The sequence below is a fragment of the Blastomonas sp. CCH9-A1 genome, from assembly GCF_001557175.1.
GTDB lineage: Bacteria > Pseudomonadota > Alphaproteobacteria > Sphingomonadales > Sphingomonadaceae > Blastomonas > Blastomonas delafieldii_A.
Window position 1 is genome coordinate 56,731 of record NZ_LSHM01000003.1, and the last position, 55,308, is coordinate 112,038.

Here is a 55,308-nt window from a genome sequence, read left to right on the forward strand (position 1 = left end):
TCGGTGCCGCCATCGGTATGCTCGCCTTCGCGATGATCCTCTTTGCGGCACCGCTCGAAGCAAGCTTTCTCGTCTTTTCGGGCGCGCTGACTATCGGTCTGGGTGCAGGCCTGTTCTCGGTTGGCACCTTGAGCGCGATCATGGCCATTGCCGGCAGCGGCAGGCACAAGGGATCGGGTCTCGCGCTCGGTGCCTGGGGCGCGGTGCAGGCGAGCGCTTCAGGGCTGGCGGTGGCGGCCGGCGGTCTGATCCGCGATGCCGTCTCCTCGCTCGCGCTCGCCGACCGCATCGGCGAGACCCTGGCCTATCGCGCCACCGGATACGGCACCGTCTATCTGATCGAAATCGTCCTGCTGCTCGTCACGATGGTCGTGCTTGGCCCGCTTGTCGGGGGCCAGCCGATCGATGAATCCGCCCCGCAACCGCGGTTCGGCCTCACCGAATTTCCGACATGAGGGTCTTGAAGAAGAGAGGTAAGCGCCATGTTTAACGGCAATATCGTGGGGAATATCGATGTCGCATCGATCGCCTTCTGGGCGTTCGTGCTGTTTTTCATCGGCCTGATCTACTATCTCAGGCGTGAGGATCGGCGCGAGGGCTTCCCGCTCGAGGACGACCTGACCGGGCGTTCGCTGGGCATGGGCGGGCCGCTGCTGCACGCTGCTCCCAAGACCTTCAAGCTGCCCTTCGGCCGCGGCACGGTCTCGACGCCGACCATCGGCAAGGAAAAGTTCGACATTGCCGGACGCCGCATGAGCCCGTTCCCCGGCGCGCCCTATGTGCCCACCGGCAACCCGCTGACCGACTGCATCGGCCCTGCCGCCTATGCCGAGCGCAGCCGCCTTCCCGATATCGACGCGTTCGGCAACAACCGCATCGTTCCGATGGCGCTCGAACCCAGCTTTTCGATCGCGCGCGGCGATCCCGATCCGCGCGGCATGACCGTGATCGGCGCCGATGGCGCGGTCGCGGGCACCGTGGCGGAAATCTGGGTCGACCGCTCGGAGCACCAGGTGCGCTATCTTGAGGTCGTCACCGCCGAGGGCGTGCATGCTCTTGCGCCGATGATGATGGCCAAGGTTCGCAAGTCCGCCCGTCAGATCGTCGTCGATGCGATCAACGCCGCGCAGTTTTCGGGCTGCCCGCAGGTCGAAACGCCCGGCCAGATCAGTCGCTACGAGGAAGACAAGATCTCGGGCTATTTCGGCGGCGGCTATCTCTACGCTAACCGCGCCCGGCAGGAGCCGCTGATATGATCACGGAATATGACGACGAGCCCGTCCGGGGCCTCCCCGGCGAGCTCCCGCAAGGGGAGACCCTGCTCTGGCAGGGCTCGCCCGACTGGCGGCTGCTGGCGCGCAGCGCGTTCTTCACCCGCATCGTCGGCCTGTACTTCGCCGCGCTGGTCGCGCTTGCCATCTACAATGGTAGCACCGGCGGGGTGATCGCAACCGCGATCGCCGGGGCGCTCGGGGTGGGGCTGCTGATGCTCTATGCCTGGGCGGTGGCGCGCACGACCGTGTATACGCTGACCAGCCGGCGCGTGGTGCTGCGCATCGGCGTCGCGCTCAACATGTGCATCAACCTGCCGCTCGCCAAGATCGGCGGCGCGAACCTGCGCCCGCTCGGCCCCACCGAGGGCGATCTGGCGCTGCAGCTGATCGGCCCGCACAATCTGGGCTATCTGGTGCTGTGGCCGCATGCGCGTCCTTGGAAGCTCGGTCATCCCGAACCCATGCTGCGCGCGCTGCCCGATGCGGCGGTGGTCGGCGAGCGCCTGGCGCGCGCCGTCGCGGCGATCGCGCCGGTCGACCGGGCGCAACAGGCCAATGTCGTAGCGGGCGATGGAGTCCCTGCGCATCTTCAGGGAGCCATCGCATGACCAGCGCATCGCACTGCCATAGCAACCATCATTCGCATGGCGGGCATGGCCACAGCCACGAGAATACCGTGCCCAAAGGCGCGCTGGTAATGGCGTGCGGGGTGGTGCTGTTCACGCTGGCGCTGACCGGAGCAACCCAGCTCGGCTGGATCGCGCCCTCGCCCTCGGCCAGCGACGTGCGCGCGGCCGAAGCGGCCACCGCCGTCAAGTCGCGGGTGCTGCGGTTTGCCGATGCGCAGAACGGCAAGGTCGTGGTGACCGATGCGGTCACCGGCCAGACCGTGCATGTCTATGGCGAAGAGGGCAGCGGCTTCATCCGTGGCGTGCTGCGCGGCATGGGCCGGGGCCGGCATGTGCGCGGCATTCCGATGGATGCGCCTTACGAGCTCAACCACTGGAGCGACGGATCGCTTTCGCTCACCGACACCGCGACCAACCGCGTGGTCGAACTGGGCGCTTTCGGTCCGACCAACCGTGCGACCTTCCAGGCGCTGCTGAAATGATGAACCTGCTGCGCCAGCCTTCCTTCGATACGCCCTGCCGCATCCAGGTGGAGCAGAGCGAGGCGCATTTCCACGCGCATGTCGAGCTGGACGGCGATGTGGCGATCCAGCCGGGCGACAAGGTGCGGGTGCATGGCGACCCGATCATTGTCGGATTTGGCGAGTCAATTTTGATCCAGCGCATGGCGACGGTCCATCCGGCGGGTCCATTGCTGCGCGCATGGACGAAGCTGACGGCGATGGGCGAACTCAAGGAACTGTACGAGGTCAGCTTCACCACCAGCCGGTGGTGAGCGCGGATGTTCAGACAAACAACGGGAGTGGTGCGATGAACATGCAGACGAGGGTGAAGGCAGCAGGCCGGGCAAATCTTCCCGATGCGCCCGACACCATGGCGCTGGCAACACAGGAAACCGTGTTGAGCCCCCGCTTCTACACCACCGATTTCGATGCATTGGACGCGATCGACGTCAGCCTGGTGCGCGCCGAATGGGACCAGCTGATGGCGGACATGGAGGGCGACCCCAACAAGGCGCATTTCCGCCGTTCCGAAAGCTTCGACGGTGTCATCGAATCGCTCGAACCGGCGCTGCGCCGCGAATTCATCGATTTCCTGGTGAGCTCGCTGACTTCGGAATTTTCGGGCTGCATCCTCTATGCCGAGATCGCCAAGCGGACGAAAAACCCCGACGTCAAGAAGCTGTTCAAGCTGCTCGCGCGCGACGAAAGCCGCCATGCCGGGTTCATCAACGAGGTGCTGAAGGATGCCGGCATCGGCATCGACCTGTCGTTCCTCACCAAGACCAAGAAATACACCTTCTTCAAGCCGAAGTTCATTTTCTACGCGGTCTATCTGTCCGAGAAGATCGGCTATGCGCGCTATATCGCGATCTACCGGCATCTGGCGCGCAACCCGGAAAACCGTTTCCACCCGATCTTCAACTGGTTCGAGCAATGGTGCAATGACGAGTTCCGCCATGGCGAGGCGTTCGCGATGCTCCTCCATGCGGACCCCAAGCTGCTCACCGGCCTGAACCGCTACTGGATCAAGTTCTTCATCCTCTCGGTCTATGCGACCATGTATGTGCGCGACCATAGCCGCCCGGTGTTCCACGCGGCATTGGGTGTCGATCCGACCGATTACGATTACCGCGTGTTCGACATCTGCACCGCGATCAGCCGCCAGGTCTTCCCGGTCGAGATCGATACCGACAACCCGGCACTGCGCGCGCAGATGGAAAAGCTGCGCCTGGCCTCGGACCGCATCGCGGCGGGCAAGGCGCGCGGCGGCCTGGGCGGGCTGATGCAGCGTGCGGGCGGCATGATCGGTGCAGGCACGGCGTTTGCGCGCATGTATTTCATGCCCGGCAAGAACAATGCGCTGCCCTCCACCATCCGCCTGCAGCCGGCCTGGTAGTCCATGAGTCTGCACGGCCATATCCTGCCTGCGTTCATCGTGCTGCTGGCCTGGTTCGGCAGCACGGGCGTGGTCGCTTGGCTCGCCAATCGCGGCAAGGCGACCTTTGCGCGGAGTCTATCCTGGGCGGGCTTTGCCGCTGGCATCTGCCTGTGCGTCATCGTTTGGGCAGCGCATGGCCATGGCGCGAGCGGTCCTTCGGCGCTCGACGCCTATATCAGCTTCGGCGCGGCGCTGGTCATCTGGGGCTGGCTCGAACTGACCTTTCTCACCGGCATCGTCGCCGGGCCCCGCCGCACCCCCAGCGATCCGCACGCGCGCGGCTGGCGGCGCTTTGCCGATGCGGCGGCGACATTGATCCATCACGAACTGGCGATCGCGGTGGTGATGGTGATGCTGGTCTCGCTCACCTGGAACAGCGCCAACCCGACCGGCGCGGTGATCTTCAGCCTGCTGTTCGCGCTGCGCCTTTCGGCCAAGCTCAATCTGTTCGTCGGCGTGCCGAACATGAGCGACGAGATCATGCCGGGACATCTGGAATATCTGAAGACCTATTTCGGCCCGCGCCGCCTGCACGGTGCGCTGGCCTTCAGCCTGGTCGCACTCGCGGCGCTGTCGCTCTGGCTGGGCGCGCGTGCGCTCGCCGCGCCCGATGACAGCTTTGCCGCGGTCAGCGCGACCCTGGTTTTCACGCTCGCGGCGCTTGGCGCGCTCGAGCATCTGTTTCTGGCGCTGCCGTTTCGCGACGGCGCGCTCTGGCGCTGGGCGCTGCCCGACGCGCGCAAGGGATAAGAAGGAGAGTGGTTATGGACTATGAGGGGTTTTTCCAGAGCGAAATCGATACGATCCGCGACGAGGGGCGGTATCGCATCTTCGCCGAGCTGGAACGCCATCGCGGCCGCTTTCCACACGCCACGCGCTATACCGATGAGGGGACCGACGAGGTCACCGTTTGGTGCTCGAACGACTATCTCGGCATGGGCCAGCATCCCGATGTGCTGAAGGCAATGCACGACACGCTCGACCAGTGCGGCGCGGGCGCAGGCGGCACGCGCAACATTTCGGGCACCAACCATCACCATGTGCTGCTCGAGGCCGAACTCGCCGATCTGCACGGCAAGGAATCGGCTTTGCTGTTCACCTCGGGCTATGTCTCGAACTGGGCAGCGCTCGGCACGCTCGCGGCCAAGCTCCCCAATTGCGTGGTGCTGTCCGACGCGGGCAACCATGCCTCGATGATCGAAGGCATCCGCCACAGCCGCGCCGAATGCCTCAAGTTCAAGCATAACGATCCGGAAGATCTCGACCGGCTGCTCGCGGGCGTCGCGCCGGGCCGGCCCAAGCTGGTCGCGTTCGAAAGCGTCTATTCGATGGATGGCGACATCGCCCCGATCGCCGAGATTCTCGACGTCTGCGAAAAGCACGGCGCGATGAGCTATATCGACGAGGTCCACGCGGTCGGCCTGTACGGCCCGCGCGGCGGCGGCATTGCCGAGCGCGAAGGCCTGATGGACCGGATCACCGTGATCGAAGGCACGCTCGGCAAGGCGTTCGGCGTGATGGGCGGCTATATCGCGGCCTCGGCGGCCTTGTGCGATTTCGTGCGCAGCTTTGCCAGCGGCTTCATCTTCACGACGGCGCTGCCGCCCGCGCTCGCCGCAGGGGCCACCGCCAGCATCCGCCACCTCAAGGCCAGCCAGATGGAGCGCGCGCGCCACCAGGAGCGCGTCGCCAAGGTGCGCAAGCGGCTGGACCTGATGGGCATTCCCCATCTCGACAATCCCAGCCACATCATCCCGGTGATGGTCGGCGATCCGCACAAGTGCAAGCGGATCAGCGACTGGCTGCTCGAAAATCACGGCATTTATGTGCAGCCGATCAACTATCCCACCGTGCCCAAGGGCACCGAGCGGCTGCGCATCACGCCCTCGCCGGTGCACTCGGACGGCGATTGCGACAAGCTGCTCCACGCGCTGAGCGACATCTGGTCGCAATGCGAGCTGGCGCGGCGGGCCGTGGCGGCCTGAACTCTACCGACGCATTCTCGTCATTCCCGCGAAAGCGGGAATCCCGCTTTTTCGTCTGACCTCGGAAGAGGAAGCGGGGCCCCCGCCTTCGCGGGGGTGACGATGAAGTAGCATGGTGCCCCCAACAAAAAAGGCCGCTCCTTGCGGAGCGGCCTTTCGTGTTTCGGCGCAAACCGTGATCGGGTCGATCAGGGCTGCTGCAGATAGGCGATGAGGTCGGCGCGCTTCTGCGCGTCGGGCAGACCTGCGAACACCATCTTGGTGCCCGGCACCACGCGGGCGGGCTTTTCCAGATACTGGAAGAGCTTTTCCGGGGTCCAGGTGATGCCGCTGTTCTTGTTGGCGGGCGAATAGTTGAAGCCTTCGACCGAACCGGCGGCACGGCCGACAATACCGGCGAGCGAGGGGCCGACGCGGTTCTGGCCGGCTTCCTTGACGTGGCAGGTCTTGCACTGAACGAAGACCTTCTCGCCTTCAGCGGCGTTGCCGGTGAAATCGGCGAGCTTCTTGCCGTCGAGCGTATCGGTATTGTCCGCAGCCGGAGCCTCGGCTGCAGCCGGAGTCGCGGCGGGGGTTTCGGCGCCAGCGTCAGCGGCCGGAGCGGCGGCTTCTTCTTCGGCCTTGGGGGTTTCGCTGCCGCCCGAGCAGGCGGCCAGCATAGCAACGCCGGCCAGGACGCCGGCATAGCGCAGTGCATTCATTCTGGACATGAACTCTCCTCTTGCTCGGCGACATTCGCCCTGAAGCAGCGGTCAATATAGACGAGCCGGACCCGTTGAAAAGTGGGGAAGGCTGCGGATGAACGCCAGATGAAGAAAAATGTTCATCGGAAATGGCATCCGGCGTGAAAATTTACGCGTTTTGGGCGCGACTGCGCCCGAGCGCCCTTGTCCAGCGCCCAGCCGCGCCATGGCGCTTACCTGAATCGGTGCACGATGCGTTGGAGGGCAATGGGGGCGCTCAAAGGAGACGAACGATGAGCAAGCTGATCCGCAATGCCCTGGCAGGCACGCTTCCGCTGGTGATTCTGGCGCTGCCCGCCCAGGCCGGAACGCCGCGCACCCTTCCGGCGCGCGATGGCGCCCATGCGCCGCCGATCCGGACCGAACCGGTGCAGGGCGTCTATAACCAGTCGTGGTACAATTATGTCGCCGATATCAACGAGGCGGACAAGGAACTCACCAGTGATCTCAAGCGCGCGACCGACCGCGAGGACCGTGCCGACGCCTGGGAGGAATATGAGGTCGAGCTGGCCGATGCCGACAAGGATTATGTCAAGGAAATGCGCCAGCGCGGCTACAAGGTCGGCCGCGTGACGGTGCTCGCCTATAACGATTGAGCAGACCCATGAGCTGTGGGTGGCGGCCCGTCTCCAGGCTCAGCGGAGACGGGCCGCCTTATGTTCGGCTATACCCAGAAACCGCGCCGAAACCATTTGGTGACGATGTATTTCGTGCCTTGGGTCACCGGATTGCCGCTGTGCAGCAGATAGGGATTGGGCCGACCGTCCAGGCCCATATTGTTCCAGATCAGCAGCATGCCCGTGCGCGGCAGCATCTTGAACGACAGTTGCGGGAACTCGGTTTCGCCCCCGCCCGCCGGCTCGTTGAGGAACACCATCGCCGTCCAGCTGCGCTGCCCGCCCTTGTTGCGTTCCTTCTGCCAATAGGGCTGGTCGGTGTGGAAATAGTCGTGATGGGCCTTGAACTGCTGGCCGACGGCATAACGCTGGCCCTGCAGCGTTTCGCCCCGCCGCGAATCAATTCCTGTCAGTCCGCAGATGCGATCGTCAATGCGCAGCACATCGGGGTGCCAGCGATCGAGATTGCAGCTGTAGCTGGTCCGAAAATCGTTCTGATCGGCGCCGGCCCCTGCGCGATACAGCTCGGAAGGGATCGCATCGGCATCGATCATGCGGATGAGCTCGGCGCATTCGCCGGGGGTCATGAAATCCTGATAGCAATAGATCTGCATCGGCACCTTCACATCGTCGAATGCGATGCGCTGCACGCGCGGATGGGCATCGAGCTTGTCGCCCACGTCGCGGCCGATCCTGGCCAGTTCGCGCCGATGCAGAAAGTCGCTGATCATGGCCGGGGGATGGCGCGCGCGCCCTGTGCCTGTCAACCCGGGCAGCCGTGAAAAGGAAAGACCCGCCGGATGGCTCCGGCGGGTCTTGCACAGGTCGCAGCATGCGCGTTGCTAGGCTTACCAGAAAAAATCGTTGATCACATCAACAACCTGCCCGGTATAGATGTCCACCAACAGGACATCGCCATAATAGCGGACCCAGCGATACTGGCCATAAGCCGGGGGAAGGCGATAGGCCCAGGGGTCGTTGATCCAGAAACTGCTGGCGAAAAACGGCGCGCCCAGCGTGAAGCCTATGCCCAGGCGGCGATAGTTCCAGCCGCGCACCGGCGGGTAGTAGCGCCCGACGTTGAAGAAGGCGCGGTTCTGGTTGCGCCAGCCATACCAGTCATAGCGCCGATCGTTGCGCCATCCGCGATCCCAGCCGCGTCCGCGACCGTCCCAGCCGCGCCGGTCCCAATCGCGACCGTTCCAGCCCCGATCGGCCCAGCCGCGCCGATCCCCGTCGCGACGGTCCCAGTCGCGGCGGTTGTCGCGATAATCGCGGCGGTCGTCGCGCCTGTCTGCACGGAAGTCGCGGCGATCATCCCGGCGGTCGCGGCGGAAATCTCGCAAGTCTCCGCGCTGGTCGCGGCGGAAATCCTGGCGATCGTCGCGCCGGTCGGCGCGGAATTCGGGCCTCGTCACGACGCCGTTGCGGAAATCCTGCCGGTCGGCGCGACGCTCCTGGCGGAAGTCGCGCAGATCACCGCGCTGTTCGCGGCGCAGATCCTGCCGGTCACCGCGGCGTTCCTGACGGAAATCCTGCCGGTCGGCACGGCGTTCCTGACGGAATTCGCGCGGCGTATCGATGCGCGCGGTGCCGATGGTGTTGCGATTCTGCCCGCGGAACTCGCGGCCGCCACCGCCGCGCTGGCCGCGAAACTCGCCCCCGCCCCGGCGTCCTTCGCGTTGCTGGGCCGCAGGCTCGAGCCCCGTTGCCATGGCGATACCGGGTGCGGACGCCTGGACCGCCAGGTCTGCGGCTTCGGCCCTGTTTGACGTCCACAGCAGAATGGCCAAAGCCAGCGCTGCAAGTCCTGCCGGCAGCCGGAGATGGCACGCTTGCGGGCGGGAACGGGCGAGGGGGGAGGGGGATGCTTCAAGGATTGGTGACATGACCAAAATCGACCTTTCGATAATGGCCTGGGCAATCGTGTCGGCAACCACGCGGCACAGGACTGTTGGTATTGCACAACCGATACAAAGCGCCGCCTGACCCTCAGCTTAACCAATATCGTATACTTTAGAGGCGTTTGTATAGCTATGCAGTCGAAATGAAGGAATTGCATTGCACGCTGAGTAATTCAAGCGTAGCTTGCAACTGCATGAGTTCGCAAGCGGTCCGCGTCCTGGCGCTGCTCACCGGCAAGCCCCGCCCTTTTCGTGAGGATGGCACGATGAGCGCCATTGCGCGCCAGCCGGCGACCGGCCCTGTCATGCTGGGCGAGCTGGGTTTCGAAGGCGATCAGGTGGCTGATCCGGTGCATCATGGTGGCCCGGACATGGCGATTCACCATTATCCGTTCGACCATTATGCCTATTGGCAGCAGAAGCTCGATTCGCACAAATTGCTGCAGAAGCCGGGTGCGTTCGGCGAGAACATCTCGACGCGCGGGCTCGTCGAAAGCGAGATGCGCATCGGCGATCGCTTTCGCCTGGGCCAGGCGCTGGTCGAATTGACCAAAGGCCGCCAGCCCTGCTGGAAGCTGGACCATCGCTTTGGCGTCTCGGGCAAGCAATCGGTCATGGCGGAAATCGTGCGCACTGCGCGTTGCGGTTTCTATTATCGTGTGCTTGAACCCGGGCTTGTCCAGGCAGGCGATGTCATGCGGCTGGTGGAGCCGGGGCCGTCGGCCTGGACCGTGGACCGCGTGTTCCGGCTGCTGGTCGGCGGGCAATACAAGGCAGAGCCAGAGGCCGTGCGCAAGCTCGCCGATCTGCCCCAGCTCGCCGCCGATTGGCGCGAGCGTGCGGCCGCGCTCGCCGATTGAAGGGAAAGCACATGAAATCGACGCACCGGCATATGCTGGGGCTGATGCTGGCTGCGGCCTGTATCGCAGGTCCTGTAGCTGCGCAGGACGCCAGCGACCCTGCCGCAATCCACCAGTCGATCCTGACGCTCGACACGCATCTCGACAGCCCGGCCAATCTCGACCAGCCCGGCTGGCGCATCACCGACCGGCACGATGTGCTGCACGATACGACGCAGGTCGATCTGCCGCGGATGATCGAAGGCGGCCTCGATGGGGGCTTCTGGGTGATCTATACCGATCAGGGCCCCAATGACGCGCGGGGCTATGCGGTGGCGCTGGCGCATGCGCTCAAGCGGCTGCACCAGATCCACGATTTCGTCGCCGCCAATCCGCAAAGCTTTGCCATCGCGACCAAATCGTCGGATGCCGCGCGTATCGCCGCAGCGGGGCAGCGCGTGGTCTATCTGTCGATGGAAAACAGCTATCCGCTCGGCAACGACATTGCCAATCTCGATGCCTTCTACCAGCTTGGCCTGCGCATGGCGGGGCCGGTGCACAATGGCACCAACCAGCTCGCCGATTCGACCAATGGCGAGGCGCTGCACGGGGGCCTCAGCGATCTCGGCAAGGCCTGGGTGCGCGAGGCGAACCGGCTGGGCATCATCATCGATGGCAGTCATGCCGCCGACAGCAGCTTCGACCAGCTGCTCGAGCTTTCGAAAGCCCCGATCATCCTGTCGCATTCGGGCCCCAAGGCGCTGCACGACCATCCGCGCAACCTCGATGACGCGCGGCTCAAGGCGCTCGCGGCCAAGGGCGGGGTGATCCAGGTCAACAGCCTGTTCCTGTCGCCCGACAAGCCGCGTCCGACAGTCGATGCGCTGCGTCCGCAAATCGAGACCGCCGATAGCCTGCCGCCCGAAGAACGCGCCGCGCTGATGAAGCAATGGGCCGAGGCGAACGCTGCCGAGCCGCGTTCCGATACCGATTTCGACCGCTACATGCAGGCGATCTTCTATTGCATCGATCTGCTCGGGGTCGATCATGTCGGCATCGGCGCGGATTGGGATGGTGGCGGCGGGGTGATCGGCCTCAACCAGATCAACCAGATCCCGAAGATCACCGAGGCGCTGCTGGCACGCGGCCTGTCGCGCGAAGATGTCGAGAAGATCTGGAGCGGCAATGTGCTGCGCGTGATGGCCGAGGTGGAGCGCGTCGCGGGCAAATAGGGGGTCCAGGGCTATTTGCGTGCCTTGAGCGCGGAATTGCGATAAGCTCTCGGAGCAGACCGGACGGGAGAAGGCCATGACGCGTCGGATTTCGAGCTCCTTTGCGATGCTGCTCGCGGCCCTGGTGTCGCTGTCCACGGCCTCGCTGGCCGCGCCCGAACGCAAGCCCGATCTCGCTGATCTGGTCGCGGGGACCTATGTCGGCGACATCATTTCCGATGCGCGCGGGTCCTCGAAATCGGGGGTGACGATCACCGTGACTCGTGTCGCCAAGGACCGGGTGGCGATTGCCTGCGACTGCGCGCGCATCCCCAAGGTCGAAATCCCCATCGAACGCGCGATGGACGCGATCCTCGCGAGCAGCGGGCCGCATGTCTTCCTGATCGAGAACCAGCGCGATCCGCGCCGCCTCAGCCTGACGATCGACGACGCCTCGCTGAGCCTCGAAAAGCAGTAACCCGTCATGCCCGCGAACGCGGGAATCCCGCTTTTTCGCCCATGTTGCCGAAGGAAGCGCGAGCCCCGCGTGCGCGGGGGTGACGAAACTGGGCAGCTGTAAGGTTACGCCATTTCCACCGCGAACAGCGTCTTGCCCTGATAGCGCTCCTCGTCGGGATTGAACACCGGCTGCAGGTCGAACTCATGCGCGGTCAGCGCCATATCGCCCAATCCGTCGAGCTTGAACGCGCTGACCTTGAGCTCGCGCGGAGGCTTGCCGTCGCGTTCGAGCGTCACGCCATCGAGATAGAGCTGGTCGTGCTTGGTATACAGGATGTGCGGCGCCAGCCGGATGCGCTGGCGGTTATAGGTCGCCTCGAGGCATTTGCGCAGCGCGATGGCTTCCAGCACGGTCTTGTTTGTATCCATCGCACCAATATGACCAATGCCGCACCGCGTTTCAACGAAAAATTGTGCGGTGCAGCATAGGTCTTTGGCAGGTCAGGCCTTTTCCTCGGCCTCCAGCTCGGCGAGCCATTGCTCGAGCCACTTGATCGTGTACTCGCCCGACAGGAAATCGGGCTCGTCGAGCAAAGCCTGGTGCAGCGGGATCGTCGTCTTGACGCCCTGCACCACGAATTCCTCGAGCGCGCGCTTCAGCCGCATGATGCAGCCCTGGCGGGTGCGGCCATAGACGATCAGCTTGGCGATCATGCTGTCGTAATAGGGCGGGATCTTGTAGCCGGCGTACAGCCCGCTATCGACGCGCACATGCATGCCGCCGGGCGGATGGTAATAGCTGACCAGGCCCGGTGACGGCGCGAACGTACGTGGGTCCTCGGCATTGATGCGGCATTCGATGGCATGGCCGCGAAACTCGATCTCGTCCTGCTTGACCGAGAGCGGATGCCCCTCGGCAATGCGGATCTGTTCGCGCACCAGATCGACCCCGGTGATCGCCTCGGTCACCGGATGCTCGACCTGAAGCCGGGTGTTCATCTCGATGAAGTAGAATTCGCCATTTTCCCAAAGGAACTCGATCGTCCCCGCGCCGCGATAGCCCATATCGGCCATTGCCTTGGTGACGACCGCGCCCATGCGCGCGCGCTCTTCGGGCGTGATGACCGGCGAGGGCGCTTCCTCGAGCACCTTCTGATGGCGGCGCTGCAGCGAGCAATCGCGCTCGCCGAGGTGAATGGCATTGCCCTTGCCGTCGCCGAAGATCTGGAACTCGATATGGCGCGGGTTGCCGAGATATTTTTCCATATAGACGGTGTCGTCACCGAAGGCCGACTTGGCCTCGCTGCCCGCCTGCTGCATCAGCGTTTCGAGCTGGTCTTCGCTCGGCACGACCTTCATGCCGCGCCCCCCGCCGCCCGATGCCGCCTTGATCAGCACCGGATAGCCAATCGATGCCGCGATGATCTTCGCCTCGTGGATGTCCTTGATCGCACCGTCCGATCCGGGGACCAGCGGCATGCCCAGCGCGCCGGCGGTCTTCTTGGCCTCGACCTTGTCGCCCATGGTCCGGATATGCTCGGGCTTGGGGCCGATCCAGATGATCTTGTGCGCCTCGACGATCTCGGCGAACTTGGCGTTTTCCGAGAGGAAGCCATAGCCCGGATGGATCGCGTCGGCCTGGCTGATTTCCGCTGCAGAAATGATGTTGGCGATGTTGAGATAGCTCTGGCCTGCGGGCGGCGGGCCGATGCACACGGCTTCGTCCGCCAGGCGCACGTGCATCGCATCGGCATCGGCGGTGGAGTGCACCGCGACCGTCTTGATGCCCATCTCGTGCGCCGCACGATGGATGCGCAGCGCGATTTCGCCGCGATTGGCGATCAGGATCTTCTTGATGGCCATGGGCTTACTCGATGACGACCAGAGGCTGGTCGAACTCGACCGGCTGGCCATCCTCGACCAGGATCGCGGTCACCCTGCCCGCGCGCTCGGCGGTGATCGGGTTCATCACCTTCATCGCCTCGATGATCAGCAGCGGATCGCCGATCTTGACCGTCGCACCGATGCTGACGAACGGCGCAGCACCCGGCTCGGGCGCGAGATAGCTGGTGCCGACCATCGGCGACTTGACAGCATTGGCCATCGAGGGCGCGGCGGGCTCTGCAGGCGCAGCCGGGGCTGCAGGTGCGGCGGCCGGGGCAGCAACGGGTGCGGGTGCCGCGGGGACCGCGACGCTGGCGACCGGTGCGGCGCTGATCGTGCGCGCGACGCGGATCTTGCGATCGCCGTCTTCCACCTCGATCTCGCTCAGGCCCGTTTCGCCCAGCAGTTCTGCCAGTTCGCGCACCAGTTTGCTGTCGATGTTCATGCCGCCTCCCTGTTTGTTGTTGCTGCTTTTGCCGCTTGGTGATGCCATGGTCCTGCGCCCTTTATTCTGCTTTTGATCAGGGGCGGCTCTTTGGCTGCTCCCGTGCGTAATTTCAATCGCTCACCCGCATCATGCCAGCAGACGCGGGGGCGTCAAAGCTCATAACTGCGCTGCGGCCTCCAGCGCCAATAGATAAGACGTTGCGCCGAAGCCGCAGATCGTGCCTTTCGCTGCGCGCCCGACGAACGAGACGTGACGAAATTCCTCGCGCGTGAGCGGGTTGGACAGATGCACTTCGATCACCGGTGTGGTGATCGATCGGATCGCATCGAGCAGTGCCACCGACGTGTGCGTATAGGCGCCCGCGTTGAGCAGCACCGCTTTCGCCCCGGTCGCCTGCGCCTCGTGCAGCCAGTCGACCAGATGGCCCTCATGGTTGGACTGGCGCATGTCGATGGAAAGCCCGAGCGTCTGGGCGCGATCTTCGAGCCGGTCGGCAATATCATCGAGCGTGTCCGAGCCGTAGATTTCCGGCTCGCGCAGGCCCAGCAGGTTGAGATTGGGACCGTTGAGAACGAAGATGGTGGGGTGTTCGGCCATGGGGACTTTCCGTTCGCTGGCCGGATGCCGCGAGAGGCCCCTATGCGGGAAACCGCCCGCTTAGGCAAGAATCCCGCTGCGGACGCTCATGGGACCGCCACCGTAGAGCCAGTCCCAGCGCGCCATCATCGCATCGGGGCGTGCGCTGGCGGCGCGGCCGAGCGGCAGCCGCATCGCCAGCGTTGCGAGCGGATTGCCCTCGTGAAAATCCACCCCGTTCGATCGCGCCATCGCCTGGATGCGCGCGGTGCGCGGCTGGCGCAGCGCGAAGAAGCGGGCGAGCGCGGGTTCGATGTGCTGCGGTTCGAGCGGCAGCAATTCTGCGAGCGCAAAGCCGTCCTCGATCCCCATCGCTGCGCCTTGCGCCAGGAACGGCAGCATCGGATGGCAGGCATCGCCGATCAGCACCGCGCGGTCCCGGTGCCAGGCGCGCATCGGCTTGCGATCAAACAGCGCCCAGCGCAACGGTTGTTCGACCCGCGCGAGCAGAGGGGCAAGCGCGCTCCACCCGGCGAAATCGGCGCGCAACCGGTCGGCATCGCCGGGCAGGTTCCAGCCCTCCTCGCGCCAGTCGGCCTGTTCGGTCACCGCGACCAGATTCACCATGTCGGGGCGGATGCGATAGGTCACCGCATGGCGGCGCGGCCCGAGCCAGGCCCCCACGCCGGGCGGCGGCGCAGCCGGATCGGCGGAATCGATCCGCACCAGCGCGCGCCAGGCGACATGGCCGGTAAAGCGCGGGGTGTCCGCTCCGAACAGATGTTCGCGGACCATCGAACGGATGCCGTCGGCGCCGATCAGCAGGTCGGCGGTCAGCGTTTCACCCGTTGCGGTGGTGATCGCGGCGCCCTCTGCGCGAATGTCGATTTCGGTCAGTCCCATGCCAAGGTGCAGCGCACCGGGTTGCACCTGTTCGAGCGCTTCGGCCAGGATCGCCACCAGATCGGCGCGGTGCAACGTCAAATAGGCTGCACCCCAGCGCCGCCTGGCTGCATCGCCCAGCGGGATTTTCAGGATCTCGCGCGCGCTGCGCCCATCGCGCAGGGTGATGGCTGCCGGGGTCTGGCCCGCGCACGCCACCGCATCGTCGACGCCCAGCGCACTCAGCACGCGCATCGCATTGGGGCCGAGTTGCAGCCCTGCGCCGACCTCTTCGAGCGTTGCCGCCTGCTCGATGACCTGCACTGCATGCCCCTTGCGCGCCAGCGCAAGCGCGGCGGCGAGCCCGGCAATACCTGCGCCGGCGATCAGGATGCGCATGTCAGGGTCCGGGGCGAGGGCATGAGGCCTGTCTAGCGCAGCGTGCAATTCATGCAACGCCCTGGCTTTCGCAGTTCGCCATCCGCCGCTATGCCAGCGGCCATGCTGCCCTCGCTGCTCATCATAGACGATTTCCTGGCCGATCCGCACGGCGCGCGTGCCGCCGCGCTCGGCCTCGGCTATGACCCCGCGACCCGCAAGGGCAATTATCCCGGCACGCTCTCGTCCGCGCCGCTCTCGATTGCCGGGCTCGAGGCGGCGGTGGCGCGGATCATCGGCGTGCCCGTCGTGCCGCAGCCTAGAACCACGCATGGCCATTGCCGCCTGACGCTCAAGGGCGATCGCGGGGTCAGCGGCGTGCATATCGACCCGTGCTTCTATTCGGGCATCCTGTATCTCAGCCGCGACGAGGACGCGCGCGGCGGCACCGATTTCTTCCGCCACAAGCGCACCGGGCTGGAAAAAGTGCCGACCGACCCGCTGGCCCTGGCGCAAAGCGGCTATGCCGATGCCAACGCCCTGGTCGAGGATGTCGTCAACCGCGACACCTTCCACGCCGCGAAATGGGAGCGCGTGATGCGCGTGCCGATGCGGTTCAACCGGCTGATCCTGTTCAGCCCTTGGCTGTTCCACAATTCGGCGGACGGATTCGGCACCACCGGCGAGAACGGCCGCCTCGTCCATCTGCAATTCTACGCGCGCGGCTGACCGGACCTTACGATTCGCCGTTCGCATTCATCGCACGCGCTTGCGCCTTTCTGCGGCGCAGATTTTCGCGCAGATTGGCGGCAAGCCTCGCCTTGCGCTCTTCTGCGGGGCTCGGTTTCGGCGGGGTGAGCGGCTTTTCCATCGGCTTTGCTGCATATCGTCGCACCGGCGCATTTGGCAAGACCGGCGAGGGTTGACAAACCATCGGCACCTGCGCATAGGCGCAGGCCTTGCGAGCGGGCAGCCACAGCGATCCGCTCTTGCAAGCCTGCGAAATGGTGTGCTGCTGTAGCTCAGTGGTAGAGCGCATCCTTGGTAAGGCTGAGGTCGGGAGTTCAATCCTCCCCAGCAGCACCATTTCGCCAATCCCCATCAATAAGGCGGTTTGACGCGTTCCTTCTGGGCCGCTGCCGCGTCTGCCCACCAGGTCAGTTCGTCGGCGAACTTGCCAAAGCTCCGCTCCAGCGATGCGCCGCCCGAGCCGATCGGCTGGCCCTGCTCGTCGAGCGTTTGCGTGATCTGCCCCACTGAGAGCATGCTGGGGATCACCACCATACCCATTTCGGACAAGGTCGGGTGCCAGGCCTGGCCGGCGCGCACGCCGGCGAAGCGCCCGGCGGAATAGGTGGCGAGCGCGGCGGGCCGCCAGAACCACTGTTCCAGATAATGGTCGGTCAGGTTCTTGAGACCCGGCTGCACGCCCCAGTTATATTCGCCTGCGACGAACAGGAACGCGTCCGCCGCCTCGATCTTTTTCGCCAGATCCTCCATCGCCACCGGCGCGGTGCCGGGCTCGTATTCCTTGTACATCCGGTCGAGCATCGGCAGCCCGACCGCCTTGGCGTCGATCAATTCGGCATCGACCCCGCGCTCGGCAAAGCGGCGCACGCAATAGTCGGCGAGCCGGATCCCCGCCCGGTCCGAGCGATACGACCCATAGAGCACCAGCAGTTTCTTCATCGGCAATCTCCTGTCGCGAACGATACGGTCGGACTGCCGGACGGTTCAATCGGTAAACACCACCGTCTTGGTTCCATTGAGCAGCACCCGATCGGCCAGATGGTGCCGCACCGCGCGCGCGAGCACGCGGCGCTCGATGTCGCGGCCCTTGCGCACCAGCGTCTCGGGCGAATCGGCATGCGTGATCTGCTCGACATCCTGCGCGATGATCGGACCTTCATCGAGATCGGCGGTGACATAATGCGCGGTCGCACCGATCATCTTCACCCCGCGCGCATGCGCCTGATGATAGGGCTTGGCCCCCTTGAAACCGGGCAGAAAGCTGTGATGGATGTTGATGCAGCGGCCCGAAAGGAACGCGGCAAGATCGTCGGAGAGGATCTGCATGTAGCGCGCGAGCACGACCAGCTCGGCCCCGGTCTCTTCGACCACGCGCTTGATTTCGGCCTCCTGCTCGGCCTTGGTCTCACGCGTGACGGGCAGGTGGTGGAAGGGAATGCCGCCAAGGTCCAGCCCGGCCAGCGACTCGACCGGATGGTTGGAGACGATGCCGACGACATCCATCTGCAATTCGCCGATTCGCCAGCGATAGAGCAGGTCGGCCAGGCAATGGTCGAACTTGGAGACGAGGATCAGCACCTTGCGCGGCGTGTCGGCAAGGCGGAGCGACCAGTCCATCGCATATTCCTGCCCGAGGTCCTGAAAGCGTGCATCGAGCGCCGCGGTCAATGTGTCGGGCAGGGTGAAGACCACCCGCATGAAGAAGCGCCCGGTCTCCTGATCCTCGAACTGCGCGGCCTCGCGGATGTTTCCGCCGGTGGCGAACAGCAGGCCGGTGACGCGGCTGACAATGCCGGGGCGGTCGGGGCAGGACAGGGTCAGGATATGCAGTGCGTCGCTCATGATCGGCCTTGGGTTCGCATTGGATCCCATGCTGTTGCCAAGAGCGTGGCCCTGCGTCGAGCCTTAATCTGCCAGCACGTCCTTCCATTCCGGATGACGCTGGAACGCGGCGACGACATAGCTGCAGCGGGGAATCACCTTCCAGCCCTGCGCGCGCGCCGTATCGATCAGCGTATCTACCAGCTTGCCGGCAATGCCCTGGCCGCGCATCGAATCGGGTACATAAGTGTGGTCGGCGCTCACGCGTCGCACGCCGCCGACCGCCGGTGCTTCGGCATAGGTCAGTTCCGCCTCGGCGCCCTCGGCGCGGTAGACGAAGCGCCCGTCCTGGCCTGCGGTTTCGTGATCGATCGTGATCTGTTGGGGACTGTCCATGCGGCTGCTCCTTGCGAAATCATCGCCCGGCCCGATATGGAGCGGGCATGAGGGATCGGCAAGAAGACGCCCGGGGGCGTCCAATCGTTGCGCGATTGCAACGCTTGCCATGATTCTGGCGGCGGGCCTGCCGCGCCATCCGCACGAAACCCTTTATCTATCAGCCGACTTGGCTTATATCGCGCGCTCGAAGAAACATCAGGAGAATTCGCTATACGTCCGCCAGCACCCCGTCGCGGCCTTGTTCTGCCACCCAAATCCGGCCCGCGCTTCAATCAGTTCATCCAGTCGCCCCAGGTTCGGGTGATCGATGAGAATGGCGAAAATCTTGGCGTATTGCGTACAGCAGATGCGATAGAGCGTGCCGCAGCGGTGGGTCTCGACCTGGTCGAGGTCTCGCCCAATGCCGAGCCGCCCGTCGCCAAGTTCCTCGATGTCGGCAAGTACAAGTACGAGGCCCAGAAAAAGGCCAATGCCGCGCGCAAGAACCAGAAGACGCAGGAGATCAAGGAGATCAAGATGCGTCCGAACATTGATGACCACGATTATATGGTCAAGATGAAGAAGGTGCATGCGTTCATCGAAGAGGGCGACAAGGTCAAGATGACGTTGCGCTTCCGCGGCCGCGAACTCTCGCACCAGCAGCTTGGCATGGCCCTGCTCCAGCGCGTGCAGGAAGACGTCAAGGAAACCGCCAAGGTGGAAGCCTATCCGCGTATGGAAGGCCGCCAGATGCTGATGGTGCTGGCACCCAAATAAGGGCGTGCTGGCGCCGCAATCGGCGCTCAGCGATATTTCGAGCGGCTCTGGTAGCTGATCGTGGCACGGTCATTGGCGGGCACGGTCACCTGCCAGACATGCTTGCCGTCCTTGCGAATCAGCTTGCCCGTGGCATTGCGGATATCGGTATCGGCGATTTGAGCGAGATCGATTTCGGCGGTGACGGGTTCGGCACTGGCATTGGTGAGTTCGAGCGCATAGCCGTCCCAGCCACCCTTGGCCGCCACTATCTTGCGCGTCGATGCCAGCCGCACCGCCGGACTGGCGCCGATGGTGAATTTCACCTCCTGCCCCACCGCATAATCGCGCATCCGGCCCTGGCCGATCAGCAGGCCGTTGCCGCCATCCCGGTCGAACACCGCGATGCGGCCCGAAGGTAGCGGCAGGCCGAGGCCGCTCGCGGTCTTGTTGTCCATGCGCAGCTCGATCTGGAGGGCGCGCGGCTCGCCCTCGCCATAGCCCATCGCGTTGCCGCGAAAGACCAGCCGTGCGGGCACGTTCTGCTTGGCGAGCAGCCGCACCTGCTTCTGCCCCCTGGCCGCAACGGTCGAGCGGAAGGGGACGCGGTAGAGCTTCAGATCTCCCAAAGCCTCCAGCTCTGCCTCCACATTGCGCGAGGCGGTGACCATGATGTCCATCGCCTCGCCGCGCACCGCGCCCGTCCGCGCCATCATCGCCGGGGCAGGCGGTGGAGGCGGAGGCGGAGGCGGGGGAGGCGGCACGGGATAGGCCATGCCTTCCGCCGTACTGCCCTGCGGCCAGCACTGAATAGCGAGTGGTGCCGCGCGGGGCCGATCCGCCAGATTGCGCATCGGCTGGCGGGTGTTGAGCGTGCCCGCGATCACCAGCAGCTCGGCATCGGCAAAGCTCTCGCCATTGCCATTGGCCAGCGTCAGCCAGGAAAACAGGTCGAGCGACTTTCCGTCCGCGCCCAGCTTCACGACATAATCGGCGTTCCAGTCGAAGCCCGAGGCGAGATAGGTCAACGTCACCTCGACCGTTGCGGCCTCGGGCGAGACGGTGTCGACCGACAGCACGGGCGTTGCGAACAGCCCGGCGGGCAGGTCGGTATAGACGACCCGCTCGGGCAGGCCGGAACATTGCAGCGCCTCGATGCCGCTATCGGTCTGGACCACCAGCGCGCCGCGCGATCCGCTGCGGATCACCGCCTGCTGCTCGGTCCGCTCGCCGGTCGCCGGATCGGTGCGTTGCAGCGTCACCCGGTTGCCGAGCGACCCATCGACCAGCGCGCCAGGCGAGAGCAGCTTTTTGTCGCGATTCTGCTCGATGATCCCGCCGGGCAGACCGCGGATCACGGCGGAGACCGCGACCATCCCTTCCGCGACGCCCGCAAAGCGGATCGTCGAGGGGCCTGCGGGAACGCTGATCGTGCGCTTTTCGGTGACGACCGCGAAACCGTTGAGGAAATTGAGGTTCATCCCCCCGCCATTGCCGCGCTGCGGATCGCGATAGATGGTGACCGCGACGGAACCGGGCTTAGGCGAGACGACTTCGGGGCGGGTTTGGGCCTGGGCGGGGGTAAGGACCACTCCAACTCCAGCCAAGATCAATGCCATCAAAGACCCCAGCACCCACCCCCGTTTGTCCCGAGCGTGTCGAGGGACGGCACGCAACCCTCGCCGATTACGTCCCTCGACTTCGCTTGGGACAAACGGAAAGGAGGCGGGTGGCTTGTGGCGCATTTCGAGATCTCAGATCAAGACCGCGTCTCGAAGGTCGCGGTCACCTCCGCCGTCCCATTGGCAGGCACATTCACCGCCCAGACCACCGCATTGCTGTTGCGCCGTTCGCTCTTCAGGCTCTCGGTCACCACCCGCGTGTCGGTCCAGCCGAAGTCGAGCCCCGCCTGCATCAGGTCCACCACCACCGCAGCGTCGCGCGCATTGGTGAGCTCGTAGCGCATGCTGGTCTGCCATTTCGTGCTCGAAAGCCGCTTGCGCTCGACCACCGTACTCTTGACCTTCACGTCGAACGCCTCGCCGGTCTTGAGCGCCAGCGCGCTGCCCATCGGTGTGTGGTCGATCGCGTTCTCGCCGATGAACTGCGGCGCGCCGCGCTGGTCGCGCTGGTAGAAGCGCACCGATCCGGCGGGCAGCGCATCGCCCAGGCCGCCCGACTTGCTCGAGCTGAACTTGACGACCGTGTCTGCACTGCGCGGTTCGTTGACGCTCGCCAGCCAGCCGACCCGATATTCATAGGCACGCGACGCGGGCACGCCCTGCACGTCGAGAAAGTTGACCTGCTTGGTCTGGCGGTCGGCGATGGTCGTGCGCCCAACGGGATAGAGATAATAATCGCCCAGCCGCTCGCGGTTCGCGGTCTCGGTCCCGGCGCTGCGGATGTTGCGGCCCCGGCTGCCGAAGCCCGATGCACCCTGCGGATCGCCTGCGACCAGCAGCGTATCGGCATTGCGATAGGTGGTGCCGGAGCTGTTCGATAGCGTCACCCAGCCCTGCACGTCGATGCTGCCCTTGGCCTCATCGAACAGGGCGACATAATCCGCCGACCAGCCAAGGCCTCCGGTCAGATAACGGATCGCCGCATCGCGCTGGCCTGCACGCTGGCTGTCCACGGTGATCGACAATGTCGGGCGTGCGCGCAGATTCTCGGGCACCTTGTCGAACACCGCGCGCACCGGCAGGCCATCGTCGCGCAGCACCTCGATACGGTTGCCGATCTGGACGACGACGCCCTCGTTCACCGACAGCACCTTGGCGCGCTCGCGCGTTTCCGCGCCGGTCGCCGGATTGGTGCGGACGAGCGTGATCGTCTCGCCCACCGCCTTTTCCATCAGCTTGCCGGGGGTCAGCAGGTCGTAATCGAAATTCTGCTCGACGATGGTCGCGCCATCGGCGGCGAAGCTGACCGTTTCGGGCCGGATCTGCGCGGAGACATCAGGAAATTCGAGCCGGCTGGTGCCGCCCGCGATATTGAGCTTGCGGATGTCCTGCACCAAAGAGATGCCGCCGTTATAGACCGTGACCGAGACATTGCCCTGCGTGCTCGGCGCATTGGGATCGGTCGCGTCCTGGGCGAGCGCGGGGCTGAGAATAGTCAGGCCGAGCGCGGCCGCTCCGATCGAGAACCGAGACGAACGCCGCATGATGACCTCCCCAGATATGTCGCTGGATCGTGGCTTATGCGGGCGCAAATGAACAGGGGCTAAATGGCTGGGCAAGCGCCGGTGCTGCGGCTAAGACAACCGCATGTTGCGCATCGCCTCGTACAATATCAACGGCATCAAGGCCCGTCTGCCGCGCCTGCTCGAATGGCTGGAAGAGACCCGCCCGCATGTCGCCTGCCTGCAGGAGATCAAGACGCAGGACGAGGGCTTTCCCGCGTCCGAGTTCGAGAAGCTCGGTTATGGTGCGATCTGGCACGGGCAGAAGGGCTTCAATGGCGTCGCCATCCTGGCGCGCGACGCGCAGCCGGTCGAGGTGCAGCGCGGGCTGGAGGGCGAACCCGAGGACGAGCATTCGCGCTATCTGGAGGCCGATGTGCACGGGCTTCGCGTCGCGTGCATCTACTTGCCCAACGGCAATCCGCAGCCGGGGCCGAAATTCGATTACAAACTGCGCTGGATGGAGCGCCTGCGCAAGCGGGCCGCGCAGATACTGGCCGAAGAGGTGCCTGCGGTGCTGGCAGGCGATTACAACGTCATCCCGCGCGACAATGACGTCTATTCGGTTCGCGCCATGGCATCCGACGCGCTGATGCAGCCCGAAAGTCGCGCCGGATACCGAAGGATCCTTGCAGACGGCTGGACTGACCCTATCGGAACACTACGCCCCGGCGGCGGAGTGTGGACATATTGGGACTATCAGGCGGGCGCCTGGCAGCGCGACCACGGTTTCCGCATCGATCACCTTCTGCTCAGCCCCGCCGCCGCCGACCGCCTGAGCGCGATCGGCGTCGACAAGGACCACCGCGGTCGCGAAAAGGCCAGCGACCACGCGCCCACCTGGGTGGAGCTGAGGGGCTGACTGGAGCGACAACTGTCTGACTTCCATTCTGGAATATGACAAATCGTGGTGCCAAATTGGTTCGCCTGAGTGATTTTCTTGGGTTGTTAATTTGCTGCACACAAACCTTGCAAAGACCGCTGATACATGCCGTGATACAGCCGCGACAGAATGCATATTCGATTAAATTGCTATTAAATACAGTAGTTTAGTTATTGCGAAGGCAATTGATGGCCCCATTTGTGTAAGCGTCGTCGATTTGGTTGAATGAATGTTCGTGATCGAGCAAATAGGTCTTTTGCATACAAATTTTGTATCATGTATATTGGTTGATGGTAGCTAACATGTAGGATATATCACTGCCTTCGTGGTGGGGGTTCCGGTCAGCATGATAGACACAAAGGCTAAGCTCAACGAAAGTATAGTTGGCCATTTTTCGAATGTCGGATTGGCTAACAGACTCATTAAAGCATTTATTCTTACGGGGGGATCTTTAGTAGCTGGTTTAGCTCAATTTTCAGATATTGATGACGCTGGTGCAAAAACATCCCAAATCGTTGGAATGCTTGGTTGCATAGTGGTCTTCATATCTGCCATTTGGATTGCTCTAAAAGATCAAGACTCAACTGAAGAGCTAAAGATTGCTTTTGAGTCTCAAAAAAAGTATGATGAAATAAACAGTAATATCTCAGAATTATATGAGATTTATGAAGATTTGGATAAGTCAAGAAATCTTATTGTTGTTAACAGTATAATTAGGGCGCTGTTGGAGCATAAAATCTGTCGAAACATCGGGTCAGAGGAAGCATTTGTTGACAGTGTTTTTGAAAATTGCAAGCGGCAGCTTTCGTTGGCAATGGGTTTGGTTGGGAGTGATGAGTGGACCATTTGTGTTTACATTGCAGAACGGAAGCCGGGAGCGCGCGATCAGTTGCGACTGCTAGGACATGCTCGTGCAATAGAGTGCACGAAGGACACGGCTAGGGTCTGGGACGAGGGCGTCGGCGTCGCCGGCGTTTGTTACGCCAATGCAGTTGAAGTGATTGTTCCGGATTTGCAATCCGACAGAATTGGAACCTTGTTTAATATCGGTCACAGAAAGCGGGATTACGATAGCTCTCGCTATCAATCGGTCGTTGCGGTACCCGTTCTTGTGGATGGGCATGCTCGACCGTGGGGTGTTGTCACTGCCACATCAGATCGCCGAAACCATTTTACGCCTGAGGCCTCCGGAATTCAGAACGCAGAGGGTGCCAGAATTCTCGCTGGGGCTATAGCGCTGTTCGTTGCCGTGCAGGCTCGGCTTGCCAAGCAGTCCGACCAAGCCTAGATTCAGAAAAAATTCATAGGGAAGGGGCAACATTGTGAGCATTATGACCCACACAACACCTTCGGAAGAGTTTACCATCGATCTTGCGATGGAGGACATTTTGTCAAAGGTTGCCGCCGGCACTGCTTCCAGCGATGAAAAGACTGAGCTTGCTCAACTGAGTGCTCGACGGGCACGTCTGATGCGGCGACCTAGAATTTTGACTGGGAGGCGTCGCGTCACGGCACTCTAGCCTGGCTGGATTTCCAACGCAGAAGTGTTGACCCGCGTGCATGAGTATTGAAGCGGCTTGGAGCCGATCAGGCGATAGTCGTGCCCTCAATCCGCTCGATTTCGCGCTTGGGTTCGGTCGTTTTAGCGCTCGGTACGGGGGCCAGCGACTGCAGCGCCGCGCCGGGCGTCACGCCGAGCAGCTGCTTCAGCCGCGCGCGGAAATTCGCGAGTTCGCTGCCCGAAAGCTGCGCACGGGTGGTGAACTTCACCGAATTGGGATCGACCGCGCGGCCACCGCGATAGAGTTCGTAATGCAGGTGCGGACCGGTCGACAGGCCGGTCGAACCGACATAGCCGATCACCTGGCCGCGCCGCACGCGCATGCCGTTGCTCACTGCAATGCGGCTCATATGGCCATAGCCCGTGGCGATATTGCCGCCATGCGCGATGCGCACGAAATTGCCGTAGCCGCCCTTGCGTCCGGCATAGTTCACCACGCCGTCGGCGGTCGCATAGATCGGCGCGCCGGTGCCTGCCTTGAAATCGATGCCGCTGTGCATGCGGCGGAAGCCCAGGATCGGGTGGCGGCGATAGCCGAAGCCCGATGTCACCGCACCGTTGACGGGGCGGGCGAACTCGCCGCGCGTCTCGCCGACGCCCGAGGCCTCGAACCATTGAACGTTGTTGCCAGTCTTCCAGCGCAGCATCTGCGCGCGCGGCTTGCCGCTGCGCTCGAGGCCCGCATAGAGCAGATCGCCCAGCTCCACCTCGCCGGTGGCGGCGCGCTTGTAGTCGACGATGATGTCGAACTGGTCGGTCGAGCGGATGTCGTTGCCGATCGAAAGCTGCGTCGCCAGCGTGCGCAGATAGGCCTGGATCGCAGAGGGCGGTGCCCCTGCGGCGCGCGCCGAACGGTACAGGCTGGAGCCGACCGTGCCGCGAATGCGCAAGGGTGTTGCATCGACCAGGATCGGCTTTTGCACCAGATCAAGCGCCGAGCCTGCGCGGACGATCTCGACATTGAGGTCGAAGCGCGCGCGGAAGGCGATGTTTTCGACCGGGCGCGGCTGGTTGCGCGCGAAGCGGCGGCCCAAGGTGATGTCGATGCGGGTGCCGTCGCGAATGTCGTCGAGCGGCACCACCGAGGAGACGAGATTGGCCACCGCCTGCGCATCGCCGCTGCCCACGCCCGCGCGCTGCATCACGCGCAGGAAGCTGTCGCCGCGCCCGATGGTGGCGGCGAGCTCGATCGTTGGGCGTTCGGGGGCCTGGGCCAGCGCGACCACGGCATCGGTCGCGCCCATGGCGTGCCCGGTGTCGCTGCCGAATGCCATCGGCATGATCGTCTGGCTGCGCAATTCCTCGCGCGCGGCAGGGGCCGGCGCGGTGGCGGCAGCGCCGATCGGGCTGACGCCGGGCCACAGGGCATAGGCTCCGGTGCACAGCAGGCACAGGGTGCCGAGCCCGCGAAACCATTCGAGGCTGCCGATATTCTGACCGAGATCGGGCGTCCAGTTGGTGTCGTGGATGAACTGGCGGGTGCGGGAAATCCGCTCCTTGAGCGCCTTGATACCGGTCGTCGGGGCGGGCTGGGCTGGGGCAGGCTGAGCGGGCCGGGTCGGCGTCGGGAGCACATCGGCCAGCGACAATCTGGCACTGGCGGCACCGGCCCCCAAAAGCTGTTCGCGTTGCTGAAACAAGACCGACCCCTTGCCGCCATTCCTCCCGTGCTGATCTCGAAAGACCGGCGCGATGGCGTTTTCCTCGCCGCAATCTGTGTGGACATGACCGGTTAAAGTCAAATTAACCCGGGGTGTAAAACCCTGTCTGCGGGATGAGCGGTGCAAGAAGCCCGATCAGCGGCGCAACCTATCCACAGGGCTTTGCATGCGGGTCTTGCAATGGCGGGAAGCTGCCATGATGTAGGGAGCTGGAGGCCGCTCCCATGACCCGATTTTCGCCGAGCCCCGTCACAGCCGTGCTGGGCCCGACCAACACCGGCAAGACGCACCTCGCCATCGAGCGAATGTGCGCGCATTCCAGCGGCCTGATCGGCTTTCCGCTCCGTCTGCTCGCACGCGAGGTCTATGACCGGGTGGTGAAGATCAAGGGACCGCACGAGGTCGCTTTGGTCACCGGCGAGGAACGGATCGTGCCCCCTGGCGCGCGCTGGTTCCTCTCGACCGCCGAAAGCATGCCGCTCGACAAAGGGCGCGATTTCGCCTTTGTTGCGATCGACGAGGCGCAGCTGGGCGCGCATCCCGAACGCGGGCATGTGTTCACCGACCGGGTGCTCAACGCGCGCGGACGCGACGAGACGATGATTCTGGGTTCCGAAGCCATGGCGCCGATGATCCGCGCGCTGGTGCCCGATGCGGAGATCATCGGCCGCCCGCGCTTTTCGACGCTCAGCTATGCCGGAATCAAGAAGCTCTCGCGCCTGCCGCCGCGCAGCGCGATCGTCGCGTTCTCGGCGGAGGAAGTGTACGCGGTCGCCGAGATGCTGCGGCGCTTTCGCGGCGGCGCGGCGGTGGTAATGGGCGCCTTGAGTCCCGCGACGCGCAACGCGCAGGTCGCGATGTACCAGGCGGGCGAGGTCGATTATCTCGTCGCCACCGATGCGATCGGCATGGGGCTCAACATGGATGTCGAGCATGTCGCCTTTGCCTCGCTGCACAAATATGACGGCGCGCGCCGCCGGCGGCTGACGCTGGCGGAAATGGCGCAGATCGCCGGACGTGCCGGGCGCCACCAGCGCGACGGCACCTTCGGATCGGTCGCCGGCCATCACGATGCGCAGTTCACCGACGAGGAGATCGAGCGGATCGAGCAGCACAGCTTTCCGCCGCTCAAGTCGCTGTTCTGGCGCGAATCGCGGCTGCGTTTCGACAGCCTGGGCACCTTGATCGCCGATCTCGAGCGGTTGCCCTCGAGCCCGGTGCTGAAACCCGCGCCGGAAGCGATCGATCTTGCCGTGCTGCGCCGCCTGGCCGACGATTCCCAGGTCGCGACCAGCGTGCGCGGAACGGCTGCGGTGCGGCGCTTCTGGTCCGTATGCTCGCTGCCCGATTTCCAGCATCGTGGCGCGGAGCATCACGCCAATTTCGTCGCGCAGCTCTGGCAACATCTGGGCCAGGGGCTGGGCCACATTCCGGTCGATTTCATCGCGCGCAAGATCGCCGATCTCGATTCGGTGCAGGGCGATGTCGAGAAGCTGGGCGCGCGCATCGCGGCGATCCGCACCTGGGCCTATGTCGCGCAGCGCCGCGACTGGCTCGCCGATCCCGCCGAGATGGCGGGGCGCGCGCGCGAGGTCGAGGAGCGATTGTCCGATGCGCTGCATCGCGCGCTGGCGCAGCGCTTCGTCGACCGGCGCACCGCGGTGCTGCTGCGGGGCCTGGGCGGCGATGCGTCGCTCCTGCCCGTCACGCTGGAAGAAGGCGATGCGATCTGCGTCGATGGCGAGCCGATCGGGCATCTGAACGGTTTTGCCTTCGTGGTCGACGCGCAGGCACGGCTGGCCGATCGCAAGCTGCTCGTCGCGGCTGCCGACCGGCATCTGCCCGGCCTGCTCGCCCGGCGCGCGCGCGATCTGATCGCCGATGGGCCGAAGGCGCTCGCTATCGGCGCGGATGACAAGGGGCGGCCGGCAATGTTCTGGCGCGGGCAGCGCATAGGCCTGCTCGTTCGCGGGGCTTCGCTCGGCCATCCGCGCTTCCAGCCCGACCGCGCGCTCGATGCCATTCTGCGGCCCGATCGCGAGGCGCTGCTCGCGCATATCGGTACCTGGCTCGAAGCGCATCTGCGCAAGGCACTTGGCCCGGTCCGTGCGCTGACCAGGGCCGCGGAGGACAGGCGCTGCTCGGGCCCGTTGCGGGCGCTGCTGGTGCAACTGGTCGAGGCAGGCGGGGCAATCGCGCGGACCGAGGCCGAGCCGCTGATCGCCGCGCTCGATGCGCCTTCGCGGCAGGTGCTGCAGCGGCTGGGCGTGCGTCTGGGCAGTCTCGACATTTTCTGCGCTGCGATGATCCGGCCGGATTGCCAGGCGATGCTGCGGCTGATGCGCGCGGTGCGATCGGGCACAGTACTGCCGCAAGCACTTGATCCTGCCGTCGAGAGCCTGCGCACGGTCGTTCCGACATCGGCGCTGCCGGGCGAGGGACACCCGGCCTACCGCATGCTCGGCGATCAGGCGCTGCGCGTCGATATGGCGGAAAAGCTGATCCGCGCCGCGCATGACGGCAAGGGCGAGGCGCAGAGCTTCGCCATCGATCCTGCGCTCGCGATCTCGATGGGGCTGAGTTCCGCCAATGCCGAACGGCTGATGCGCGCGGCAGGCTTCCGGCGCGACGCGGCCAAGGGCGAAGGCGCGGCGGACAAGCAAAAGTTATGGCGCTGGCGGGGGCTGGCGCGGAAAAAGGCTCAGGTCCCAGCGGCGGGCCCCGAGAATCGGGGGCATTTTGCCGCGCTGAAGGAATGGAAGGTGGCGATTGGCTGAAAAGGGCGGCGGAGCATCCTCATCGATCGGCAGCACGGGCGCGCATATGCGCATGGACCTGCTGCTCTGGTATCTGCGGCTGGTGCGCAGCCGGTCGCAGGGCAAGATGCTCGCCGAACAGGGGGTGATCCGCAGCAACGGCAATCGCGTGGTCAAGGCGCATCACGCGGTGCGCTGCGGCGATATCCTCACCGTGCCGCAAGGCTCGCGCGTGCTGGTGCTGCAGATCGATCAGCTGCCCTGGCGACGCGGCCCGGCAGACGAGGCGCTGGCCTGCTACAGCGAACCCGGCGAGGTTCGCGCCACCGGCTAAAGCACGGCTTTGGCACCCCAAGGCAGCGCCATATTGACGCGTCGGCCTTGTCACAATAGCAAGGCGCCCAGAATCACTGCGGCATGACCATGCCATCACCACGCCCGACCGGCCTTGCGCGCCGGCACGCATTCAGGGGAGCGATCACAGCCGATGACCTATGTTGTCACCGACGCCTGCATCAAGTGCAAATATATGGACTGCGTCGAAGTCTGTCCGGTGGACTGCTTCTACGAGGGCGAGAACATGCTGGTGATCAACCCCAGCGAGTGCATCGACTGCGGTGTGTGCGAACCCGAATGCCCGGCCGAAGCGATCCTGCCCGATACCGAAGACGGCCTGGAAAAATGGCTCGAGCTCAACACCAAGTACAGCGCCGAATGGCCGAACATCACGGTCAAGCGCGACAGCCCGCCCGATGCGGACGAGTACAAGGGCAAGGACGGCAAGTACGAAGCCTATTTCTCGCCTGAACCCGGCGAAGGCGACTGATCGACAGGGTGGGTTCGATCGGTCTTGCTGATCGACCCGTGCGTTGTACGCCTACCCATCCTCAGCCCCTCCCTTGCAGGGAGGGGAGCTATCCGGCATCGACAATCTAGCTATTCCCCTCCATGGACAGGGAGGGGCAAGGGGTGGGTCGTCTGCGCCGACCTCTTTTTGAGAGTTTCCGCACTGCCCCGCTGCAAACGTTGGCGGTTTCCGTAGCGTAATTCTCCCAACACGATTGTATTTTTGTTCGCAGCCCCCATCTAGGACCGGAATGGCCATTACGGGGTGGCTATTTTGTGACGAATCTGTTAAGTGCGGCCTATTGGCGCAGCGGGTTTGCGCTGATGGGTGTCCCACATTCGGCACATTTTGAGGAGAATAGCTCGAACGGCTGACATGCGAGTTCGAAAAGGCTCCCGCTTCCCCTGAATACAGAAAGGTTTTTGAATGGCCGCCAAAGCGCTGTCTTTTGATGTAGGCGATTATGTGGTTTATCCCAAGCACGGTGTCGGCCGTGTTGTGGAACTTCAGAAGGAAGAAATTGCCGGCATGCAGCTCGAGCTGTACGTGCTGCGCTTCGAAAAGGAACGGATGACCCTGCGCGTTCCTGTGAACAAGGTCGAAAGCATCGGCATGCGCAAGCTGTCTTCGGACAAGACGCTGCGCGAAGCGATGGAAACGCTGAAGAGCAAGCCCAAGGTCAAGCGCACCATGTGGTCGCGCCGCGCCCAGGAATATGAAGCGAAGATCAATTCGGGCGACCTCGTCTCGATCGCCGAAGTGACGCGCGATCTGTTCCGTCCCGACGACCAGCCCGAGCAGAGCTATTCGGAGCGGCAGATTTTCGAAGCCGCCTCGAGCCGTCTGGCCCGCGAGCTGGCCGCGATGGAAAAGACCGACGAGCCCGCCGCGCTCAAGAAGATCCTCGAGATCCTGAACGCCGCCGCGCCGCAGTACTACGAAGCCGCCGAATAAGCGCTTTCGCGTTCGACGCATCAGCAAGACCCCGGATTGGCAGAGGCCGATCCGGGGTCTTGCTTTGTGTGGAGATCGATCGCTATCCGTCATTCCCGCGAACGCGGGAATCCCGCTTTTTCAGCATCGGTAGCACAGAAGCGGGACCCCCGCTTTCGCGGGGGTGACGAGGAAGGCGGTGTGCCGAGACCGGTTGCGATGCCTTTCGGCTTGAGGCACGCTGGCGCAATTCCATCAGGGGGAGCCGTCGTGACAAGCCAGGCCTGGCCGCCGATCGATCATCGTCCGGGTCTGACCGTGCCCGCGCTGCTGTTCTGGGCGGCCGTGCTCTCGACGCTGCCCGTGCTCTGGCTCAACGTGCTGCCTGCGCTGGGTGGCGGGGCGCAGCGGGGCCATGCTGATCACAGCCTGTGGATCGTGCTGCATGCGCTGACCGGATTTCTGACGCTCGTCTCGGGATTCCTGGCGCTGTACATGGGTTGGACCCGCGCGGCGTTCGACTATCACCGCCATACCGGCTGCACCTATGTCGGCGCGGGCATGACCATGGCGTTCGTCGCGCTATTTCTCGCGATCAGCGACCCACACCGCAATCTCGCCAGCGGCTGGGCGACAGGCACGCTTGCAGTGGTCTGGCTCGTCGCCACCTCGATGGGCTGGTGGCGGGGCAGCCAGAAGCGCTGGCGTGTCCACCAGATGTGGATGATCCGCTCGCTGGTGCTGACCTTGACCTTCGTCTTCTGCCGCCTCGCGCAGCGGCTGGACGACATGGACGGGATCGCCCCGGCGCTCGCTATCTGGGCGTACTGGGTCGGACCGCTGCTGATCGCGGAGATCGCCCTGCAGCTGTGGAACCGCCGCAGCCCCGCCCGCTGACGCGACCTCAGCTCTTGTACAGGCTGTCCAGCCGCTCCTGGTAGCGCCCCTTGATGACATGCCGCCGGATCTTCATCGACGGCGTCATTTCGCCATTCTCGATCGTGAATGGCTCGTCGGCAAAGTTGAACTGGCGCACCTTCTCGATCACCGAAAGGTCGGCATTGACCCGGTCGATCGCCGCGCGCACCGCCGCCTTGAACTGCGGATTGGCCTGGAGTGCGGCGAAATCGACCTTGAGGCCCTGCGCGCTCGCCCATTCCATCGTCCATTCGGGATCGGGCACCACCAGGCCTACCAGATAGGGCCGCCGGTCACCGACCACCATCGCCTGGTGAATCTCGGGCTGCAGCGTCAGCATGCCCTCGACCTTTTGCGGCGAGACATTGTCGCCCTTGTCGTTGACGATCAGGTCCTTCTTGCGATCGGTGATCGCGATGCGCCCGGCCTCATCGATGTAACCGATGTCGCCGGTGTGCAGCCAGCCGTCCTTGAGCACGCGCGCGGTCTCTTCCGGGTTCTGCCAGTAGCCGTGCATGACGAGTTCGCCGCGCACCAGGATCTCGCCATCCTCGGCAATGCGCACCTCGGTATCGGCAAGCGGCGGGCCGACCGTGTCCATCTTGATGCCCACGCTGGGCCGATTGCACGCGATGATCGGTGCTGCCTCGGTCTGGCCATAGCCCTGCAGTAGCGTGATGCCGAGTGCGTGAAAGAACACGCCGATCTCGGGATTGAGCGGCGCGCCACCCGAGACCATCGCCTTGACCCGTCCCCCGAACCGCGCCTGGATCTTGGGGCGCAGGCTGTTCGAGAGGATGAAGTCCATCGGCTTGTCGAGCACGCCATCCCTTCCGGCGAGCTGCTTCTCGCCCAGCGCCATTGCGCGCTCGAAGAGGAAATTGGCGACCTTGCCCTGTTTCTGGATCTGCTTGAGGATACGCGCACGCAGCACCTCGAACAGGCGCGGCACTACCACCATCAGCGTCGGGCGCACCTCCTCGATATTGCTGGCGAGCTTTTCGAGCCCTTCGGAATAATAGATCTGCGCGCCGAGCCCGATCGGGAAGAACTGTCCTGCGCTGTGCTCATAGGCGTGGGAGAGCGGCAGGAACGACAGGAAGACCTCGTCGTCCCAGCCGAAATCCTCGGAGATGACGCGGGTGGGGCCCGCGATATTGTGCAGGATCGCGCCATGGTGCTGCATCACCCCGCGCGGCGCCCCGCCGGTGCCGCTGGTATAGATGATGCACGCGGTGTCTTGCCGCGTGAGCGTCGCCGCATCGGCACGGACGGCAGGCATCAGTTCGGCCTGGCGCGCGGCATCGCCGGTCACCAGATCGGACCAGTTGTGCGCGCGGAAGCGGCTGGCCTGGCCGACCTTGACCGGCTCCATGCCGATCACGTGCCAGGCATTGCCTGCGCGCAGCACGGCGGGCAGCAATGTGCGCGCCAGCTTGGCATCCGAAACGATGACGGCGCGCGCGCCCGAATTGTCGAGAATGTGCTGGTGGTCGCGCTCGGTATTGGTGGTGTAGGTCGGCACGGTGACGCAGCCAGCGGCCATGATCGCCAGGTCCGCGATGCACCATTCGGGACGGTTCTCGCTCACCAGCATCACCCGGTCGCCGCGCTGCAGCCCCATGTCCTTGAGCGCGTGCGCCAGTTCCGCGACCTGACCCGCCGCTTGCCGCCAGCTGATCGGCGTCCACGCACCGCCGCGCTTGGCCCAGAGGAACGGCGCATCGCCCAGCTCGTCGGCGCGCGCAAAGAACAGGTCGAGCAGGTTGTTGAAACGGGCAAACTGGTCGAGCGATTTGTTGGCGATCACCGGGTCAGGGCTCCTCTGGCTGCCGCGTTCATGTCTGCGGTCTTTGGACTAAGGGTCTAGCGGGCTTTGGGTGCAGGGGCAATCAGGGCCGCGCGCTTCACAGCGCAAGTTTGCGCCCCGCCTTGCCCAGTGCCGCCTTGTCCTCGGCATCGAGCCCGAACTTGAGCCCCAGCCAGACCAGCGGAAAGAAACAGGCGAACTGGATCGCGGCGCGCGGCACCATGCCCAGCCCCTGGAACAGCCAGCCGACCAGCCAGAGCGCAGCAAATCCGCCCAGGCCGCAGGCGAGGGCGCGCAGGAAATGCCGGTCGAACGGACCCAGCCGATCGCTGATCCAAAGCTCGGCCACCGCTGCCCAGCTCGACACGATCACACCCGCGCTCACCGCCAGCGCCATGCCGGTTGCGCCCATGTCGTCGACGGTCAGCCAGCCGACCAGCCCGGCTGCGGCGAGCCCCGCAATCGAATTGGCGAGCGGCAGCAGGCGGTGCCCGGTCATCTCGACGATCGGCGTCGCCGCACCCAGGATCGTCTCGCCCGCACGGCCGACCAGCAGCACGACCAGCACCGGCAGCGCATCGGCGGCTTCGGGCGAGAACAGCAGCAATGTCGCGTCACCCCCTGCGATCATCACCGCGGTGAGCGGCAACACGATGATCGCGGCGATGCGGTTGGCAAAGCGGTAGAGCGGCGCGATCTGCGCCTTGTCGGCGGCCCGCTGCGCAGCGCTCAAGGGCGCGAGGACATAGAGAAAGGTCTGGCGCACGATCAGCGGCACCGAGGCTATCTTGCGCGCGATGCCGAACAGACCTGCCGCCACCGCGCCGCCACCACCGCTCAGCGCAAGGCCGAGCAGCACCGGCGGAAGGTCGTTGAACGCGCGTCGCGCCAGGTTGGGCGGCATCGTCGCCAGGCCCGATTTCAGCGTGTCATGACGCAGCGCGGGCGGCATCGGCGCACGCCATAGCAGGCCGAGATCGTAATAGCGCCCGAGCAGCCGCACCGACAGCCAGGCGGTGACGCCCAGAGAGACGATATGCGCGACGAACAGCCCGAACAGCCGCACCCCCAGCGCATAGAGTGCGACCGCGACGATCAGCCGCGCGATCTGCTCCCAGAAGATGCGCAGGCGAATCTCGGGCCCGAAGGCGCGACGCGCACGCGCAGCGGCGGTGGCGATCTCGAGCGCGACGGTGAGCGGCAGCGTCCACACGAACAGTGCGATCAGCGCGGGCAGGTGCGGGCGCATCGCCGGTTCGACCGAGAATTGCGGCGCGATTCCAGGCGCGGCGAGGGTGATGCACAGCGCCGCGAATGCGGACGGGATCACCGTCACCAGCAGCGCATAGCGCACCACGCCATGCTCGGCCTCGCGGCTGGCGGCGGACGGGATCGAACGCTGCAGCCCCTGCGCCAGCGACAAGGTGGTCAGCGTCGAGAGCACGTTCACTGCCGCCCAGAGCACGACATAGCTGCCATAGGTGGCGAGGCCGAACATCCACACGAAGGCGGGCTGGGTGACGATCTCGATGATCGCGCCCATGCGCGCCAGGCCCGACAGCGCCGCGCCGCTCGCGACATCGGCACGGCTGACAGCGGGTGCGGTAGTGGCAGGATCGGGCGTGTCGGCGGCCACGGGCTGCGGCCTATTCCTCGGTGCGGATAAGGACGGTCTCGCCGACCATCAGGAACAGGAAGAAGGGCGACCAGGCCGCGAGGATCGGCGGATAGGCGCCCAGATTGCCCATCGCGAGCGCGAAATTGTCCGCGACGAAATAGGCAAAGCCCAGCGCCATGCCGATCACGGCGCGGATGAACAGCTGGCCCGATCGCGCCAGGCCGAAGGCGGCGACTGCGCCGAGCAGCGGCATCAGCAGCGCCGAAAGCGGGCCGGAGAGCTTGTGCCACAGGTTCGCCTCAAGCGCGGCGGTCGGACGCCCGGCGGCCTTGAGTTCCTCGATCGCGGTCCAGAGCTGCGGGAAGGAAAGGCCATCGGCATTGACCTTGCTGAGCGTGAACTGATCGGGCCGGACATTGCCTGCGGTGACGATATCGCCCAGCACCTGCTTCTGCCCCGTGGCGACATCGAACTGCGTCGCATCGGTCAGCTTCCAGCCCTTGCCGGTATAGGTCCCTTCGCTGGCCTTGATGATCCGCGCCATGCCGCCCTGGCTGTCGCGCTGGTACACCGCGACCCCGGTCAGCCGCGTCGCATTGCCCCGGCCTTCGACGGTATCGGCCTGGATGATATTGTCGCCTTCGCGTACCCAGATGTTCGACTTCACGTTGGAATCGCGCGGGATCGGGCCGAAATCCGCCGCTTCCCAGGCATCGAGCGTCGCGGTGGCGCGGGTGAGGATGCGTTCGGAAAAGACGAAGGTGATGGCCGAGACGCCGAAGGCCGCGATCAGCAGCGGCGCGAGCACCTGATGCGCCGACAGCCCCGCCGCCTTCATCGCCACGACCTCGCTGTTCTGGTTCAGCGTCGCCAGCGTGATGATCGTCGCGAGCAGCACCGAGAAGGGCAGCACCAGATCGATGATCTGCGGCGCGCGAAGCGAGATATAGGTCAAGAGCTGCGCCTGGCCGTTGCCCGGATAGGCGAGGATCTTGCCGCTTTCGCCCAGCAGGTCGAGCGACTGCAGCACGATGAACAGCAGCGCCACCACCGCCAGGATGCTGGTGAGGAACTTGCGCGCCATGTAGATGGCCACGGTGCGCGACGGGAAGAATTCGAAATGCATCGCGCTTGCGCCTATTCCTGGAAGGACCGCTTGCGGCCGAAGCTGAACAGCCCGCGCACCGCCGCGCCCGATTTGGCGAAGACCTTTTCCAGCGCGCCGATCGGTTGACCGCCGGGCACGAAGGCCACCTGATAGTACATCCAGGCGATCAGCGCCGAGAACAGCGCGAACGGGACCCACAGCGCGATGATCGGGTCGACCAGCCCCAGCGCGCCGACATCTTCGCCATATTCGTTGATCTTGTGATAGGTCACGATCATCACGATCGACAGGAACACACCCAGCGCGGAGGTCGAGCGCTTGGGCGGGATCGCCAGCGCCACCGCGAGCAGCGGCATCAGCAGCATCATCACCACCTCGACCATGCGGAAATGGAAATTGGCGCGTGTCTGGTTGCGCTGTGCTTCGGGGATGCTGGCATCGGTACCGATGCGGACGAGTTCGGGGATCGTGTATTCGCGGTCCTTGCCGCCCCCGCGCCTGCGGAAGGATTCGATCTTGGGCAGGTCGATCGGCAGGTCATGGTTGCTGAAGGTCAGCACGCGCGGGGTCTTGTAGTCAGGCGAATCGTGCACCAGCGTGCCGTTGGTCAGGCGGAAGATGATCGTGTTCGGGTCATCGGTCGCCAGGAACTTGCCGCGCTCCGCCGTGACCGACAGCGACGTGCCCGACTTGGCCTCGGCACGCACGAAAATGCCGTACAGCTCACGCCCGCCATCGCGGCTCTGCTCGATGCGCAGCGTCATCCGGTCGCCCAATTGCGTGAATTCGCCGACCTTGATCGAGGCACCCAGCGCGCCCGAGCGCAGCTCGAAGCCCAGTTCCTCATAGGCATAGCGGGCCTTGGGCTGGATATAGCCGACCAAGGCCAGGTTCACGAGCATCAGCCCGACCGCGAACATGTACGGCACGCGCAGCAGCCGGGTGTAGCTGAGGCCCACCGCGCGGAACACGTCGAGTTCCGACGACATGGCGAGCTTGCGGAACGCAAGCAGGATGCCGAGAAGCAGGCCGATCGGGATGCCGAGCGAGAGATATTCGGGCAAGAGGTTGGCGAGCATGCGCCACACGACGCTGACCGGGCCGCCTTCGGCCGCGACAAAGTCGAACAATCGCAGCATCTTGTCGAGTACCAGCAGCATGGCAGCCAGGATCAACGTGCCGACCAGCGGAAAGAAGACGAGACGGGCGATATAAGCGTCTGTGGCGGTTAGCAATTTCAACTTATTGTCGCCCTGTCACCATGATTTGGCCGCAAACGCTTCCCATAAGCAGATGGTAAAGGGGGCTCATCAGCCTTGTCCGCGCCATCCGGAGCGGCACGGCTATAGCTTCTGGGATTGATTACGTCATGTTCAAAATTGCGGCAAAATCACTGGCTTGTCTGGCTGCGGGCGGCATCGCCTTCGCGGCCCTGACGCCTGTGGCGCATGCGCAGCGTCAGGAAATCGCCAACGACATGCGCAAATGCGCTGCCGGAGCCGACGGCCCGGCGGTGCATGTCGAGGTCAGCGGCTTCAAGGCGAATACCGGCCGCATCCGCGTGCAGGCCTATCCCGCCACCAAGGCGAGCTGGCTGGAAAAGGGTGCGTGGATCAACCGCATCGACACCGCCGTCGCCCCGCGCGGTGGCAAGATGAGCTTCTGCGTGCCGCTTCCGGCTACCGGCGCCTATGGCATCGCCGTGCGTCATGATGTCGATGGCAGCGGCAAATCCGGCTGGAACGATGGTGGTGGGTTCTCCAACAACCCCTCGCTTTCTTTGCTCAGCCTCAAGCCCTCTGCGGGCAAGACCGCCATCCGGGTGGGTCCCGGCGTTACGCGCATCCAGGTGGTCCTGAACTACCGCCAGGGGATGACGATCAAGCCGATAGGATGACCTGAATGACTCTCGTTGCGCTCATTTCCAATCCGCGCTCGACCGGCAACAAGGCGATGTTGCCGGCGGTGCGCGATTATTGCGCGCGCAACCCGGACATCTTCCACTACGAGGTGGAAGAGGTGCACCAGATTGCCGACGCGCTGCGCGCGATCGCGCTGGTCAAGCCGCGCGTGCTCGTGATCAATGGCGGCGACGGCACGGTGCAGGCGACGCTGACCGAACTCTACCATGGCGGCCATTTCGGCAAGTCGCCGCCTGCGGTCGCGGTGCTGCCCAACGGCAAGACCAACCTCATCGCGCTCGATCTGGGCGCGCGCGGCAAGCCGCTGCCCACGCTCGACCGCATCGTCGAGATCGCGCGCAATGACCTGGAAAGCCATATCGTGGTGCGTCAGCTCATCGCGCTGTCCGACGGCGAGGACGGGCGCCCGGTACTGGGCATGTTCATGGGTGGGGCCGGGCTGGCCGAGATCATCCTCTATTGTCGCCAGAAGATTTACCCGCTGGGTCTGCCCAATTCGGTCAGCCATTTCATCGCGGCGATCGCGGGGCTGTTCACCATGCTGTTCGGGCTCACCGCCAAGTTCCTGCCGATCACGCGCTCGGCGCTGCGCATCTCCTATTTCCAGAAGGGCGAGCTCAACGGCAGCTTTCTGGTGGTGATGGTGACGACGCTGGAAAAACTGCTGCTGGGCAGCCGCGCGGATAGCGGACCATCGCCGACCGGGCATCTCAAGTTCATCGCGGTCGAGCATAATCGTGCCGGGCTGACGACGATGCTGATCGACACGCTGATGGGCCGGTTCGGCACGCGGCGCGGGCGCGGCGTGCATCTGGCGCGCGAGGACATGATCCGCATCGACAGCGACCGCACGCGCAGCCGGGTGATCCTGGACGGCGAGATTTTCGAGGCGAGCGCGGGCAAGCCGATCATCCTGCGTTCGACCGATCCGGTGCCGTTTCTGCGCCTGGCAGCTTGATCGCTTGGCCATGAACTGCGGAGGCGGATGTTCATCGCCTCTCCCTTGATGGGAGAGGCAGCGAGACTTGGTGGCTTTGCCACCTAGTCGCAGCGGTGAGGGTGATCGGGCAGCTGCGTGAAAGGTTTCGCAGTTTGACACCAGCAGCTACATTCCGAGAACGCACCCCCACCCAACCCTCCCCCATCAAGGGGGAGGGCTTTCGATACTAGCTGGTCATGGCCCCGACTCTCCAATCGCTCATCGCCGCCGAAGCGCTTCAGCCGGTCGACCCACGCGTCGCTGAGTTCGCGCGCGCAATCATCGCCCCGTTCGGCGAGACGGCGCGGGCGGTGATTTTCTACGGTTCATGCCTGCGCGAGGCGCAGCTCGACGGGTTGATGCTCGATTTCTACATCATCGTCTCGGATTATGCGGCGGCCTATCGCGCGGCGAACAAGGCCGGGTGGATGGCGCGAGCCAATGCGCTGATCCCGCCCAATGTCTTTCCGGCGGCGCATGACAATCTTGCCGCCAAATATGCGGTGCTGTCCGAGGCGGACCTGGCCAGAGCGTGCTCGATGCAGGCGGGCGATGTCTCGGTCTGGGCGCGCTTTGCCCAGCCGGTGCGGATCGTGTGGAGCGCCGATGCTGCCGCCGAGGCGCATGCGCTGGATGCGTTGTGCGCGGCGCCGGTGACGCTGCTGCGCCATGCCGCGCCGGTTGCAGACAGCGCCAGTGCCGATCCGCTGCACATCTGGCGCACCGGCTTCACCCGCACCTATGGCGCGGAACTGCGCGCCGAACGCGGCGACCGGCCTGACAAGGTGGTCGATTTCGCGCCCGATCATTATGCGGCGGTCGGCGCAGCGATCGCGCGCGAAGTGCCTGATCTGGCCGCCATGCCGCGCGAGGAGGCAGAAAACCGCTGGGCAAGTCTGCGGGCACGCGGCAAGCGGTTGACGGTCGCTCGGCTCGCCAAGGCGAGCTTCACCTTCGCCGGCGGCATCGATTATCTGGCCTGGAAGATCAACCGGCACGCGGGCACGCAGATCACGATCCGACCCTGGCAGCGCAAATGGCCGTTGGTCGCGGCGCTGTTCCTGGTGCCGAAGCTGCTGAAGAGCGGCGCGGTCAGATAGCGTCCGTGCGAAACGAAAAACCCCCCTTCCGGTCCATCCGGAAAGGGGGTTGATCGAATATCGGCTCAGGCCATTGAGTTGTCGGTAACGGCCGTTGCGTCTCCCCTACGGTCGAACCGCAGGTCGGTTCCGATCCGATGCGATTAACGGATCAGGCTCAGCACGCCCTGCTGGCTCTGGTTGGCCTGGGCGAGCATCGCGGTCGAGGCCTGCGCCAGGATCTGCGACCGGGCGAGGTTGGTCGATTCTTCCGAGAAGTTCGCGTCCTGGATGCGCGAGCGCGCTTCCGACAGGTTGGTCGAGCGGTTGACCAGGCTGGAGACGGTCGCCTGCAGACGGTTCTGGCTGGCGCCGAGACCGGCCTGTGCGGTGGTGATCGTGTTCAGCGCGGTATCCAGCGCGGTCAGAGCAGCGCTCGGGTCACCCGTGCCGGCCAGCGCGCCGATATCGACGCCATCGATGCCCAGGCCCACGGTGGTCACGTTGGCGAGCGTGATGTTGACCGTGTCGCCCGATGCGATGCCGGTCTGGATGGCGACCGGGCCTGCAGTGTTGAGCAGGGCCACGCCGTTGAAGGTGGTCTTGTTGGCGACATCGTTCACCTGCGCCTTCAGCGCGGTGACTTCCGCCTTCAGCGCGGTGACTTCCGCCTGCAGGTTGGTGCGGTCGCTGTCTGCCAGCGTGCCCGAAGCCGATTGCACCGCCAGCTCGCGCATACGCTGCATCATGTTGACGATTTCGTTCATTCCGCCTTCGGCGGTCTGCGTCAGCGAAATGCCGTCATTGGCGTTGCGGACGGCCTGGTTGAGGCCACGGATCTGCGAAGTCATGCGCGTGGCGATGGCATTGCCGGCTGCGTCGTCTGCGGCGGAGTTGATGCGCTTGCCGGTCGACAGGCGGTCGATCGACTTCGACAGGCTCATCTGAGCCGAAGTCGAAGCGTTTGCAGCACGGAGCGCCGAAACATTGGTACCGATTACAGTCATCTGTGGTTCCTTCCACTATCCTGGGGCGGCTCCAAAAAATGTAGCGGCCTCAATGACTAAGACGGTGGGGCTGACGGGAGATTAAGCAGAAAGCGTCAAATTTTCGTCTGACGTGTCAATTTTCCGCCGGATCGCCGCGCCAGCCCCTCACGTCATTAGCGGATCAGGCTCAGCACGCCCTGCTGGCTCTGGTTCGCCTGGGCCAGCATCGCGGTCGAGGCCTGGCTGAGGATCTGCGACTTGGCGAGGTTGGTCGATTCCTCGGAGAAGTTCGCGTCCTGGATGCGCGAGCGCGCTTCCGACAGGTTGGTCGAGCGGTTGACCAGGCTGGAGACGGTCGCCTGCAGACGGTTCTGGCTGGCACCGAGATTTGCCTGGGCGGTGGTGATCGTGTTCAGCGCGGTATCGAGCGCGGTCAGCGCGGTGCCAGCACCGGCGGCGGTGCTGATGTCGATCGTGCCGATGGCAAGACCGGTTGCACCCGTGGTGACGTTGGCAAGCGCGATGTTGACCGTGTCGCCCGAGCCGATGCCGGTCTGGATGGACACGGGGCCGGCAGTGTTCAGCAGCGAGACGCCGTTGAAGTTGGTCTTGCCCGCGACGTCGTCGACCTGCGCCAGCAGGGCGGTGACTTCCGCCTGCAGGTTGGCGCGGTCACCGCCGGCCAGCGTGCCCGAAGCCGATTGCACGGCCAGTTCGCGCATACGCTGCATCATGTTGGTGATTTCGTTCATGCCGCCTTCGGCCGTCTGCGCCAGCGAGATGCCGTCGTTCGCGTTGCGAACCGCCTGGTTGAGGCCACGGATCTGCGAGGTCATGCGGGTGGCGATGGCATTGCCGGCCGCGTCGTCAGCGGCGGAGTTGATGCGCTTGCCGGTGGACAGGCGATCGATCGACTTCGACAGGCTCATCTGAGCCGAAGTCGAAGCGTTGGCAGCACGGAGTGCTGCGACGTTCGTTCCGATAACAGTCATAAGTTGGTTCCCTTCACGTCTTCCTTCCGGCAGCTCGTAAAAGGAGCGGCCTCACCATCTTTGACGGTGAGGCCGACGGAGAATTAAGCAAAAACCGTCAAATTTTTGTCGGGCGCGTCAAATTTCTGACTGATCGCCCATTCCGGTCCTTTTATCGGATCAGGCTGAGCACGCCCTGCTGGCTCTGGTTGGCCTGGGCGAGCATCGCAGTCGAGGCCTGACTGAGGATCTGCGACTTGGCGAGGTTCGTCGATTCCTCGGAGAAGTTCGCGTCCTGGATGCGCGAGCGCGCTTCCGACAGGTTGGTTGCGCGGTTGACCAGGCTCGACACGGTCGCCTGCAGACGGTTCTGGCTGGCACCGAGATTCGCCTGTGCGGTGGTGATCGAGTTGAGCGCGGTGTCGAGCGCGGTCAGCGCGGTGCCTGCGCCAGCGGCGGTGCTGATGTCGATCGTGTCGATCGACAGGCCGGTCGCGGTCACGTTGGCGGTCGCGATTTCGACGGTATCGCCCGAGCTCACGCCGGTCTGGATGGCGATGGTCGGAGCGGGCGCCGGGGTCTGCGGCACGTTCAGCAGCTGCACGCCGTTGAAGGTGGTCTTGTTGGCGACGTCGTTGACCTGCGACAGCAGGGCGGTGACTTCCGCCTGCAGGTTGGTGCGGTCGCCTGCGACCAGCGTGCCCGAAGCCGACTGGACGGCCAGTTCGCGCATACGCTGCATCATGTTGACGATCTCGTTCATGCCGCCTTCAGCGGTCTGCGCCAGCGAGATACCGTCGTTCGCGTTGCGTACGGCCTGGTTGAGGCCACGGATCTGCGAGGTCATGCGGGTGGCGATGGCATTGCCTGCGGCGTCGTCGGCGGCGGAGTTGATGCGCTTGCCGGTGGACAGGCGATCGATCGACCGGGACAGGCTGCCCTGAGCCGCGGTCGAAGCATTGGCAGCCCGGAGGGCTGCAACGTTCGTTCCAATAACGGTCATTGTTGAGTCCTTTCACTTCTTCCCTGGGGCCACCCCATTGCTGGGGCGGCCTCAAGCGCTTTGACGGCGAGGGCTGACAGGAAATTAAGTGGAAAACGTCAGTTTTTTGGCGGACGCGTCATAATCTTGACGAACGCCCGTCAGCCCCCCCTGCGTCGCTTAACGGATCAGGCTGAGCACGCCCTGCTGGCTCTGGTTGGCCTGGGCGAGCATCGCGGTCGACGCCTGGCTGAGGATCTGCGACCGGGCGAGGTTGGTCGATTCTTCCGAGAAGTTCGCATCCTGGATGCGCGAGCGGGCTTCCGACAGGTTGGTGGCGCGGTTGACGAGGCTGGAGACGGTCGCCTGCAGACGGTTCTGGCTGGCGCCGAGATTCGCCTGTGCGGTGGTGATCGTGTTCAGCGCGGTGTCGAGCGAGGTCAGCGCGGCGGCGGCACCGGTATCGGTGGCGATGGTGATGGCGTTGATGCCAAGACCGGTGGCGGTGACATCGGCAAGCGCGATGTTCATGGTGTCGCCCGAAGCGCTGCCGGTCTGGATGGCGACCGGGCCTGCGGTGTTCAGCAGCGAAACGCCGTTGAAGGTGGTCTTGCCTGCGACGTCGTTGACCTGGGCGATCAACGCGGTGACTTCCGCCTGCAGGTTGGTGCGGTCACCGGCAACCAGCGTGCCCGAGGCCGACTGGACGGCCAATTCGCGCATGCGCTGCATCATGTTGACGATCTCGTTCATGCCGCCTTCGGCGGTCTGGGTCAGCGAGATACCGTCGTTCGCATTGCGCACGGCCTGGTTGAGGCCGCGGATCTGCGAGGTCATGCGGGTGGCAATGGCATTGCCGGCCGCGTCGTCGGCGGCAGAGTTGATGCGCTTGCCGGTGGACAGGCGATCGATCGACTTCGACAGGCTCATCTGGGCCGAGGTCGAAGCGTTGGCGGCGCGAAGCGCCGCGACATTCGTTCCGATAACAGTCATCTCATATTCCTTTCGATGGGGCGCTCGGTCCCTCCTAAGCGGCCTCGAAAGGAATTAACGGCGGGCAATGACGGGCTTTAAGTCAAAATCTGACCAGTATTTTGACGCCCGTCATTTTCCCGACGATGCTGTTATCAGTTTTTCCTCCGGTCTTACGAGCGGATCAGGCTGAGCACGCCCTGCTGGCTCTGGTTCGCCTGGGCGAGCATCGCCGTCGATGCCTGGCTCAGAATCTGCGCCTTGGCGAGGTTGGTCGACTCGTCCGAGAAGTTGGCGTCCTGAATACGCGAGCGGGCTTCCGACAGGTTGGTCGAGCGGTTGATCAGGCTCGAGACGGTCGCCTGCAGACGGTTCTGGCTGGCACCCAGGTTCGCCTGAGCGGTGGTGATGTTGTTCAGCGCGGTGTCGAGCGCGGTCAGCGCGGTGCCTGCGCCTGCAACGGTGCTGATATCGATCGCGCCGACGGCAAGGCCCGTGGTGGTGACGTTGGCCAGCGTGATGTTGACGACGTCGCCCGAATCAATGCCGGTCTGGATCGCGATGGGGCCGACAGCGGTCAGCAGCGACACGCCGTTGAAGTTGGTCTTGTTGGCAACGTCGTCGACCTGGAGGATCAGCGCCGCGACTTCCGCCTGCAGGTTGGTGCGGTCGCTGTTGCTCAGCGTGCCCGATGCCGACTGGACGGCCAGTTCGCGCATGCGCTGCAACATGTTGGTGATCTCGTTCATGCCGCCTTCGGCCGTCTGGGTCAGCGAGATGCCGTCATTGGCGTTGCGGACGGCCTGGCCGAGGCCACGGATCTGCGAGGTCATGCGGGTGGCGATCGCGTTACCGGCAGCATCGTCAGCGGCCGAGTTGATGCGCTTGCCGGTGGACAGGCGGTCAATCGCGCGGCCCAGCATGGCCTGGGCAGCGGTCGAGGCATTGGCAGCGCGGATGGCGCCGATATTCGTTCCGATAACAGTCATCAGTCTTTCCTTTCGCTTGGTCAATCTTGCGGCGCACTGCTTCTGTCAGCGGCCTCGACATGGTTAACGGCGCGGTTGGAAAGCCATTAAGAAGTTTTCACACACCTTTCGAACAGGTTGTCATTTGGCCGACAGGCGTCAATTTCTTGACGCCTGGGCCGGGCAAAACCCGTCAATTTTTTGGCAGGGATGCCTTGCCTTATATATATAGGGGGGTGTGGGCGGCCATTTTCTGCCGTTTTCCCGATTTGGCACGGCGATTGCTTTGCTTTGGACCTGCGGGGGCCAGTGTAACGGCTGGCCAACGCGATCCATTAAGTCGGGGGACTGAAAAAATGATCGAATGCACTATCAGCGAGGCGGTTCGTGAAAATCTGCCCATGCTGGAAAGCTGGCTCGCATCGGCCTGGATCAAGCCGGTTGCCGCAGGTGCTGCGACCGTGCAGACCGCCAAGGTGCTGATGGCCGCGGAAATCGCGTCGGCCAGCCATCGTGACATTCTCATCGATTTTCGCGACGGCGCACCGTCGCTCGTCCGCGCTGCCAACGGCCTGCCCGCGCGCATCGCCTTCGGCTTCGACGACATGGCGCTGGGACTGGCGCTGGTGGCAGAACTGCTGCGCGCCGGACGCGGCCCCGCCGTCGGCGAACCGGCCATGGCCAAGCTGATGGGCTATGCCGCCCGCATTGCACGCAGCGAGGCTGCGGTGCTGATCCAGGGCGAAACCGGCACCGGCAAGGAAGGCATGGCCCGGCTGGTGCATGACGAAAGCCCGCGCGCCAAGGGTCCGTTCATCGCGGTCAACTGCGCCGCTCTCCCCGAAACCATGGTCGAGGCCATCCTGTTCGGCCACAAAAAGGGTGCCTTCACCGGCGCGTCGGCTGATGGCGAGGGCCTGTTCCGCGCGGCCGATGGTGGCACATTGTTCCTCGACGAAATCACCGAGCTGCCGCTGGCGCTCCAAGCCAAGCTGCTGCGCGCGCTGCAGGAAGGCGAAGTCCTTCCCGTCGGCGAGACCCGCGCGGTCAAGGTCGATGTCCGCATCGTCACCGCCGCCAACCGCGACGCGGCCGAGCTGGTCGCCGCCGGCGAATTCCGCGAAGACCTTTACTGGCGCCTCAACGTGATGCCGATCGCACTCCCCCGCCTTGCCGATCGTCGTCAGGATGTCCGCGCCATTGCCGCCGCCATGCTGCTGCGCATGCAGAATGCCGGTGACGACTTTGCCTGGCTGAGCGCCGAAGCGCTCGAAACGCTGCAGGCGCACCAGTGGCCCGGCAATGCCCGCGAGCTGGGCAACGTGCTGCAGCGCGCGCTGGTATTGCGCGAAGGCGATTGCATCGAGGCTGAAGATCTGGGCCTTGCCCCCGCCCGCCTGTTCACGCCCGCTCCGGTCCAGCCCGTCGCCGCACCGCAGATCAGCACGCCGCGTGCCGATCCGGTGCCTGCCGCCGGTTCCGCCCGCCTGATGCGCGGCAGCGATCTGCACAGCCTGTCGCGCGCGGTCGAGCATGACGCGATCCAGCGCGCGCTCGACGAGAATGGCGGCAACCGCCGCGAAACCGCCAAGATGCTCGGCATCTCCGAACGCACCCTGCGCTACCGCCTCGCCAATATGCGCGAGCTGGCAGCCGCAGCCTGATCGATAACGGGAAACAGAACCCATGAGCACCAATATCAGCAGCTCGATCATGGCCGCGCGCAACGCCATTCTGCAACAGAACAGCGCGCTGCAGCAGATCAGCAAGAAATCCCCGATGCTGGGCACCGAGCCGACCGAGACCCGGACGGACGGCTTTTCGGGCACGCTCAAGACCGCGCTCGACCAGGTCAACCAGGTGCAGCACGCCTCGTCCGAGGCCGCAACCGCCTATGAAATGGGCCAGACCACCGACATCGCGGCGGTGATGATGGCCAAGCAGAAGGCGTCGATCGGTTTCGAAGCGACGCTGCAGGTCCGTAACAAATTGCTGTCCGCCTATCAGGACATCATGAACATGCCGGTGTAATCCATGTCCGACATCACCATCACCCCCAATAATGTCGACGGATCCGCTCCGGCCGTGATCCCCGGAAGCCCCGGCACCGGCGCAGGTGCCGGCGCGCGTGTGCTCAACGGCACCGCGATCCCGGCCCAGGTCCGCAATTTCATGAGCCAGCCGGCGGTGTCCAAGGCGATGCCGCTGGTCGGCTTTCTGGGCGTCGTGCTGCTTTCGGTGCTCGCCTGGGCTGCCTTGCGCGAACCGCCGCAGCGCGATCTGTTCCGCGGCCTGCCCGATAGCGACAAGGCAGCGGTGATCGCCGCGCTCGACAGCTCGACCATCCCGTACAGCTTCGAGGAAAGCTCGGGCACGATCATGGTCTCCGAAGATGATTACCACAAAGCCAAGATCGCGCTCGCCGCGCAGGGCCTGCCCAAGAGCGCGCCGAGCGGTGACGAGCTGATCTCGTCGATGCCGATGGGGGCCAGCCGCGCGGTGGAGAATGAAAAGCTCCGCGCCGCGCGCGAGCTCGATCTGGCGCGCAGCATCGAGGCGATGGAATCGGTGGTCTCGGCACGCGTTCATCTCGCGGTCGAACCGCCCAGCGTGTTCATCCGCGACCGCAACGAGCCGGCCGCCTCGGTCGTGCTCCAGCTCGCCAATGCCGGACGCCTGCCCGAATCGCAGGTCCAGGCGATCATCCATCTCGTCGCCAGCTCGGTCCCCGGGCTGTCGGCCGACAATGTCTCGGTCGTCGACCAGAATGGCCGCCTGCTCTCGGGCGATGGCAAGAGCGGCATGAACGGCGTGGAACAGCAGATCGAGATGAAGGAAGCGATCGAGGAGCGCTATCGTCGGCAGCTCAACGCGCTGCTGACCCCGGTTCTGGGCGCCGGCAATTTCGTTGCCGAGGTCTCGACCGAGATCAACATGACCGAGCGCCAGGCGACCACCGAAAGCTTCCCTGCCGATGAAGCGCGGGTGAAGAGCGAGCAGACGTCGATCTCGACCGAGACCAGCCCTGCTCCTGCCGGAGGCGTCCCCGGCGCGCTGGCCAACCAGCCGCCCGCCGATCCCACGGTTACGCCGCAGGCCGGTGGCCAGCTGGCCGGCGCAGAAGCCGCCCCTCCCGGTGCACCGACCACGCGCAACGAGCAGACCAACCGCAATTTCGAACTGGGTCGCCAGATCGCGGTGACCAAGGAGCCTTCGGGCAAGGTCACCCGCATTTCGGTCGCCGTCGCGGTCAAGAACCTGCCCGGCGGCAAGGAACGCAGCCCGCAGGAAATCGCGGCCATCGAGGCGCTGGTCAAGGGCGCGATCGGCTTCGACACTGCGCGCGGCGACCAGGTCGCGATCTCGTCGCGCAATTTCGAGCCGGTCACCAAGGTCGAGGAGCCGTTCTACGAAGCCAGCTGGTTCAACATGGTGGTGCGCAACGTTTCCGCGCTGCTGGTGGCGCTCGCCCTGATCTTCGGCATTGGCCGCCCGCTGCTCAAGCGCTACACCCGCCAGAAGGCCGACGAGAAGGCCGCGGCAGATGCAGTCAAGGCGGCGGAAACCGGCGAACTGCTGTCGCAGGCGCTGGGAACCGACGGCAAGGACGCGAACGGTGCCTCTGGTGGTGCGGCTGCCCGCACGCCGAAGGAAAACGAACCGGTCACGCTCGACATGATCAATGCCGCTTCGACCTATCAGGAGCGCGCGCTGCTGATCCAGAATTTCGTCCGGCAGAATCCCGACCACGCCACTCTGGTGGTCCGTGAGCTGCTGAAGGGCAATGCCGACGCTGGCAAGGAGCCTGCCAATGCCTGATGTTCTCGACACCATGACCGAAGAGGGCGGTGCCGCCGCTCCCGCACGGCGCCCGATCCCCGGCCAGCAGGCTGCCGCGATCCTGATGCTGCTGTTCTCCGAAGAGCAGGCCGCCGAGATTCTCGCCCGGCTGGAGCCCGAGGAAGTCCGCCAGCTCAGCGAGATGATGTACACCGTCGCCGATATCGGTGCCGAGGACATCAACGAAGTGCTCGATATGTTCATCGACAAGGCGCGCAACCGCACGATGCTGGGCTACAAGGCCGAAGAGCAGATCGAGGGCATGCTGAAGCGCGCGCTGGGCGACCGCCGTGCCGAGACGATGCTGACCAAGATCGCGCCGAAAAAGGCCGGTGGCGGGCTCGAGGCGCTCAAGTGGATGGACCCGGTCGAGATCGCGCTGCTGGTCGAGCATGAGCATCCGCAGATTGCTGCCGTGGTGCTGTCGTTCCTCAAGCCCGAAATCGCCGCCAATGTGCTGCAGCTGCTGCCCCCCGAGGCGCAGGAGGACGTCGTCTTCCGTCTGGCGACGCTGGGGCCGGTCAGCCCCGAAGCCGTCGAGACGATCGAGGCTCTGCTGGTCAACCAGGCCGGAGCACCGCGCAGCGGCGGCGGCGCGTCGTCCTCGGGCGGCACGTCCGATGCGGCGGCGATCATGAACATCATCAACAAGCGCGAAAGCCAGCGCATCATCAAGGCGGTGACCAAGCGCGACAAGGATATTGCCCGGCGGATCGAGGACGAGATGTTCGTCTTTGCCGATCTTATCCGGCTCGATGCCAAGGATCTCGGCACGCTGGTGCGCGGGCTCGAATCCAAGCTGCTGGTGCCTGCGCTCAAGGGTGCCGAAGACAAGCTGCGCGACAAGATGTTCGGCTGCATGTCGAGCCGCGCGGCGCAATCGATCGCCGACGAAATCGCCGATCGCGGCCCGATGCCGATGTCCGAGGTGCTCGAGGCGCAGCGTGCGGTCATCCAGGTGGCCAAGCGCATGGCCGATGCCGGCGATATCGTGATCGGCGGAGGCGGCGACGAATATGTCTGATCGCCCGATCTCCATCACGCCCACCGGCGAGGCGCAGTTCATGCCGGTCTGGCAGATGCAGCCCGCCGCCAGCGCCTTCCGTCCGTCGCCGATCTTCTCGTCGATGGCCGACCTTGCCGAAGCCGATCTTCATGCCGAGCCGATGGATTTCGGCGAGGAAGACGGGTTCGATGGCGATCTGATGGTCGAGACCGGCCCGTCGCAGGACGAGCTGCTGGTCCAGGCCTATGAACAGGGCGTTGCCGATGGCATCGCCCAGGCCCAGGCCGAGATGCAGGCGAGCGACGCTGCGACCCAGGCCCTGGCCCAGGCGATCACCGCGCTGCGCCCGCAGCTGTCGCAAGGGCTGTGCGCGATGCTGCTGCATGCAATGAAGCAGATGCTCGAACGCTCGAGCGGATTTGCCGAACCCGACGCTGCCGTGCTCGAAAGGCATTGCCGTTCACTCGCCACGCTCGTTACGCGCGACATGCGCGGCAGTGCGCTGCACCTTCACCCCGATGACCTCAAGCTGCTCGGCGATGCCGATTGCGGACTGGTGCTCACCGCCGATCCGTCGATCCGCCGTGGTACGGTTTCCTTGAACCATGCAGATGGCTGGATCGAGCAGGGCACCCAGCCGATGCTCGACGCTCTGCAGGGCCTGATCGACGATCTGGAGGGCGACCAGTGATCGCGGCGCAGGAAGAGGCGGTGCGCCAGTTCACCGACAAGATCGCCGCGCTCGAGGCAGGCCCGCGCCGCGTCGGCCGACTGGTCGCGCATGAAGGCGGCATGCTCGAAGTCACCGGCTTCGACTATCCGATCGGCTATGGCGGATCGGTGCGCGCCGCCGATGGCCGCCGCATCCGCGCCGAGATCGCGGGTTTCCGCGGTTCGCGCGCGATGATGGTGCCGCTGGAAAGCGATGCCGCGCTGCGCAGCGGCGCGCGCGTCGAGCCCGATGCCCAGGCGAACATGGCCGTGGTCGGCGATGCGCTGCTCGGCCGGATCATCGGCCCGATGGGCGAGCCGCTCGATGGGCTGGGGCCGATCATCGCGCATGACCGCTGGCCGCTTGCGGGCAAGCGCGAGAATGTGCTCAACCGCGGGCGCGTCACCAAGACCATCGACCTTGGCGTGCGCGCGATCAACGCGCTGCTCACCGCAGGCCATGGCCAGCGCATTGCGGTGGCGGCCGGTTCGGGCGTCGGCAAATCGGTTCTCATCGGCCAGATCATCGGCTTTGCCGAGGCGGACGTGATCGTCGTCGGGCTGATCGGCGAGCGCGGCCGCGAAGTCAGCGATTTCGTCGAGACCAAGATGTCCGGACCGATGAAGTCGCGCACCGTCACCGTCGCGGTCCCAGCGGACCACAGCCCGATCCTGCGCCTGCGCGCCGCCTTCCGCGCGACAGCGATCGCCGAATATTTCCGCAAACAGGGCAAGAAGGTCCTGCTCATCATCGACAGCCTCACCCGCGTCGCACATGCGCAGCGCGAGATCGGCCTGGCGCTGGGCGAGCCGCCGACGATGAAGGGCTATCCGCCTTCCGCACTCGCGCTCATCCCCAAGCTGGTCGAGCGCGCGGGCAATGACAAGGAAAGCGGCGGATCGATCACCGCGCTCTATACCGTGCTCGCCGATGGCGACGATCTCGATGACCCGGCGGTTGATGGCGCACGCGCGATCGTTGACGGGCACATCATCCTGTCGCGCTCGATGGCCGAGCAGGGCATCTTCCCCGCGATCGATATCGGCAAGTCGCTGAGCCGCGTCGCAACCGACATCATCACCGACGAGCATCGCCGCGCGATGGCGAATTTCCGCCGCATCTGGTCTGCCTATGAGGAAAATCGCGATCTGCTGCTGATGGGCGCGTATCGCGAGGGATCGGACGCCAATATCGACGAGGCGGTGGCGCGCCGCCCCGATCTGCTGGCGTTCATCCGCCAGGGACCGCACGACCGGATCGATCTCGACGAAAGCGTCGCTGAACTGCTGCAGAGCTTTGGCGCATGAGCCTGAAGCCCAAATCCTGGAAGCGCGTGCATGCGGTCCGCGAGGCGCAGGTCAAGCTCGCCATCGGTGCGGCGGCCACGGCCCAGCGCAACGAGGCGGTGCTGCTGAACAATGCCGAGCGCCTGAAGCGCTTGCGCGACAATGCGTTCGATGCCGGGCACTGCCAGAACGGTGCGGCGCTGCACGCGCAGCTCGAGCTCGCGCAGCGGCTGATCCGCGCCGATGGCGAGATCAACGTCGCGCTCGGCCGGGCGCGGCAAGCGCTTGCCCAGGCAGAGCGGCAACGCACTGCCGCCTATATCGACCGTGAAACCACATCCAAGCTGCTGGGCAGGGCCATCGCGGCGGCGGACGAGACCGCCGAGCGCAAGGCCGCGCGCCTGCCGCTCAAGAGAAAATATCCCAAGGAGGCAGAGGAATGAGCCAGGACATGATGCAGGCCCTTTCAGGGTCGTCGCTGCTTTCGCTTTCAATTGGCACGCTTCCTGCTGTAAAACTGGGCATGAACCTCGACGCCAACCCCTTTGCCAGCCAGCTGGCGCTGATGACCGGAACGGATGCTGCCGTTCCGGGCATGATCGCGCCTGTCGCGGTCGCGCAGGGGGCGGGCGAGGGTGCCTTTGCCGCAACGCTCGCCGATCTGGGCGAACCCGCACCGGCAGCAGCGCCGTCCGCCGAGCCTGCTCAGCCGGTGCTGCCCCAGCCAGCCAAGTTGGCCGTCGCGCCCCAGGCGCCGGTCGTCGTCGCGCTTCCCGAAGAGGCGAGCACCTCGCAGCTGATCGAGGCGGCGCTGAGCGGTGCTGCCACCATCACCCAGGCCCCGCGCGCGTACGATATGCCGCGCACGGCGCCGACCGTAACACTGCTGCCGGAAGATGCCGACGCTGCAGCCCTGCCCGAACAGGCCAAGGCGCAACCGGCGCTGACGGTTCAGCCGCTGCCGCACGCATCGGATGTGCCGCATCTCAGGAATCTGATCCGCGCTGATGCCCCGATGCCGATCCGGGCACAGATCGAGGCCGACGCCGAAACCGAGGCGGCTGTTGCTGCACCCGCCAGCCCTGTCGCAGCACATCTCCGCGAGCCGGTTGAGCGCGCCGACACGTCCGTCGCCGGCGAAACCTTGCCGTTGCAGGCTCCGGTCATCGCTGTCGCACCGGTGGCGCCGCGCCGCGAAGCGCCGGTGACCGATCTGGAGACGACCGGCATCGCCGCGGATGCTTCACTCGAAGCGCCGCGCCACGCAGCCGCACCGCAGGTCGCGGCAACGCCGCGGCAGACCGCCGATAATGACCGGCCCACGATCATCACGCCCCAGGCTGTTGCTGCTCGGCCGCAATCGGCTGCAGGCCTGGTCGCGCCCACGCTCGTCGTCCCGGCCGCCGACAAGGCTCAGCCGAGCCTGGCAGCGCCTGCGGCTGCACAGCCTGAAGTGACGTCCGAAGCGCCGCATGTGCGCAAGACGAGGATCATGCGCGAAACGGTCGAGCCGGTTCAGTCCAATGGATCCGATGCGCCGATCGTCACCGCAGGTCCGGCGACCGTTGCCCAGACCGCCCCCGTGGCAAGCGAGCCTGCGCCCCTGGCCGCAACTGCTCCGGCCGCGACCAAGCGCGCCGTCGCCGATCGTGCACCCGTTCGCCCATCGGTGGCCCGGACAGAGGCCGCCCCCGCTCCGATCGCACCGCAGTCGCTCGAGACACAGTCCGCAGCGCAGCCGGTCATGGCGCAGGCACCGGTTGAGGCCGCTGCAGCGCAGCCCGTTGTCGAAGTCAGCCAGATGGTCGGCGAGACACTTGCTGCTGGTGACAGCGCCCCCGCCGCTGCAACCCAGCCTCTGGCGGCCAGCACGCCAGCAACCGCGCGTCCGCTGCCGAATGCCGCTGCGCCTATCGAACCACGCCAGCAGGCGACCGCACCGCAAGTGACCGTACCGACGGCGACCGCGCCCGATGCCTCGCGTGTCGCGCAGGCCGCGCCGATGGCGATGGCCGCCCCGGCTCAGCCGCAGGCGCCGCGTCCGCAGGCCAGCGCGCCTGTGCGCCGCACGCTCGACACGGCCGTACAGGCGCCGCGCTCCGCCGATCTGCGCTCCGCTATCATGGAGCGTACCGAAGCGTCCATCGAATCCGCCGTCTCCAGCCTGGCGGCCGAGCCCGCCGCACCGATCGTGAGCGAAGCCGTGCCCCCTGCCTGGGCCGCGGCGCTCAACGCGGTCAACGCACAGACCCAGCCAGTGACCGGCGCTGCCGCGCCGCAGGCCGCCGCGCAGACGCAGCTTCCGGTGCACAATCTCGCCTTTGATGCGGGCTTTGTCGTCGGGATCGAAAGCCAGATCGCGAAGCTGGTCGATGGCGGGCAGATGGTGAAGATTCAGGTCATGCCCGAGCATCTCGGCCGTATCGATATCGAGATGCTCGCCGGACCCGAGCGCGACCAGGTGCGCATCGTCACCGAGCATGACGCGGTCCGCGACACGCTGGTCAGCTCGCAGCACCGGCTCGAACAGGACCTGCGCAGCAACGGCCAGCGCAACACCGAAGTGACCGTCGAACTGCGCCAGCAATCGCCGGGTACGCAGAACGGATCGGCGCAGCAGCAACAGCAGCGCGGCCAGTCGGGCGCTGAAAGCGCCTCTGCCCGCGACGCCGCACAGCGCCAGCCATCCGCCGAACAGACGTCCGACGCCAATCCGGCACCGCGCCGCCCGCGCGGAAACGTCCGCTACGCCTGATTTTTTGAATGCATGAAATTCTCTTGAGGGAACCGAGAAATGGCTGAAACCGAAAAGGAACCGAAAAAGAAGGGCGGCATGGTCAAGAAGCTG

At 64.9% G+C, this 55,308-nt stretch carries 57 protein-coding genes and 1 tRNA gene (2 of these 58 cut by a window edge); 34 read left to right on the plus strand and 24 right to left on the minus strand.

Annotated elements, in window-relative coordinates:
- The 8 genes in view from AX725_RS01095 to hemA are tightly spaced (at most 35 nt apart) and all read left to right on the plus strand, a layout consistent with a single transcriptional unit that may run on beyond the window.
- A protein-coding gene (locus AX725_RS01095) for a BCD family MFS transporter (RefSeq protein ID WP_060979775.1) crosses the window boundary here: on the plus strand, nt 1–455 show its 3' portion. Its footprint begins 979 nt before the window's first position; only the last 455 of its 1,434 coding nucleotides appear in the window; the start codon falls outside the window, past its left edge; its stop codon occupies nt 453–455.
- A 27-nt stretch (nt 456–482) separates the two neighbouring features.
- Nucleotides 483–1,256, plus strand: coding sequence for a photosynthetic reaction center subunit H (puhA, locus tag AX725_RS01100; RefSeq protein ID WP_060979774.1), 774 nt, complete (start codon nt 483–485; stop codon nt 1,254–1,256).
- Nucleotides 1,253–1,882: a photosynthetic complex putative assembly protein PuhB gene (gene puhB / locus AX725_RS01105; RefSeq protein WP_060979773.1), complete on the plus strand. Its 630-nt coding sequence runs from the start codon at nt 1,253–1,255 to the stop codon at nt 1,880–1,882. The genes puhA and puhB overlap by 4 nt, the downstream gene beginning before the upstream one ends.
- On the plus strand, nt 1,879–2,385 hold the full coding sequence (gene puhC / locus AX725_RS01110; protein ID WP_066113905.1) for a photosynthetic complex assembly protein PuhC: 507 nt from the start codon (nt 1,879–1,881) through the stop codon (nt 2,383–2,385). Before puhB ends, puhC begins: the two co-directional genes overlap by 4 nt.
- Complete coding sequence (locus AX725_RS01115; RefSeq protein WP_208598079.1) at nt 2,382–2,678, plus strand: O2-dependent cyclase accessory protein; 297 nt, start codon at nt 2,382–2,384, stop codon at nt 2,676–2,678. The genes puhC and AX725_RS01115 overlap by 4 nt, the downstream gene beginning before the upstream one ends.
- 35 nt (nt 2,679–2,713) lie before the next feature.
- Nucleotides 2,714–3,802 carry a magnesium-protoporphyrin IX monomethyl ester (oxidative) cyclase gene (acsF, locus tag AX725_RS01120; RefSeq protein ID WP_060979770.1) on the plus strand — a complete coding sequence of 363 codons (1,089 nt, stop codon included), beginning with the start codon at nt 2,714–2,716 and terminating at the stop codon, nt 3,800–3,802.
- A gap of 3 nt (nt 3,803–3,805) precedes the next feature.
- Nucleotides 3,806–4,594, plus strand: coding sequence for a putative photosynthetic complex assembly protein PuhE (gene puhE / locus AX725_RS01125; RefSeq protein WP_060979769.1), 789 nt, complete (start codon nt 3,806–3,808; stop codon nt 4,592–4,594).
- A gap of 14 nt (nt 4,595–4,608) precedes the next feature.
- Complete coding sequence (gene hemA / locus AX725_RS01130) at nt 4,609–5,829, plus strand: 5-aminolevulinate synthase (protein WP_060979768.1); 1,221 nt, start codon at nt 4,609–4,611, stop codon at nt 5,827–5,829.
- Between the two features lie 188 nt (nt 5,830–6,017).
- Here hemA and AX725_RS01135 read toward each other — a convergent pair whose 3' ends face one another.
- Nucleotides 6,018–6,530, minus strand: coding sequence for a c-type cytochrome (locus AX725_RS01135; RefSeq protein ID WP_060979767.1), 513 nt, complete (start codon nt 6,528–6,530; stop codon nt 6,018–6,020).
- 275 nt (nt 6,531–6,805) lie between these two features.
- Here AX725_RS01135 and AX725_RS01140 point away from each other — a divergent pair, with 275 nt between their 5' ends.
- Nucleotides 6,806–7,168 carry a hypothetical protein gene (locus AX725_RS01140; protein WP_060979766.1) on the plus strand — a complete coding sequence of 121 codons (363 nt, stop codon included), beginning with the start codon at nt 6,806–6,808 and terminating at the stop codon, nt 7,166–7,168.
- Nucleotides 7,169–7,236: 68 nt separating this feature from the next.
- On the opposite strand, the gene AX725_RS01145 is transcribed toward AX725_RS01140, so the two are convergent.
- Both AX725_RS01145 and AX725_RS01150 read right to left on the minus strand, forming a co-directional pair.
- Nucleotides 7,237–7,920, minus strand: a complete 684-nt coding sequence (locus AX725_RS01145; protein ID WP_060979765.1) for a 2OG-Fe(II) oxygenase — start codon at nt 7,918–7,920, stop codon at nt 7,237–7,239.
- Nucleotides 7,921–8,037: 117 nt separating this feature from the next.
- Nucleotides 8,038–8,982, minus strand: a complete 945-nt coding sequence (locus AX725_RS01150; protein ID WP_066044327.1) for an RcnB family protein — start codon at nt 8,980–8,982, stop codon at nt 8,038–8,040.
- A gap of 305 nt (nt 8,983–9,287) precedes the next feature.
- Here AX725_RS01150 and AX725_RS01155 point away from each other — a divergent pair, with 305 nt between their 5' ends.
- From AX725_RS01155 to AX725_RS01165, 3 genes are all read left to right on the plus strand, one after another.
- Nucleotides 9,288–9,953: an MOSC domain-containing protein gene (locus AX725_RS01155; protein WP_066119043.1), complete on the plus strand. Its 666-nt coding sequence runs from the start codon at nt 9,288–9,290 to the stop codon at nt 9,951–9,953.
- Between the two features lie 11 nt (nt 9,954–9,964).
- Entirely contained in the window at nt 9,965–11,164 is a 1,200-nt protein-coding gene (locus tag AX725_RS01160; protein ID WP_208598077.1) for a dipeptidase, read from the plus strand.
- A gap of 76 nt (nt 11,165–11,240) precedes the next feature.
- The gene (locus AX725_RS01165; protein ID WP_066117082.1) at nt 11,241–11,621 is read left to right on the plus strand and encodes a hypothetical protein; all 381 of its coding nucleotides are present in this window, start codon (nt 11,241–11,243) and stop codon (nt 11,619–11,621) included.
- A 104-nt stretch (nt 11,622–11,725) separates the two neighbouring features.
- On the opposite strand, the gene AX725_RS01170 is transcribed toward AX725_RS01165, so the two are convergent.
- From AX725_RS01170 to AX725_RS01190, 5 genes are all read right to left on the minus strand, one after another.
- Nucleotides 11,726–12,031, minus strand: a complete 306-nt coding sequence (locus AX725_RS01170) for a hypothetical protein (RefSeq protein WP_060979762.1) — start codon at nt 12,029–12,031, stop codon at nt 11,726–11,728.
- A gap of 72 nt (nt 12,032–12,103) precedes the next feature.
- Nucleotides 12,104–13,465, minus strand: coding sequence for an acetyl-CoA carboxylase biotin carboxylase subunit (gene accC / locus AX725_RS01175; RefSeq protein WP_060979761.1), 1,362 nt, complete (start codon nt 13,463–13,465; stop codon nt 12,104–12,106).
- 4 nt (nt 13,466–13,469) lie between these two features.
- Nucleotides 13,470–13,931 (minus strand): acetyl-CoA carboxylase biotin carboxyl carrier protein, encoded by a 462-nt coding sequence (gene accB / locus AX725_RS01180; protein WP_196490429.1) that lies wholly within the window; start codon nt 13,929–13,931, stop codon nt 13,470–13,472.
- Between the two features lie 159 nt (nt 13,932–14,090).
- Entirely contained in the window at nt 14,091–14,531 is a 441-nt protein-coding gene (gene aroQ / locus AX725_RS01185; protein ID WP_060979759.1) for a type II 3-dehydroquinate dehydratase, read from the minus strand.
- Between the two features lie 60 nt (nt 14,532–14,591).
- A complete protein-coding gene (locus AX725_RS01190) occupies nt 14,592–15,791 on the minus strand; it encodes an FAD-dependent monooxygenase (protein ID WP_060979758.1) in 1,200 nt (399 codons plus the stop codon).
- Between the two features lie 102 nt (nt 15,792–15,893).
- Between AX725_RS01190 and AX725_RS01195 the strand changes: the two genes are divergently transcribed.
- Nucleotides 15,894–16,499, plus strand: coding sequence for a DUF6445 family protein (locus AX725_RS01195; protein WP_060979757.1), 606 nt, complete (start codon nt 15,894–15,896; stop codon nt 16,497–16,499).
- Between the two features lie 7 nt (nt 16,500–16,506).
- On the opposite strand, the gene AX725_RS21605 is transcribed toward AX725_RS01195, so the two are convergent.
- Nucleotides 16,507–16,641: a hypothetical protein gene (locus AX725_RS21605; RefSeq protein WP_269454094.1), complete on the minus strand. Its 135-nt coding sequence runs from the start codon at nt 16,639–16,641 to the stop codon at nt 16,507–16,509.
- 140 nt (nt 16,642–16,781) lie between these two features.
- Between AX725_RS21605 and AX725_RS01200 the strand changes: the two genes are divergently transcribed.
- A tRNA-Thr gene (locus AX725_RS01200) sits at nt 16,782–16,856 on the plus strand.
- Nucleotides 16,857–16,871: 15 nt separating this feature from the next.
- Here the strand turns inward: AX725_RS01200 and AX725_RS01205 are convergent.
- The 3 genes from AX725_RS01205 to AX725_RS01215 all read right to left on the minus strand — a co-directional run bounded on the left by AX725_RS01205 (nt 16,872) and on the right by AX725_RS01215 (nt 18,737).
- Nucleotides 16,872–17,459 (minus strand): NADPH-dependent FMN reductase, encoded by a 588-nt coding sequence (locus AX725_RS01205; RefSeq protein ID WP_060979756.1) that lies wholly within the window; start codon nt 17,457–17,459, stop codon nt 16,872–16,874.
- Nucleotides 17,460–17,504: 45 nt separating this feature from the next.
- Nucleotides 17,505–18,362: a formyltetrahydrofolate deformylase gene (purU, locus tag AX725_RS01210; RefSeq protein ID WP_060979755.1), complete on the minus strand. Its 858-nt coding sequence runs from the start codon at nt 18,360–18,362 to the stop codon at nt 17,505–17,507.
- 63 nt (nt 18,363–18,425) lie between these two features.
- A complete protein-coding gene (locus tag AX725_RS01215) occupies nt 18,426–18,737 on the minus strand; it encodes a GNAT family N-acetyltransferase (RefSeq protein WP_060979754.1) in 312 nt (103 codons plus the stop codon).
- 213 nt (nt 18,738–18,950) lie between these two features.
- Between AX725_RS01215 and infC the strand changes: the two genes are divergently transcribed.
- A complete protein-coding gene (gene infC, locus AX725_RS01220; RefSeq protein ID WP_081096846.1) occupies nt 18,951–19,496 on the plus strand; it encodes a translation initiation factor IF-3 in 546 nt (181 codons plus the stop codon).
- 26 nt (nt 19,497–19,522) lie between these two features.
- On the opposite strand, the gene AX725_RS01225 is transcribed toward infC, so the two are convergent.
- Both AX725_RS01225 and AX725_RS01230 read right to left on the minus strand, forming a co-directional pair.
- The gene (locus tag AX725_RS01225) at nt 19,523–21,094 is read right to left on the minus strand and encodes a DUF4139 domain-containing protein (protein WP_156440455.1); all 1,572 of its coding nucleotides are present in this window, start codon (nt 21,092–21,094) and stop codon (nt 19,523–19,525) included.
- 140 nt (nt 21,095–21,234) lie between these two features.
- Nucleotides 21,235–22,641: a DUF4139 domain-containing protein gene (locus AX725_RS01230; protein WP_060977573.1), complete on the minus strand. Its 1,407-nt coding sequence runs from the start codon at nt 22,639–22,641 to the stop codon at nt 21,235–21,237.
- Nucleotides 22,642–22,747: 106 nt separating this feature from the next.
- Between AX725_RS01230 and xth the strand changes: the two genes are divergently transcribed.
- Nucleotides 22,748–23,521, plus strand: a complete 774-nt coding sequence (gene xth / locus AX725_RS01235; RefSeq protein ID WP_060977574.1) for an exodeoxyribonuclease III — start codon at nt 22,748–22,750, stop codon at nt 23,519–23,521.
- A 367-nt stretch (nt 23,522–23,888) separates the two neighbouring features.
- Nucleotides 23,889–24,830 carry a GAF domain-containing protein gene (locus AX725_RS20805; RefSeq protein ID WP_155645724.1) on the plus strand — a complete coding sequence of 314 codons (942 nt, stop codon included), beginning with the start codon at nt 23,889–23,891 and terminating at the stop codon, nt 24,828–24,830.
- Between the two features lie 299 nt (nt 24,831–25,129).
- On the opposite strand, the gene AX725_RS01240 is transcribed toward AX725_RS20805, so the two are convergent.
- Nucleotides 25,130–26,743, minus strand: a complete 1,614-nt coding sequence (locus tag AX725_RS01240) for a M23 family metallopeptidase (protein WP_066113954.1) — start codon at nt 26,741–26,743, stop codon at nt 25,130–25,132.
- Nucleotides 26,744–26,988: 245 nt separating this feature from the next.
- On the opposite strand from AX725_RS01240, the gene AX725_RS01245 reads away from it, so the two are divergent.
- The 5 genes from AX725_RS01245 (at nt 26,989) to AX725_RS01265 (ending at nt 32,197) form a co-directional block, all read left to right on the plus strand.
- Nucleotides 26,989–29,541 carry a helicase-related protein gene (locus AX725_RS01245; protein WP_060979426.1) on the plus strand — a complete coding sequence of 851 codons (2,553 nt, stop codon included), beginning with the start codon at nt 26,989–26,991 and terminating at the stop codon, nt 29,539–29,541.
- On the plus strand, nt 29,534–29,854 hold the full coding sequence (locus tag AX725_RS01250; protein WP_230962313.1) for an RNA-binding S4 domain-containing protein: 321 nt from the start codon (nt 29,534–29,536) through the stop codon (nt 29,852–29,854). Before AX725_RS01245 ends, AX725_RS01250 begins: the two co-directional genes overlap by 8 nt.
- Before the next feature lie 153 nt (nt 29,855–30,007).
- A complete protein-coding gene (gene fdxA, locus AX725_RS01255; protein WP_060979427.1) occupies nt 30,008–30,346 on the plus strand; it encodes a ferredoxin FdxA in 339 nt (112 codons plus the stop codon).
- A 447-nt stretch (nt 30,347–30,793) separates the two neighbouring features.
- The gene (locus AX725_RS01260) at nt 30,794–31,321 is read left to right on the plus strand and encodes a CarD family transcriptional regulator (RefSeq protein ID WP_023837598.1); all 528 of its coding nucleotides are present in this window, start codon (nt 30,794–30,796) and stop codon (nt 31,319–31,321) included.
- A gap of 249 nt (nt 31,322–31,570) precedes the next feature.
- Nucleotides 31,571–32,197, plus strand: a complete 627-nt coding sequence (locus tag AX725_RS01265; RefSeq protein WP_060979428.1) for a DUF2306 domain-containing protein — start codon at nt 31,571–31,573, stop codon at nt 32,195–32,197.
- Nucleotides 32,198–32,204: 7 nt separating this feature from the next.
- On the opposite strand, the gene AX725_RS01270 is transcribed toward AX725_RS01265, so the two are convergent.
- From AX725_RS01270 to lptF, 4 genes are all read right to left on the minus strand, one after another.
- A complete protein-coding gene (locus tag AX725_RS01270; protein WP_066113950.1) occupies nt 32,205–34,028 on the minus strand; it encodes an AMP-dependent synthetase/ligase in 1,824 nt (607 codons plus the stop codon).
- Nucleotides 34,029–34,125: 97 nt separating this feature from the next.
- Nucleotides 34,126–35,664: a lipopolysaccharide biosynthesis protein gene (locus tag AX725_RS01275; protein ID WP_060979430.1), complete on the minus strand. Its 1,539-nt coding sequence runs from the start codon at nt 35,662–35,664 to the stop codon at nt 34,126–34,128.
- A gap of 10 nt (nt 35,665–35,674) precedes the next feature.
- On the minus strand, nt 35,675–36,772 hold the full coding sequence (gene lptG / locus AX725_RS01280; RefSeq protein WP_060979431.1) for an LPS export ABC transporter permease LptG: 1,098 nt from the start codon (nt 36,770–36,772) through the stop codon (nt 35,675–35,677).
- 11 nt (nt 36,773–36,783) lie between these two features.
- On the minus strand, nt 36,784–37,989 hold the full coding sequence (lptF, locus tag AX725_RS01285; protein WP_060979463.1) for an LPS export ABC transporter permease LptF: 1,206 nt from the start codon (nt 37,987–37,989) through the stop codon (nt 36,784–36,786).
- Nucleotides 37,990–38,123: 134 nt separating this feature from the next.
- On the opposite strand from lptF, the gene AX725_RS01290 reads away from it, so the two are divergent.
- From AX725_RS01290 to AX725_RS01300, 3 genes are all read left to right on the plus strand, one after another.
- A complete protein-coding gene (locus AX725_RS01290; protein ID WP_060979432.1) occupies nt 38,124–38,651 on the plus strand; it encodes a DUF2141 domain-containing protein in 528 nt (175 codons plus the stop codon).
- Between the two features lie 5 nt (nt 38,652–38,656).
- On the plus strand, nt 38,657–39,634 hold the full coding sequence (locus AX725_RS01295; protein ID WP_066113947.1) for a diacylglycerol kinase family protein: 978 nt from the start codon (nt 38,657–38,659) through the stop codon (nt 39,632–39,634).
- A 218-nt stretch (nt 39,635–39,852) separates the two neighbouring features.
- On the plus strand, nt 39,853–40,755 hold the full coding sequence (locus tag AX725_RS01300; RefSeq protein ID WP_060979434.1) for a hypothetical protein: 903 nt from the start codon (nt 39,853–39,855) through the stop codon (nt 40,753–40,755).
- Between the two features lie 143 nt (nt 40,756–40,898).
- Here the strand turns inward: AX725_RS01300 and AX725_RS01305 are convergent, their stop codons facing one another.
- The 5 genes from AX725_RS01305 to AX725_RS01325 form a co-directional block, all read right to left on the minus strand.
- On the minus strand, nt 40,899–41,741 hold the full coding sequence (locus AX725_RS01305; protein WP_066119046.1) for a flagellin N-terminal helical domain-containing protein: 843 nt from the start codon (nt 41,739–41,741) through the stop codon (nt 40,899–40,901).
- A 155-nt stretch (nt 41,742–41,896) separates the two neighbouring features.
- Complete coding sequence (locus AX725_RS01310) at nt 41,897–42,715, minus strand: flagellin N-terminal helical domain-containing protein (protein WP_060979436.1); 819 nt, start codon at nt 42,713–42,715, stop codon at nt 41,897–41,899.
- Nucleotides 42,716–42,866: 151 nt separating this feature from the next.
- Nucleotides 42,867–43,697, minus strand: coding sequence for a flagellin N-terminal helical domain-containing protein (locus AX725_RS01315; RefSeq protein ID WP_060979437.1), 831 nt, complete (start codon nt 43,695–43,697; stop codon nt 42,867–42,869).
- 159 nt (nt 43,698–43,856) lie between these two features.
- Nucleotides 43,857–44,669 carry a flagellin N-terminal helical domain-containing protein gene (locus AX725_RS01320; RefSeq protein ID WP_060979438.1) on the minus strand — a complete coding sequence of 271 codons (813 nt, stop codon included), beginning with the start codon at nt 44,667–44,669 and terminating at the stop codon, nt 43,857–43,859.
- Nucleotides 44,670–44,821: 152 nt separating this feature from the next.
- Nucleotides 44,822–45,637 carry a flagellin N-terminal helical domain-containing protein gene (locus AX725_RS01325; RefSeq protein ID WP_060979439.1) on the minus strand — a complete coding sequence of 272 codons (816 nt, stop codon included), beginning with the start codon at nt 45,635–45,637 and terminating at the stop codon, nt 44,822–44,824.
- A gap of 335 nt (nt 45,638–45,972) precedes the next feature.
- Between AX725_RS01325 and AX725_RS01330 the strand changes: the two genes are divergently transcribed.
- The 9 genes in view from AX725_RS01330 to AX725_RS01370 are tightly spaced (at most 39 nt apart) and all read left to right on the plus strand, a layout consistent with a single transcriptional unit that may run on beyond the window.
- Nucleotides 45,973–47,280: a sigma-54 interaction domain-containing protein gene (locus tag AX725_RS01330; protein ID WP_060979440.1), complete on the plus strand. Its 1,308-nt coding sequence runs from the start codon at nt 45,973–45,975 to the stop codon at nt 47,278–47,280.
- A gap of 22 nt (nt 47,281–47,302) precedes the next feature.
- Nucleotides 47,303–47,647, plus strand: coding sequence for a flagellar hook-basal body complex protein FliE (gene fliE / locus AX725_RS01335; RefSeq protein WP_060979441.1), 345 nt, complete (start codon nt 47,303–47,305; stop codon nt 47,645–47,647).
- Nucleotides 47,648–47,650: 3 nt separating this feature from the next.
- A complete protein-coding gene (fliF, locus tag AX725_RS01340; protein ID WP_060979442.1) occupies nt 47,651–49,435 on the plus strand; it encodes a flagellar basal-body MS-ring/collar protein FliF in 1,785 nt (594 codons plus the stop codon).
- Between the two features lie 13 nt (nt 49,436–49,448).
- Nucleotides 49,449–50,480, plus strand: coding sequence for a flagellar motor switch protein FliG (fliG, locus tag AX725_RS01345; RefSeq protein WP_060979464.1), 1,032 nt, complete (start codon nt 49,449–49,451; stop codon nt 50,478–50,480).
- Nucleotides 50,473–51,153, plus strand: a complete 681-nt coding sequence (locus tag AX725_RS01350) for a FliH/SctL family protein (RefSeq protein ID WP_060979443.1) — start codon at nt 50,473–50,475, stop codon at nt 51,151–51,153. The genes fliG and AX725_RS01350 overlap by 8 nt, the downstream gene beginning before the upstream one ends.
- Nucleotides 51,150–52,481: a FliI/YscN family ATPase gene (locus AX725_RS01355; protein WP_099046544.1), complete on the plus strand. Its 1,332-nt coding sequence runs from the start codon at nt 51,150–51,152 to the stop codon at nt 52,479–52,481. The genes AX725_RS01350 and AX725_RS01355 overlap by 4 nt, the downstream gene beginning before the upstream one ends.
- Entirely contained in the window at nt 52,478–52,903 is a 426-nt protein-coding gene (locus AX725_RS01360) for a hypothetical protein (protein WP_060979444.1), read from the plus strand. The genes AX725_RS01355 and AX725_RS01360 overlap by 4 nt, the downstream gene beginning before the upstream one ends.
- Nucleotides 52,900–55,215, plus strand: coding sequence for a flagellar hook-length control protein FliK (locus AX725_RS01365; RefSeq protein ID WP_082737527.1), 2,316 nt, complete (start codon nt 52,900–52,902; stop codon nt 55,213–55,215). The genes AX725_RS01360 and AX725_RS01365 overlap by 4 nt, the downstream gene beginning before the upstream one ends.
- Nucleotides 55,216–55,254: 39 nt before the next feature.
- Nucleotides 55,255–55,308, plus strand: partial view of a flagellar basal body-associated FliL family protein gene (locus tag AX725_RS01370; protein ID WP_023837576.1) — the start only. Its footprint extends 513 nt past the window's final position; the window shows 54 of its 567 coding nt (coding positions 1–54); its start codon is at nt 55,255–55,257; its stop codon lies beyond the right edge, outside the window.

Bases quoted from the DNA above. Each gene is read 5' to 3' on its own strand.
- puhA (WP_060979774.1), top strand. From the start codon at position 483: ATGTTTAACGGCAATATCGTGGGGAATATCGATGTCGCATCGATCGCC.
- puhB (WP_060979773.1), top strand. From the start codon at position 1,253: ATGATCACGGAATATGACGACGAGCCCGTCCGGGGCCTCCCCGGCGAG.
- puhC (WP_066113905.1), top strand. From the start codon at position 1,879: ATGACCAGCGCATCGCACTGCCATAGCAACCATCATTCGCATGGCGGG.
- AX725_RS01115 (WP_208598079.1), top strand. From the start codon at position 2,382: ATGATGAACCTGCTGCGCCAGCCTTCCTTCGATACGCCCTGCCGCATC.
- acsF (WP_060979770.1), top strand. From the start codon at position 2,714: ATGAACATGCAGACGAGGGTGAAGGCAGCAGGCCGGGCAAATCTTCCC.
- puhE (WP_060979769.1), top strand. From the start codon at position 3,806: ATGAGTCTGCACGGCCATATCCTGCCTGCGTTCATCGTGCTGCTGGCC.
- hemA (WP_060979768.1), top strand. From the start codon at position 4,609: ATGGACTATGAGGGGTTTTTCCAGAGCGAAATCGATACGATCCGCGAC.
- AX725_RS01135 (WP_060979767.1), bottom strand. From the start codon at position 6,530: ATGAATGCACTGCGCTATGCCGGCGTCCTGGCCGGCGTTGCTATGCTG.
- AX725_RS01140 (WP_060979766.1), top strand. From the start codon at position 6,806: ATGAGCAAGCTGATCCGCAATGCCCTGGCAGGCACGCTTCCGCTGGTG.
- AX725_RS01145 (WP_060979765.1), bottom strand. From the start codon at position 7,920: ATGATCAGCGACTTTCTGCATCGGCGCGAACTGGCCAGGATCGGCCGC.
- AX725_RS01155 (WP_066119043.1), top strand. From the start codon at position 9,288: ATGAGTTCGCAAGCGGTCCGCGTCCTGGCGCTGCTCACCGGCAAGCCC.
- AX725_RS01160 (WP_208598077.1), top strand. From the start codon at position 9,965: ATGAAATCGACGCACCGGCATATGCTGGGGCTGATGCTGGCTGCGGCC.
- AX725_RS01165 (WP_066117082.1), top strand. From the start codon at position 11,241: ATGACGCGTCGGATTTCGAGCTCCTTTGCGATGCTGCTCGCGGCCCTG.
- AX725_RS01170 (WP_060979762.1), bottom strand. From the start codon at position 12,031: ATGGATACAAACAAGACCGTGCTGGAAGCCATCGCGCTGCGCAAATGC.
- accC (WP_060979761.1), bottom strand. From the start codon at position 13,465: ATGGCCATCAAGAAGATCCTGATCGCCAATCGCGGCGAAATCGCGCTG.
- accB (WP_196490429.1), bottom strand. From the start codon at position 13,931: ATGAACATCGACAGCAAACTGGTGCGCGAACTGGCAGAACTGCTGGGC.
- aroQ (WP_060979759.1), bottom strand. From the start codon at position 14,531: ATGGCCGAACACCCCACCATCTTCGTTCTCAACGGTCCCAATCTCAAC.
- AX725_RS01190 (WP_060979758.1), bottom strand. From the start codon at position 15,791: ATGCGCATCCTGATCGCCGGCGCAGGTATTGCCGGGCTCGCCGCCGCG.
- AX725_RS01195 (WP_060979757.1), top strand. From the start codon at position 15,894: ATGCTGCCCTCGCTGCTCATCATAGACGATTTCCTGGCCGATCCGCAC.
- AX725_RS21605 (WP_269454094.1), bottom strand. From the start codon at position 16,641: ATGGAAAAGCCGCTCACCCCGCCGAAACCGAGCCCCGCAGAAGAGCGC.
- AX725_RS01205 (WP_060979756.1), bottom strand. From the start codon at position 17,459: ATGAAGAAACTGCTGGTGCTCTATGGGTCGTATCGCTCGGACCGGGCG.
- purU (WP_060979755.1), bottom strand. From the start codon at position 18,362: ATGAGCGACGCACTGCATATCCTGACCCTGTCCTGCCCCGACCGCCCC.
- AX725_RS01215 (WP_060979754.1), bottom strand. From the start codon at position 18,737: ATGGACAGTCCCCAACAGATCACGATCGATCACGAAACCGCAGGCCAG.
- AX725_RS01225 (WP_156440455.1), bottom strand. From the start codon at position 21,094: ATGGCATTGATCTTGGCTGGAGTTGGAGTGGTCCTTACCCCCGCCCAG.
- AX725_RS01230 (WP_060977573.1), bottom strand. From the start codon at position 22,641: ATGCGGCGTTCGTCTCGGTTCTCGATCGGAGCGGCCGCGCTCGGCCTG.
- AX725_RS20805 (WP_155645724.1), top strand. From the start codon at position 23,889: ATGATAGACACAAAGGCTAAGCTCAACGAAAGTATAGTTGGCCATTTT.
- AX725_RS01245 (WP_060979426.1), top strand. From the start codon at position 26,989: ATGACCCGATTTTCGCCGAGCCCCGTCACAGCCGTGCTGGGCCCGACC.
- fdxA (WP_060979427.1), top strand. From the start codon at position 30,008: ATGACCTATGTTGTCACCGACGCCTGCATCAAGTGCAAATATATGGAC.
- AX725_RS01260 (WP_023837598.1), top strand. From the start codon at position 30,794: ATGGCCGCCAAAGCGCTGTCTTTTGATGTAGGCGATTATGTGGTTTAT.
- lptG (WP_060979431.1), bottom strand. From the start codon at position 36,772: ATGCATTTCGAATTCTTCCCGTCGCGCACCGTGGCCATCTACATGGCG.
- AX725_RS01290 (WP_060979432.1), top strand. From the start codon at position 38,124: ATGTTCAAAATTGCGGCAAAATCACTGGCTTGTCTGGCTGCGGGCGGC.
- AX725_RS01295 (WP_066113947.1), top strand. From the start codon at position 38,657: ATGACTCTCGTTGCGCTCATTTCCAATCCGCGCTCGACCGGCAACAAG.
- AX725_RS01300 (WP_060979434.1), top strand. From the start codon at position 39,853: ATGGCCCCGACTCTCCAATCGCTCATCGCCGCCGAAGCGCTTCAGCCG.
- AX725_RS01305 (WP_066119046.1), bottom strand. From the start codon at position 41,741: ATGACTGTAATCGGTACCAATGTTTCGGCGCTCCGTGCTGCAAACGCT.
- AX725_RS01310 (WP_060979436.1), bottom strand. From the start codon at position 42,715: ATGACTGTTATCGGAACGAACGTCGCAGCACTCCGTGCTGCCAACGCT.
- AX725_RS01315 (WP_060979437.1), bottom strand. From the start codon at position 43,697: ATGACCGTTATTGGAACGAACGTTGCAGCCCTCCGGGCTGCCAATGCT.
- AX725_RS01320 (WP_060979438.1), bottom strand. From the start codon at position 44,669: ATGACTGTTATCGGAACGAATGTCGCGGCGCTTCGCGCCGCCAACGCT.
- AX725_RS01325 (WP_060979439.1), bottom strand. From the start codon at position 45,637: ATGACTGTTATCGGAACGAATATCGGCGCCATCCGCGCTGCCAATGCC.
- AX725_RS01330 (WP_060979440.1), top strand. From the start codon at position 45,973: ATGATCGAATGCACTATCAGCGAGGCGGTTCGTGAAAATCTGCCCATG.
- fliE (WP_060979441.1), top strand. From the start codon at position 47,303: ATGAGCACCAATATCAGCAGCTCGATCATGGCCGCGCGCAACGCCATT.
- fliF (WP_060979442.1), top strand. From the start codon at position 47,651: ATGTCCGACATCACCATCACCCCCAATAATGTCGACGGATCCGCTCCG.
- fliG (WP_060979464.1), top strand. From the start codon at position 49,449: ATGACCGAAGAGGGCGGTGCCGCCGCTCCCGCACGGCGCCCGATCCCC.
- AX725_RS01350 (WP_060979443.1), top strand. From the start codon at position 50,473: ATGTCTGATCGCCCGATCTCCATCACGCCCACCGGCGAGGCGCAGTTC.
- AX725_RS01360 (WP_060979444.1), top strand. From the start codon at position 52,478: ATGAGCCTGAAGCCCAAATCCTGGAAGCGCGTGCATGCGGTCCGCGAG.
- AX725_RS01365 (WP_082737527.1), top strand. From the start codon at position 52,900: ATGAGCCAGGACATGATGCAGGCCCTTTCAGGGTCGTCGCTGCTTTCG.